Raw genomic sequence first — 56,825 nt, 5'->3', positions numbered from 1 at the left:
CGACACCACTGTTCAGGCCGGACGCGACGTCAACGTCGTCTCCGCCCAGCAAGAAAACAGCGGTGCCGTTGGCACGCGTTCGACCCGCCAGAACATCACCCAATACGGCTCTGTGGTAGAAGCCGGTCGCGACTTCCAGGTCGTCGCCGCGCGCAACATCAGCGCCGTCGCCAGCCAGATCAGCGCCCAGCGCGACTTGACCCTGGGTGCAACCGAAAACCTCAACATCGCCTCTGCGGCTGATGAACAGCACTCGTATAGCAAGAGCAAAAAGGTCACCGCTCAGGAAGATCATGTCAGCCAGGTGTCGAGTGTGCTCAAGGCTGGAGGCAATGCGACGCTTACTGCCGGGCAGGACATGGCGCTGACTGCCAGTCAGGTCAATGCGGGGAATGAAGCCTATCTGGTCGCCGGTAACAACCTCGCCATGCAGGCAGCTGAAGATCAGGACTACAGCTTCTACAGCAAGACCAAGAAAACCTCGTCCGGGAAGAAATTCCGTCTGGATGAAACCAGTAGCACTACCAATGTCGGCAGCCTGGTCAGTGCCAATGGCGACAGCACTGTCGTTGCGGGCCAAAACCTGCTTTTGGCCGGCAGTGCCGTCACCTCTGAAAAAGGCGCTACACAACTGGTCGCCGATCAGGATGTACAGATTCTAGCTGTCACTGATTCCGCCACTGAGCGGCATGAGCGCAAAGAAAGTAAAAGCAGCTGGGGCGGCTTGAAGTCCAGCAAGGTCCAGACCAAGGTTGACGAGGCGACGACCAGCGCAGCGGGCAGTATGGTTGCGGGGGAAACTGTAAGCGTATCTGCTGGACGCGATGCGACGATTACGGGTTCATCTCTGGTCAGCACCGACGACTTATTGGTCGAAGCCGCTCGCGACCTGAAAGTGGATGCAGCGCAAAACACCTTCTCGCGCACTGACATGCACAAGGAGAAGAACCGCGACCTAACCGGGATCGTCACCGGCAACAAGCTCGGTATCGATGACATCACAGGCAACCAACACCTTTCTATCAGCAGCCAGAAACACAATGGCAAGGCGGCAGAAACCACCCTCAGTGGAAGCACCATTGGTTCCAGCAATGGCAACGTGGCGTTGATTGCAGGGCGCGATCTCAGGGTTAACGCCAGTGATCTGGTCAGCATCAAGGATATGACGTTGAGTGGTTCTGACGTGACCATTACGTCAGGAACACAAACAGCCAGCCAGAGCAGTGAAGACAAGTCTCGCAGCCTCGCGGTGGGTCGCGTCATTGGTGGCATGGCTGTTGATGCAGTCAGAACCATGCGCGACTCGGTCAAGGCTGCACAGGAAAGCGACGACCCACGTCTGAAGGCGGTCAAGGTTGCCCAAGGTATGTTGGCTGCTTACCAATTGGGCAGTACGGCATCCGATCTCATGTCGGATTCGCAGGAAGTAAGGGACGATACCCTGAGTAACGGTTCGGTTATCAAGATTGGCACCGAGCTAGCCAACACACGTAGTAAAAGCACCAGCGAATACAGCAGCGAGACCGCCAGGCAGAGCACCGTCAACGTCGGCGGTAATCTGGCCGTTGCGGCTAATGGTTCGGTTGCTGGCACCGAAGGAAACATCACGGTTGTCGGCAGCACTATCAAGGCGGCCAACACCGATCTCAAGGCCAAGGGCAACATCCTGTTGCTCAGTGCGCAGAACCGTGCCGATTGGGCAAACGACAGCAGCAACAACAAAACCAGCATTGGCGCGAGCTTCAATATTGGCGCGCAAAACGGTTTCACCCTCGACCTTGGTGCCCAGAACGCTAAAGGGAAGGGGACTGGTGGCTCTGTAACGCAGGTCAACAGCACTCTGGACACCGGTTCGCTGATGCTTGAAAGCGGCAACGACACTCGCCTTATCGGTGCTCAGGTTCGTGCCGACAGGATCAAGGCCAACATTGGCGGCAATCTGGAAATTGCCTCCCTGCAAGACTCCGAAACGCAGCGCAACAAGCAAAGCAGCGGTGGTGTGGGTGCAAGTATCTGTGTACCACCATTCTGCGTAGGTACGCCGGTCACCGCATCCGCCAACGTCGCACTGAGTGGCCTTAACAGCGATTACCGTGCGGTCGCCGAGCAGTCGGGACTTTATGCAGGCCAAGGCGGCTATGACATTCAGGTGGGCAAGAATACGGTGCTGCAAGGCGCGGTCATTGCCAGCGACGCAGCGGCCAGCAAAAACCGCCTCAGTACCGATCGTCTCATCACCAGTGACATCAAAAACATCAGCGAAATCGAAAGCCATGCGGTCAGCGCGAGCGTATCGACTGCAGGTAATAGTCTATCTCCGGGCATGGTGTTTGGACTGAAGCTCGACGACGCCGATAAAAGCGTCACTCGCAGCGCGGTCAGCGCTGGTGAAATTGAAGTCCGAAGCGCCCAGGGTGGCGGTGATCTGGTTGGTCTGAATCGTGATACTGCTCATGCCAATGGTGCGCTCGACAAGCCCGATCGCGAGGCAATCGAAGAGCGTATGGAGTTGGTGCGCAGCTCCGTTACGCTGGTCAAGGACCTTTCAAGCACGATAGCGGCCGCCCGAACCAAGGCAGCCAAAGATCCTAACAGCGAAGAAGCAAAGCAGGCACGCCAACAGCTCGCCGCTGCGGGTAATACCGATCCATCCGATATAGAAATCAGTGATCAGGTTCAGCGCAATTATGGGACTGGCAGTAGCTTCCAGCGGGCAGCACAAGCAGCCAGTGGTGTCGTTCAAGGCGTATTGAGTGGCAACTTCGCCGGCGCACTGGCTGGCGGTGCAGCCCCCTACCTCGCTCACAGCATCAAGGAAATTACGGCTGGAGATGACAACGCCAACCTGTTCGCGCACGTGGTGTTGGGGGCCGTGGTTGCCCAGGCTCAGGGTAATTCGGCGCTTGCCGGTGGCACCGGCGCAGGTTTGGGGGAGTTGGTTGCTCGACAACTCTACCCGGACAAGCGTAGCGATCAACTGACCGAATCCGAGCGCCAGACCGTTTCCGCGTTGTCTACCCTGGCGGGTGGTTTGGCTGGCGTGCTTACGTCCGACAGTGATGTCAGCGCTATTGCCGGGGCATTGGCAGCTAAAAATGCCGTAGAGAACAATCACCTCAGTGCTATTGAGGATGTGACGCTCCGGAGCTTGAGAAAAGAGTACGCAGAGAAGTGCGCGGGCGGCGCGAAAAGCGACTCATGTGAAAGCAAGAACAAGCAAATCATCGCGCTTGAAGAGAAAGCAAAGAGCGTCCTTAAAGAGGAAACTATTTATCTCGCCGAGGATATGGGGCGCGACCGGGTATTCACCACCGTTCCGGGTGAAATAATACCGTGCGCTATTTCCGGAAATAACATGTGTGTGGTGACGGATAAAGTCATCACTACAGGCCAGAACGCAGAGTGGGAGCTTGTTCCCGCAACGGCGGCTCAGGCCGTTATCGGTAGGGAGCGGCAGGCGGCTAGCGAGGCATCGTCCAAGGCCAGCTTGGAAAAAATAGCCGCTGATTTCTTCGACAGTGGTTGTGGTGGGATCGGTCCTTCCGCGACGGGGTGTCAGGCATATATGGCCCTCAGCGGTCTGCACCCGATCACGGGTCAACCGTTGTCCACTGCTGAGCGGGTCGCGTATGGAATAGGTTCTGCGGCAGGCGTGTCTGGCGGTGTAACTGCTGGCGTATCGGTTGTTCGTGGCTTCGGCGAGAAAGCTACCGTGCAAGCGGTAGGCGATGCGGCAGAGGTAGTTGCTCCGAAGCTGCCCTATGAAGAGATGGGGCCTTTTGTTCCTCAACTCAGTCGGTATGAGGACCGGATAAAGGTAACTCCTGTCAACGGTGGCTCGTGGACCGGTGCCAGAGGCGAGTCTAACTTTGTATTCGACAATCCGGAGCTTGCGAAAATATTACCTGATGGCATTGCCTACAAGAATGCTTACCCGGACTTCTCACCGATTGCCGTACAGGAAGTACGCCTCCCTGGCCTGATTTCAACAAATCGAAATCTGAATTTCCGCGAGGCGAATAAGATGTTGGCGGAGAAGCTTGACGTTAAAACGTCAGATGTCGTGCGCTTTATGAAGGAACAGAAATATACTTGGCATGAAGTTGAGGACATGCGGACACTGCAATTAGTCCCCTCCTTTATTCATACCGGGAGCGTGGGGCCGATGGGCTTTGGCGTAAAGTATGGCCATCTGGGTGGCATTGCAGAGCGGAATTTGTTGGAGGCGACAAAAAGATGAGCAAGATTTCGGATCCCGATTTTGGTGAGCTGCAGTTCGATGAAATCTGGACAGGGCAGTGTGAGGTAGCACTGTTTGGCGAGGTGCTTGAGGTCGAGCTCATCGTCCAGACCTTTGATGATGATCCGATTTCGGAAGATCAACGGGCTGCGTACCGGGAATTCGAATCAAGCAAAAAAGCTATTTGTCAGCAGGTAGAGCAAGCCGTTTTCGATTTTTATACTGCAAACGTCGAAAGCTATCGTGAATGTTTTGATAGTGAGGAAGTCGATGTAAAGGCTCCAATAATCGACTCGATTGACGGGTTGCGGGACTTGGTTACGTTGATAAACGTAAAAGTTATGTTTGCCTTCGAAGACGGCGCACGCCAGATTGGTTTTGTATTTGACGCTACGTTCGATCCAGAGCTGGGTGTTGGGGTTCTCGTCGCTAATGGTCTTGTTGAAGCGGTGGAAACTCAAGATTTTTTACTGGGCTGACAGTGCCGGAACCTGATGGCGGGGCTGCTCAAAAAACCAGCCCTGATCATTTAGATAAAGGCGGATGGGGCTTATTTTAATAACCGCGAGTCTCATTTCTATCCGGGCACTCAAAGACAGGGTACGTCTTGTTTCTCGCGGCTCCCTTCATCATTTCTGTTATTCGATTAGTTCTCTGGAGCCTGAGTGCAGAGACGGTGTGCGGCTGAACCGTGACCGACGATTGGACGAGCGTCTAGCGCGGTCGGCGGGTTCTCTGATTAATGTCCGGGCTCTGAAGTGGAGTCGATAAAATAGAAGTGCAAGGAGGCAATATCATGAAAATACTCACGCTGCTGTTTACGATTTTGGCATTGGCCGCTTGCCAATCCAGTGGCCGAAGCTCCGCGCCCAGCCTGTTTAAAGACGGCATTCTTCTGAAGCAGAAAAGCGTCGTTGTTGATGCCGATCACGCCAAAGTCATCATGAAACCCACCGGGTATATTTATCCGGTGCAGTTTTCTGTGCGACGTGATGGCGACCCCGATCAGCGTCCGGAGTCTCTTGGCACCGCTGCTTACACCGGTCGCGGCAAGGTGTTCGGCTGGATAGCAAAGATGAACGAGGTCACGCACAGTGCGGCGCTGAAGCACTTTCCCCAATTAGAGCTACAGGCTGATCCTGATCGCGCTATGGAAATCAGCGGCGGATACGATGTCAGTGACAACAATGTCCGAAGAATGTGTGGCCCTCTTCGTTCGGTTTTTACACCTGAAAAGCAGAAGGTTTATCTGGTTGAGTTTGTCGTTCGGGTAGATGGTTGCGAGCAGCATGTGTATGACATCACTCAGCCGGAGCAGCGGATCCCCGTCCCAACGAGTGACCAATTTGTCCGGCCAAGTTGACCGTGAAGTACCCACGGTAGTTTTCAGGCTGACACATTAACGGGTTGTCACACACGGGTGATTAGCCAAAAAACAGATCGCTACCATCTCTACGCCGCAGGCAAGGGGTAAACCGATGTTGGAACCTCGCCAGTTTACCCATGGCGCAACCACGTATGCATTGGCCAGCCCTTGGCGTCGTCTGGCCGCGCAGACGATCGACTTGATCGTCGCCAGTTTGATCGTTGCGATATGCGCCGTTCCGCTTCTCCTTATCTCGCCTGCGCTCGGCGCCCTTCTGGCGCCGCTGGCATACGCCTATCTTCTTTTCGCCGACGCCATATGGAACGGTCAAAGCCTCGGAAAAAAGGTGATGAAAATTGTCGTGATGGACGAGCAGAACCTCGTCCCATGCGGCTATCTTCAAGCGTTTGTGCGCAACCTGTTGAAGTTGCTTCTGCTGTTCCTGGACTGGATTTTCATATTCTTTGATTCGCAAAAGCGCATCGGCGACATGGCCGCCTCTACCATCGTCGTGAACCAGATACCGGTTAGTAACGCGCCATTCAAGGCAACATCCCCAGGCGGACACGTAGACACGAGCAGCGAGATATATCAGACCTTGCATGCTGTGCCAGCCAGTGCTGATTACGCCGTGGATGCCGCGGATCTTGATCCCGAGGACATACCTAAAGAACGCATTGAGAAGGTCAATGCGCTATTGAATAGCGCGGATGAAAGCGTCCGATACGAGGCCGCGAAACTGCTCGTCAATTGGGGCTTTCAACATGCCCTGCAGCATCTTGCGGTGTTTATCGATGACCTCAAGGGTGGATACATTGATCACCAGCTTCATGGTTTTGATAACACCCAAAAACATAACCTCGCTGCATTAACCCGATACTGGGCGATCCAGTCTGACGAGGGAAAGGGTGAGCAGGCGAGGAAGGATATTTATCCCCTGATCTCAAAAATCATCGCATTGTCCAACACTAAGCCTTTTCAAATCGCCGGTATGTTCTGGCTGGTTAGCGAGCGCGGAATGACGGAGTACCTGCCTGTATTGAGGGCTCATCTGGCAAGCATCATTGGTCACCCGGATGACTATTACTGGAAGATTCGTGACGTGGTCACCCTCCTGCACGCGGTAGATCCGGAGTTTTTGAACGAGCTTTTGATACAGAAGAACATTGCGCTGGAGCAATACCTGATTACCGAGAATGACAACAACCCAGACGGTCGTCCCTGATGAATATACTCAGCGCATTCAGAATCCTGGCCGTGCCTATAGGCGGCGCGTTGGGTTTCGGGTTTTTCATGCCTTTTATCAGTGGCCTGGATCTAGTCAACGTTGGCCTGCTACTCGGGTTCATCGGCTCAATGCTGTTGGGTATTCCGTTCCTGCTGATAGGTGATCGGTGCTTTCCCGGTTTCAAAGCTCGCCACGTGCTTAGTAGCGTGTTGCAGATCTTGTTCACCTACGTTCTTTACAGCGGATTCAAGCCACGATTATGGATAGCTGCCATAACGATTGGCGTGGTGCTCGGCCTGCTCTATACCGCTTTTGATAGATATCTAGTGAGATACGCGGCGCGCAGCCCGGTGCCGCAAATGAGCAAGGCTTACGTGTTCGGCATTCCATTATGTGGAGGCGTATCGTTGGCCGTCGTTGCCACCTGGGCCTTTGCCTCTCCCTCTGAAATAGTGCCGTCTTTGATCTTCAGCTTTCTGGTGGGTGCCGGTATTGCGATGCTCATCGGCTGGCCCGCTCTGTGGCTGACCGATCGCTTTCTCACTCATCGCCTGCGTTACATCGTGGGCGGGACAGTCAGTGGGTTTTTAATCTGGCTGCTCTTGGGGGCTCCCGGTTTGCTGCCCCTTCCGACCGGGCAGTATGTGAGTTACCTGGTGGATCAACTCGGTTCAGGAATGCTCGTTTTTGTATGCTTTGGATGCGCATCAGGTCTGTTATTCACTGGGTATCACGCGCTTTATATGTGGTTAGTTTCACGATACGGGACGTCAGCGAGTGAGCCGTCATCTAAATAGAAAAGCGCGCTGACTCAGGGCTGTGCCGACAGTCAAACATTTACCGTTTTGCATCGTGCAACTAGTTCCCGATTCCCCAGTCAGATCAGCGCCCGATTTCGATCACCAGAGCAGCCCCGTCCCATGCGCCTGACTTCTTGCTTCACCTCGCTCTGCTTCATCGTCTTGCTCCCACTGCTCGCTAGCCAGGCTCATGCCAGCGGGGCGCAACAATTGGTATCGGCCATCAACGACTACCGCGCTCAGCCCTCCCGCTGCGAGGGGCGTGCGGTGCGTGGGTTATCGCCACTGGAGTTGAGGCGGGATCTGGCTTTGCCCATCGGGTTTGCTGGCGACATGCGCAACACCTTGAAAGCTTCCGGCTATCGAGCAGTAGCGGTGCGCAGCATTCGCCTGGTCGGTGCGCAGGATGCGAGGGGTGCCTTCGCCATGCTGCAGAGCCGTTACTGTGGCGCATTGCTGGACAACCAATACGCCGACATTGGTATCACTCAGTCAGGCCGGGACTGGCGATTGGTACTGGCCAAGCCGTTGCTCGACGGTCATCTGGGTGATCAGCAATCGGCGGGCAGAACGCTATTGGCTCAGGTCAACGCGGCACGGGCCAAGCCGCGCATGTGTGGCAGCCAACCCTACGCCGCTGCGCGGCCCCTGACATGGAATACCACGCTGGAAAACGCCGCGCTACGTCACAGCCAGGCGATGGCCAGCGGCGGCTATTTCTCCCATCAAGACCCCAACGGCGACATTGCCAAAGACCGCGCCCGAGCGGCGGGTTACAACGGGCGACAAGTCGGCGAAAACATCGCCAGCGGCCAAGGCTCGCCCGAAAAAGCCATGCAAGGCTGGCTAGCCAGCCCGGGCCATTGTGCCAACCTCATGAACCCGATGTTCACCCAGATGGGGGCGGCTTACGGGACTAACCCGAACAGCAAAGCGGGGGTGTACTGGACCATGATGTTTGGGGCGCCTTGATGGGCTGGATCAGGTTTTCATCGGCACCAGTTTTTTGCAGGTTTCCTTCCGGGCTGGATACTGCTCGCACTTGAGTCGCACGCTCTGGGCGTTTCGCGAGTTTCTCGGGGGCGGTGATGCGGGAGATGATTGATGGGGCATGGGCTAAGCAAACACTAAAGCCCAACGGAGAACACCGCCCCGCTAGGAGCGAACTTGTTCGCGAAGCAATTGAGCTGACACGCTGTGCTGACGCTGAAAACGCTCAAGGCCTCGCCCCTGTTGGAGCGAGGCTTGCCCGCGAAGTGACTAACTGCACAGATCATTTGTGTTACTTCGTTCGGTGCTTCTCCTCCAACCCCGCCACCGAAGCCTCAACCAACGCTCTGGCCGCCTCGATCTGATGCACAACCGACCTCGCCAGCGGGCGAAACTCCAGCATGCTGTTATCTGCCGTTTCATAAGCCGTAGCGGCGGCGCAGCTCAGGTATTCCGATGCAAGAACCAGCGCGTCTTCGATTTTGATATCGGGCTTTACAGTGAACAGGCTGAGGTTGCCCAGGTTGGTATTGCTGACAAGGTTTTGCTTGATGGGTGTAGCGGGGGGATGTGGCGTGGATCTGATCATGGTGACTCTCCCGGTATTGTTGAGCCATCACTCTTTGCGACTAAACAAAGGGTGGCGGCTGTGCGCGGGTTAGTCGACCGGGAACCAGGCAGCCCGGCGCACCCGAAGGTGCCCCTTGCACAGCCGCCATAAGATTCCACGCCGTCGCTCAAGGCTTCGGCAATGGTTATGACAGATGCTTCGCTTGGTTATTCATTGGGCGACTAAACCCGATCGTTGAAATCAACGACAGGCAGGAAGGTAGTCGCCACATCAGGCATCTACAAGCGGATGCAGAGCATATCCTGAATTTTCAGAAAGGTCCTACAGAGCACGGGTTTTGGGGCTGAAGGTTGTTTCTGATTGTTGAGTAGTTTTGGAGATTTTACGGGCAGTAGGCGACAGGGGGAGTTAAAGCGGCCTCTTCAAAAGAAGGATTTTTACAGGAGCCATCTTGATCACGGTAAAACTCCAGACGAAAAAACTCGCCTTTTGCACGCCTGCCTATAGGCAGGACCCTACTCGTTGAGTAGGACGTGTGGCGAGTGTGTTGCGGGCAGGTTATGTGCAATGAACGAACTGGTCAATCACTGGGGGCGAAAATGGGGTCAGACCACGATTTTCGTTACTTAATTGAAAATGTAGTCTTACCCTATCCCTCGTGACCCCTATTCCTCCGTAGTTAACCAAAGATGGCTATTCCGCTTCTATTTGCCAGCTGGAGCGTCCCAACAATCGGCTTTGCGCGAGCAGACATCGTATTGCCGATCCATAGCGGCCATGCGGTCAATATGGGCCTGCTTTGCAACCTTGAATGACTCCTCACTGGTCATTACGTACTGTATAAGTCGATCGTTCATACGCGTACTCCATTGTTGTCTGGTCTTTTCATCCAATGTTTTGGGTGCGGTCGACATCACCTGAAGCGTGCTGCTGTCTACCCGATTCAGCTCGTCGCTGTAAGTCTTGATGTACTGCTCGCGAGCGGCATAATGCTGATGGTTAAGGTCGAATTGAAGGGCTTCCAGGTTTTGCTTGTAAAGTTTCCAATAGCTGTCAGGTAACGTGAATCCGAGTTCCTTACGCAACATGGCAATACGACTATCGTTACTTTGTGTTGGATTGAGTACCGGTTTGTGAGATGAAATAACAGTTGGGTCATTGGCGATAATTCGCTCGATCATCGCAGTGCGCTCAGTATTTTGGGGAATGATCTGCCCCAAGGGCTCAAGCTGCACAGGCGCACTCTGTGAAGCAGACGGTGGCGCTACGCAACCGGCGAATAGCATGCAGGCCGATAACGTTGTGATTACAACAGCGTTGCGAAGCATAGTCTCTCCATGAGTATTGATATGGTAGGCAGTTGCGCCAACGCGCAGTACGCCGAATCTTTATCGACTTATCTGTCAGGCACTTGAGCACTGTGTCGGAGGCCTCTCCGGCCGTCCTTCATGTCTTCGCCGCCAACGCTCACAGAAGATTGTGGAAAACGGAGTAAGAGCACGATTTTCGATACTTAATTGAAAATCTGGTCTGATCCATATTCCCCGTTCAACCCAACACGTTGAGCCCCTCGCTGATCGGGCATTCGCTGTCATCCCCGCCCAGGTTTTCGGGCAGGAATGAGGTGAGGTCATAAGGCAACAGTACCGTGTCGAGCACTAGTGAGAACGGCACGTCGACCAGTAGCGGCCAAGTCGACGGGCTGGAGTGCGTGCCCCAAGCCCACCCTTGTCGCGTTCCCCCATAAACGCAACGTTCACCGTCGATGTGGTACATCAGGCTCCAGCAACCAGATAGCGATACGGTCGCTACCAACAGCAGAAATCGTTTGATCATGCAGTCCTTTCCATCACGTATGGTTAGCGAGGCTGACATCCTACCCGCTGGGGCGAACGTTCAACCAGCGTCCAGGCCGGCCCCGCAGGGCATTACGAAAAATGGGGTCTGACCCCTATTCCTCCTGGAATGCATTACCACGTGGATCGCATAGGTAGGATCAACGGCTTTTTATCTTATAGCCATCAATCGGAATATCTTCTGTACGCTCATATAGTGGAACATCGCTGAATTTGGCTTGTTCAAATGCTTGTGCATCCCAGCGTCCCGCTTTTAAAGCTAAATACAACATCCCCACTCTTAGCGGTATGTTTCCGCGTCTGTCTTTGGCGCGCCGGAAGGAAAAAAAGTTGCAGCCTTCTTCCAAAAAGTACCGATAAGGATCGTAATTGTTAAGGTCGATAGAGAACCTTTCGAAGAACTCGACCATCAGATCACTTGCATCGTCGCCATCTACGCCCAGATCCCTCGCGACATCGGTCGCCAAGCTGAAGCTTTCAAATGCCTTTCTCCCAAAGCCTGCGGTATCGTGGATGCAGACGACAATGCTATCCATTATTTTGTAATCGAGGGATTCGTTCATGGCTAGGAAACCTGATCTCCGATGCTCATAATGGAGTTATAAGTTACACAACTGTTTTGCGGAAAAAATGGGGTCAGACCACGGTTTTCGGTACTTAATTGAAAATGTAGTCTGACCCCTATTCCTTTTGATCGAGGAGCGGCAAGCCTGCACGCTCGCCAGAGTTACTGGCACACCTGAACGTTAGACGAGACGTATGCCTTTGAACGGGTTCCAGCCTTGCTCGCCTTTCACTTCCTTGAGGTAGTACGCGTAGTTTACGGTCAGGCCATACATCAGGGCGTAGGGCGCAGCCAGCCCTCCGCCGAGCGCATAAGGCACATCGGTTTCCAGAAGAGTACACACCAGAAGAATCAACGCGTTGGTCGCGAGCATGATTCCAAGGAGTGCAAGGCCCTTTTTCCACAGTCCCAGCACAAAGAAATAAATCGGACCAAAGAAACACGCAATTATATTGATGTTGATCCGCATTTTCTTTCTGATGCCAGGAAGTGATTTGAGACCGGCATTGAACCGTGGATCGTTCGGTGCACCGTATGTCTCAAAGAAATTGAAGCGTTCCTGCCACTTGGCGCTGTACTTGGAGGTGCTTTGGGGGTGATCTGCTGTGCTCAAGGTGCTACTCCTTATGTTCCGTGGAATGACGTATTCCTTCCGGAAAATCCTGTGGTTCTGGCGCTTTGAAGAGATGACGGGGGATTGTATGGAGTTTCCAGGTGGCGTACCACCCAACCGCATCGATGTGCCAATCGTTGGAATTCCTGGCAGGAATTGGCTCACCTGTTGAGTGAGATCCACGTTATCAGGACAACCCCTGAACTGACTGTTGCTGCTAGTTCGTACGCCGGGTTGACGTGATTGGGCGGGCGACTTGGGTAGCTATCGCGAGCAAGCTCGGCTCCTGCAGGGTGGAGGGTAGCGGGACATTTGTCGTTGTGTTGGATGACGCCTTCGCAGCCTTCGGCAGTTCCTACAGAAAACACACGCGCACAAAAAAGGCCCACCTTTCGGTGAGCCTTTTTCGATGTAGCGTATGGTGCCGGCACCAGGAGTCGAACCCGGGACCTACTGATTACAAGTCAGTTGCTCTACCAACTGAGCTATACCGGCGTGATGGGCGCTGAGTATATAGAGTTTTTTTTGGCTGTAAACCTTAGCTCACTGATTTCGTTTAAAAATTTCTTGAGCGGTTGGCTCTACGCTGCCATGGCGCGTCAGCGTTGAGGGAGTCAGCCTTTATCGGCGTTCTGGCGTGAAGCTGGAGGGCGGTTCGTCAGGTGGGGCGGGGTTTTGGTTTGGTTTGTGCGCTGGGCTTCAGCTTGGGCGGTGAGGCGGTTGCAGGGATGTAAAGATTGCTAATATGTCGCGTCGCAATGGATAGCAAGCTCAATGCCGAAAACACGTACGTATTACGACGAGCTCAATGTCGCTCGGGATGCCTCGCCGGAGGATATCAAGCACGCCTTCCGCAAGCTGGCGCAGCAACTGCATCCTGATCGTAATCATGCAGCCAATGCGTCTGGTTTGATGGCGGTGGTCAACGCTGCTCATGATGTGTTGGCGGATCCCGAGAAGCGTGCTGCGTATGACGCCAGTCTGGTTCGTGATGCGCAGGTGGCTCGTCAGGCGGCTACTCAGCGTCGTCAGGCCGGGCCGCAAGCTGCGCCGCAAAACGCTGCAAGAGCTCAGGCTCGCCCCTCAGAAAAATCTCAACGCAAATCATCTAAACCAGCCAAACCAACCCGGCGCGGCAGTCGTTGGCGTTGGGTGGCGGTGTTCGTGGTTGCTTGCAGTGCGGGTGCCTGGATGGGGTATGACCGGGATGCGGGCAAGGCATTTATCCCGCCGTCACCGCCGGTGGTGGACGATATGGCGATTCTGGCTGAGGCGCAGGCCAAGGCTGAGGCGGTTGCTGAAGCGGCCAGGGTTGCTGCAGCGGTGCCTGTTAGCGCGCCCGTGAAGATTGTCGAACCGGGGCAGCCGGACTGTGTGCCGCCGCTGGTTGATCCTATGGGCGCGCCTTGGCCATCTGCGGCAGGTTACATCGCGGGGATGCCGATGACGCGCGACGGTGGCTGGTCGGAGATCACGGTGGATAACACCGCGGGCGAGCAGGCGGTGTACGCGAAGATTACGGATGCGACGGGGAAGCGGGATTTTCGGCACGCTTATATTCCGGCGCGCAGCCGTTTTACGTTTGGGCGTATGGACGTGGGTTATTACCAACTCAAGTACAAGATGCTTGATACCGGGTGTGCTTATGCGTCGAGCCGGATTCGGCTGGAAGAGACGCTGGTGGGGGATCGGATCAAGTCGAGTGTTTACAAGCTGACGCTGCGCAAGCTGCAGAATCGGAATTCGCAGTTTTCGAATGTCAGGAGTGAGGAGTTTTGACGAAGAGCTAGTGCTGGGCCTTTGTTATTTTCTCTATTGGCCTATAAGAGGGAATCCTGTGGGAGCGAATTCATTCGCGAAGGGGCCGTTACATTCGCAGCCTGTGTGTCGCATGAAATACCGATTCCCGAATAAGTTCGGTCCCACCAGTAGGTCGTGAGCTTGAGGCCACAATCAACCTGTGATCATTGCTTGTCCGCGATGAAATCAATCAGGTCTCAGACACCGAGTTGATCTCATCGCGGGCAAGCCCGGCTCCCACATAGGGCCAGTTGATTACATCAGCAAGCGCAGTACGCTCGGCATTTGGGTCATGGCGGCGAGGTTGTTGATGACCAGCATGTCCAGCAGCTTGAGGATCATGAACGCCAGGATCGGCGAGATATCCAGGCCGCCGAGGTTTGGCAGGATCCGGCGCAGCGGGGCCAGCAGTGGTTCGGTGATTTGATTGACCAGTTGCGCGCCAGGGTTATGGCTGGCAGGGGCGACCCACGACAGGATCACGCTGATGATCAGGGCGTAGAAGAAGATGTTCAGGAACAGACCGGTCACGCCGATGATTGCCCAGAGCAGCAGGTGCAGCGGATCGCCCGTCGTGCCGTACGCCAGCAGCAATGTCAGTGCCATCAGGATCATTTGCACAATGATCGCCAGAATCAGCGAAGACATGTCCAGGCCGAACAGGCTCGGAATGATCCGGCGCAGCGGCTTGAGCAGTGGCTGGGTGGCTTTGACCGCGAACTGGCTCAGCGGGTTGTAGAAGTCAGCGCGTACCAGTTGCAGCACGAAGCGCAACAGGATGATCAACAGATACATACTGCCGATGGTTTGCAGCACGTAGATTGCAGCGGTGTTCAGTCCGATCATCGGTCTGCTCCTCAATGGCCTAAAAAGATTACTTGCCCAGCTGTTCGGCCATTTCTGCCGAACGATGTGCGGCGGCGGTCAGCGCGGTGTCTACCAACGCTTCGAAGCCTCCGGCCTGGAATGATTTGATTGCGGCTTCCGTGGTTCCCGATGGCGAGGTCACGCGGCGGCGCAGCTCGGCAGCATCCACATCGCTGCCAGTCGCCATCAGCGCGGCGCCCAGCGCGGTTTGCATTGTCAGTTGCGCGGCCACGTCCTGTGGCAGGCCGAGTTTCACGCCTGCGGCGGTCATGGCTTCGATCAACAAGAAGAAATACGCCGGGCCGCTGCCGGAAACGGCGGTCACGGCGTCCAGTTGTTTTTCTTCTTCCAGCCACAGCGCGATGCCGACAGCCGACAGCAATTGCTCGGCCTGTGCACGTTGTGCGTCGTTGACTTGCTCGGTGGCGTACAGGCCGCTGACGCCCTGACGCAGCAGCGCCGGAGTGTTGGGCATGCAGCGCACGATGGGGTGCTCGCCCAGCCAGTTTTGCATGCTGGCGCAAGTGATACCGGCGGCGATGGACACCACCAGTTGATTTGGCTTGAGGCTTGGACGCAGGGCTTCGCAAACGGCTTTCATGGCTTGCGGTTTGACGGCGATCAATACCACGTCTGCGCCTTCTGCGGCTTCGGCGTTATCAGCGAAGACCGTGATGCCGTGCTCGGCGGCGATCTTGCCGCGTGTTTCAGCGCCGGGGTCGCTGGCGCGAATCGAGTCGGCTTCCACGCCCTGGGCGCGCAGCCCTCCGATCAGGCTGGCGGCCATGTTGCCAGCGCCGATAAAGGCGATGCGTGTCTTGCTCATGTCGGATTCCTTGAGTCAGAGGTCATGGCTGGCCGTAGTCACGGGCGCCAAAAAGGGCAGTACCAATCCGCACCCAGGTGGCGCCTTGTGCGATGGCGGCCTCCAGGTCGTGGCTCATGCCCATGGAAAGGGTGTCCAGCGGCAGGTTCAATTGCGCCTGCAGTGTGCTGACTGCTGCAAATGCAGCGTTTTGCTCGGCGATGTCGTCGGTGGGTTCCGGGATGGCCATCAAGCCACGCAGTTCCAAACGAGGCAACGCACTGATCGCTTCAGCCAGGGCAGGCAGGTCGGCGGGCGTACAGCCGGACTTGCTGGCTTCGCCACTGACGTTGACCTGAATGCAGATGTTCAGCGGCGGCAGGTCTTCAGGACGTTGCTCGGACAGGCGTTGTGCGATTTTCAGGCGATCCACCGAATGTACCCAAGCGAAGTTCTCGGCGATAGCGCGAGTCTTGTTCGATTGAATGGGGCCGATGAAGTGCCAGCACAAGGGCAGGTCGGCCAATTCGAGCTGTTTGCTCAGCGCTTCCTGCAAATAGTTTTCGCCAAAGTCCCGCAAACCTGCCGCGTACGCTTCGCGCAGGGCCTCGGCCGGTTTGGTTTTACTCACTGCGAGCAGGCCGATGGACGCCGGGTCACGCTGCGCGGCTTGTGCGGCGGCGCTAATTCGCTCGCGGAGCGTTGAAATGTTCGCTGCTATCATGGACATTGATTTGCGCCAGCAGGGCTAAAGTCTGCGGCATTCTATGTGATTGAGGAGCTGTATGGATATTACCGAGCTGCTGGCTTTCAGTGCCAAGCAAGGCGCATCGGACTTGCACCTCTCGGCTGGCCTGCCGCCGATGATTCGTGTGGACGGTGATGTACGCCGTATCAACCTGCCAGCACTGGATGCCAGGGACGTGCAGGCGCTGATCTACGACATCATGAACGACAAGCAGCGTCAGGACTTTGAAGAGTATCTGGAGACGGATTTTTCTTTCGAGGTGCCGGGCGTGGCGCGCTTCCGGGTCAACGTGTTCAACCAGAACCGTGGCGCAGGTGCGGTATTCCGGACGATTCCAGCGAAGATCCTGACCCTCGAAGAGCTGGGCATGGGAGAAGTGTTTCGCAAGATTACCGACGTGTCTCGCGGGCTGGTGCTGATCACCGGGCCGACCGGTTCGGGCAAGTCCACGACGCTGGCGGCGATGATCGATTACCTGAACGTCAATCGCCATCACCACATCCTGACCATCGAAGACCCGATCGAATTCGTTCACGAGTCCAAGAAGTGTCTGGTCAACCAACGTGAAGTGCACCGCGACACGCTGGGCTTTTCGGAGGCCCTGCGTTCGGCGCTACGGGAAGACCCGGATGTGATTCTGGTCGGGGAAATGCGTGACCTGGAAACCATTCGCCTGGCGCTGACCGCTGCGGAAACCGGTCACCTGGTGTTCGGCACCCTGCACACCACGTCGGCGGCCAAGACTATTGACCGGATTGTCGATGTGTTCCCGGCTCAGGAAAAATCCATGATCCGCTCGATGCTGTCCGAATCGCTGCACGCGGTGGTGTCTCAGGCGCTGTTGAAGAAGGTCGGGGGCGGTCGAGTGGCCGCTCACGAAATAATGATGGGCACACCTGCGATTCGTAACCTGATCCGTGAAGACAAGGTTGCGCAGATGTACTCAGCCATTCAGACCGGTGGTTCGCTGGGCATGCAGACGCTGGACATGTGCCTCAAGGACCTGGTCGCGAAGGGGCTCATCACCCGCGATGCGGCGAAGGAAAAGGCCAAGGTGCCGGATAATTTCTGAGCAGCGCCATGTCTTTGGGGGCTTACCCCTGTGGGAGCGAATTCATTCGCGAAAGCGGTGTGTCAGGCAACAGAGATGTTGGCTGATCTGACGCCTTCGCGAATAAATTCGCTCCCACAGGATCCGGGGTCCTTACCGCTGAACAACCCGCAACGGAGCGCTCTGCTTCGGCAGTACGCGCTTGGCAACCATGTAATGGCTGTTCCAGTACGGCTTCTTCAAGGTATCGACGCTGACTTTCTTGCCGCGCCGTGGGGCGTGGACGAAGCGGTCGTTGCCCAGGTAAATCGCAACATGGTTGACCTTGCGGCTTTTGATGTTGAAGAACAGCAAGTCGCCGGGCTTCAAATCCTTGCGATCAACCTTTACTCCGTGGCCTTCAGCCATGGCGTTGGACGTGCGGGGTAGATCGACTTCAGCCACGTCGTTGAATGCATATTTCACCAAACCACTGCAGTCTAGGCCTTTACCTGGGGTGTTGCCGCCCCAACGGTAAGGAGTACCGACCGCTTGCAAAGCACGGCTCACGACCGCATTGCTCTGTTTGGTGTTCGGCCCCGACAACGTTTGTACGTTGGCGACGGCTTTGGAGTTCTTGCTCGGGCTACGGTAAATGGTAGTCCGGGAGCTGTGGCCACGTGGAGAGATGACAGGCGCAGGCTCGGTGGTTTGATTGCCCGCGACGGCTGACGAAGAATGAGTTTTCGCGGTGTAGCCGGTGAAGCTCGCGGGTAGTTGTTGCTCACGATTGGTGGCGTGGGCGGCCAGTGGCATAAGTAGGCAGATGGTTAGCCATGACTTGAAAAAAGGACGCATTCGGCAGGGCTCTTGTGGGTTAGCGCGCAACTTTATAACAGCTTTTTGCGACTTTCAGACCCCTCATGACAGAACGATTACGGAACGATCGTTTCAGATTTCGCGACAGACTCTCTCAAAACATGGGTGAATCCCTTGTGTTACAAGGGTTTGTTATAAGCGCCAGAGGTTCCTGCCATACGTCGGACAACCGTAAAAAAGTCACACGCTTTACACATATTTTTTTCTATCAGCGCAAAAGAGGTCCAAATGAACACCTATCAACATGATCCACAGCGCCAGGACACCCACAGCAAATTGGTAGGTTACCTGCTGTGGATTGTTGGGTTCACCGGCGCTCATCGCTTCTATTACGGCAAGCCAGTAACGGGCACGATCTGGTTTTTCACTTTGGGCTTGCTGGGCATTGGTTGGCTGATCGACTTGCTCCTGATTCCCGGCATGGACCGCGAAGCCGACCTGCGTTTCACCTCAGGTTCCATTGACTACAACGTGGCCTGGTTGCTGCTGGCGTTTCTCAATGTGCTCGGCGTGCACCGCATGTATCAGGGCAAGTGGATCACCGGGTTCATCTACCTGTTCACGGGCGGGCTGTTTCTGGTGGGCGTGCTGTATGACCTGTGGACGTTGAATGATCAGATTTCGATCAAGAATGCACAGCGCGGGTGATTAGCGATGGCGCTGCCCCCTACAGGATTGAGGTGTTACTCAGCTGTTGTGCCGGGCATCATCCTTGTGGGAGCGAATTCATTCGCGAATGGGTCGGTACAGTCGATAGAGATCTGTCGTTTGCACAACCGTATTCGCGAATGAATTCGCTCCCACAGGGGGTACCTTCTTTTATCCGGTGTGGGTAATCCGGCCATCCACCAAGGTGTAACGCACAGCACCCGGCAGGCAGTGGCCGAGGAATGGGCAGTTTTCACCTTTGGATAGCCACTTCTCTCCAGCAACGGTCGAGGCCGCTGGGTCGAACAGCACTATATCGGCGGGCGACCCGGCGCTCAGTTGCCCTGCTGGCAGGCGCAATGCCGCAGCCGGGCCGCTGCTCAAACGGGCGATCAGGGTTGGCACGTCCAGCAAGCCATCCTCAACCAGCGTCATCGCCAATGGCAGCAGCAATTCGACGCTGCTGATGCCCGGTTCGGTCGCGCCGAACGGTGCCAGCTTTGCGTCGCGTTCGTGCGGCTGGTGATGGCTGGAGATTGCGCTGATAACCCCCGATTTGACAGCTTCGCGCAGGCCGTCACGATCTGTGCGGGTGCGCAGTGGCGGTTGCACGTGATACAGGCTGGAGAAATCGATCAGCGCTTCGTCGGTCAGAATCAACTGATACAGCGCCACGTCAGCCGTGACCTTCAAGCCACGGGCCTGCGCCTGAGCGATCAGTGCTGCGCCGCGGGCACTGGTCAGTTGGCTGAAGTGCGCGCGCACGCCGCTTTGCTCGACCAGTAACAGGTCGCGGGCCAACGCCACGGTTTCAGCGGTTTCAGGAATGCCGGCCAGACCCAGGAAACTGGCAGTCGGGCCTTCGTGCGCCAGGCCACCGTCGGCCAGGTCGCGGTCCTGAGAGTTGAAAATAACCGTCAGATCGAACGTTGCCGCGTACTCCAGCGCACGGCACAGGGTGCGGGTGTTGCGAAAGCTCTCCAGGCCGTTGCCGAAGGCGACGCAGCCCACATCGCGCAACGCGACCAGTTCAGCCAGTTGTTCGCCCTCCAGGCCCTTGCTGAGGGCACCAATCGGGAACACCTTGCTGTGCCCGGCTTCGCGAGCGCGGTCCAGGATCAGCTCGGCGACGGCCGAGGTGTCCAGAATCGGCTTGGTGCGCGGCGGGCAGCACAGGCTGGTCACGCCACCGGCTGCGGCAGCGCGGGTCTCGCTGGCAATCGTGCCTTTGCGGCTGTAACCCGGTTCGCGCAGGGCGACGTTCAGGTCAACAAGGCCGGGAGCGGCGATCAAGCCGGTGGCGTCGATGGTCTGTACCGGCTCGAAACCGGCTGGCGCATTGCCGATTGCGAGAATCTTGCAGGCTTCCAGGTGCAGGTCGGTAATTTGGTCCAGACCGCTGTTGGGGTCGATGACGCGAGCGCCGAGGATGCTGAGCTTCACTGGGCGTTCTCCTGTTCGAATTGTCGTTGCGCGGTCTGTCCGCTCATGGCCATGGACAGCACGGCCATGCGCACGGCGATGCCGTAGGTCACTTGATTGAGGATCACCGAATGCGCGCCGTCGGCCACTGCCGATTCGATTTCCACGCCGCGGTTGATCGGGCCGGGGTGCATGACGATACAGTCCGGCTTGGCACCGGCCAAACGTGCGGTGGTCAGGCCGAACAGGCGATAGAACTCGCCCTCGCTCGGCAACAGGCCGCCCTGCATGCGTTCGCGTTGCAGGCGCAGCATGATCACCACGTCGACATCTTTCAGACCTTCGTTCAGGTCGGTGTAAACCTTCACGCCGTATTGCTCGACGCCGACCGGCAGCAGAGTTTTCGGCCCGATCACGCGGATGTCCGGGCAGCCCAGTGCTTTGAGGGCGATCATGTTCGAGCGCGCAACACGCGAATGCAGGATGTCACCGACGATCGCCACGGACAGGTTTTCGAAGCCGCCTTTGTGCCGACGAATCGTCAGCATGTCGAGCATGCCCTGGGTCGGGTGCGCGTGACGGCCGTCGCCGCCGTTGATGATCGCCACTTCCGGGCAGACATGCTCGGCAATGAAATGCGCCGCGCCCGAGTCGCCATGCCGCACGACGAACATGTCGGCAGCCATGGCCTCAAGGTTGCGCAGGGTGTCGAACAGTGTCTCGCCCTTGCTGGTCGAGGACGTGGACACGTTGAGAGTGATCACGTCCGCCGACAACCGCTGTGCCGCCAGTTCAAAGGTGGTGCGGGTGCGCGTGGAGTTCTCGAAGAACACGTTGCACACGGTCTTGCCGCGCAGCAGCGGGACTTTTTTCACCGCCCGGGCGCCTACTTCCAGAAAGGAGTCAGCGGTGTCGAGAATTTCAGTGAGCAGCTCGCGAGGCAAGCCGTCGAGTGACAGGAAATGGCGCAGCTGACCTTGATGGTTGAGCTGCAGCGGGCGCTTGGCGTCGAGGGGCGTCATCGCAAAGGACTCTTTCAAGGGCGGTTAAAGGGCGGTGGACAGGTCTTGAATTTCGAGGGCCAGCGGCGCAGGACCGCTCAGCTTGACCCGCTCGTTGGCGGCCAGCGTCAACGTCGCGCCAACCACGTCAGGGCTGATCGGCAACTCGCCAGCGTCCAGGTCCAGCAGGCACACCAGCGTTACGCTGGCCGGGCGACCGTAGTCGAACAGTTCGTTGAGCGCGGCGCGAATTGTGCGGCCACTCATCAGTACGTCATCGATCAGCACCAGGTGCTGGCCTTCGATTTCGAACGGCAGCTCGGAAGGGCGCACTTGTGGGTGCAGGCCGTTCTGGCTGAAGTCGTCGCGGTAGAAGGAAACGTCAAGTGTGCCCATCGGTTCGTCGCGGCCCAGCGTCTTGAGCAATTCCTGCGCGACCCATACGCCGCCAGTGCGAATGCCGATGAAACGAGGTTCGCTGACACCGCGCTTGTTGAGGTGCGCGTTCAGGTCAGTGGCCATCTGACGAATCAGTTCGGCGGGGTTCGGCAGGTTCATGAAGTTGCTCCTGAAAGTACCCGAGCCGGGGCAAGGCCTGGCTCAGGCGGAAACGAAAATTCAGATTGTTACCGCTAAGCCCTATACAGGCTAAATGTGTCAGGCACTGAACAGCTCAGCGTTTGCATCCATCCAGCCCTGCAACAGGAGCATGGCGGCGATCGCATCGACCGGGTTGTCTTTGTAACTGCTGCCGCGCTGACCGCCACGACTCATGCGCTCGCCCTTGGCCTCGAAGGTCGTCAGGCGTTCGTCATGGGTATAAACCGGCAGATTGAAGCGACCGTTGATCCGACGGGAAAACTTCTCGGCCTTGACGCTCATGTCGCTGGGCGTGCCGTCCATGTTCAGCGGCAGGCCGACGACGATGGCGTCTGGTTTCCATTCGCGGATCAGCGCTTCGATCTGGCTCCAGTCCGGCACGCCTTGCTGGGCCTTGAGGGTGCACAGGTCGCGGGCTTGACCGGTAATCACCTGGCCCACCGCAACGCCGATCTGTTTGGTGCCGTAATCGAAACCCAGTAGTAAGCGCAGTGCGGGCATCAGGCGTGGCCTGCCTGGCTGGTGAGCAGGTTCAGGTTTACGCCCAGGCGCGCGGCGGCGGCATCCCGACGCTGGTCACTGTCGACGTCAAAGAGAATGGCAGGATCGAACGGGCAGGTTAGCCAGGCATTGGCAGCCATTTCAGCTTCCAGTTGGCCTGCATCCCATCCGGCGTAACCCAGAGTGATCACATTTTGATCAGGTCCGTAGCCGTCCGCGATGGAAAACAGCACATCCTGCGAAGTTGAGAGCGCCAGGTCGCCGAGCTCGACGGTGGCCTGAAAGACCTGCCCGCGGGGGTGCAGCACGAAACCGCGGTCGGTCTGAACCGGACCGCCGGTGTGTATCGCTATTTCCTGGCAACGCACGGGAGCGGGGAGCTCGGGGCGCAATTGTTCAAGGACATCCGCCAGCGTGAGGCTTTGCGGTCGGTTGATGACCAGCCCCATGGCTCCGTTGGCGTTGTGCTCGACGATGTAAGTCAGCGTCTGCGCAAAGTTCGGGTCCACCATGTGCGGCATGGCGATCAGGAATTGATGCTTGAGATAACTCGCAGATACGTTTTTCATGAGCCCTAGTGTGGCGTCGCGCGGCGGGCCTGACAACTGGCAGTTCTGACAGGTCCGCAGGTTTGTGAAGGAGCCATCAGTTACTGGAAAGCTTGTCACCCCGGGCGAATTTCCAGGTCCGGATGATTTCGAGCCGGTCGATGTCAGCCAGATCGCCGGTGAACGGCGCAAATGGCGCCGCCAGACGCACGATTCGCTGTGCAGCCTGATCCAGCAAGGGTTGTCCTGAGGACTCCAGCACCAGTATTTCGTACAGCGAACCGTCGCGATTGATCGAGACCATCAGGCGCAAATTGCCGTAGATCTGCTTGCGGCGTGCTTCTTCCGGATAATTCAGGTTGCCGACGCGCTCGACTTTCTTGCGCCAGTCGTCTTTGTACCAGGCGCCTTTGTCGCGCATGGTCGACGCGGCATTGAGGCGGTGGATCTTTGGTCGCTTGGCGTACAGCTGTTGTTCGTTGGAGAGCTCGGCCTCGAGGCTGGCGATTTCACTGCTCAGTTGCGAACTGTCGAATTCCGGGGCGGCCTTTGGCGTTGGGTCCGGTTTGACCTCTTCACGCTTGGCCACAGTCTTTTCAGGCGTTTTGGCCTTGGTGGCGACCACGGTTTTCGCCGACTCCTGTTTTTGCACAGGTTTGGCGGCTGGAGGCGGTGTCACTTTATTGATCTTGGTGTCCTGGAACGGCGCAAGCTCGGTGGTCTTGGGGATTTCCGCCTTGTCCAGGGTGCCGCTGCCTTCCTGATTGTCTTGAGCCAGAAAGTCGGCCTGTTTGGGCTTGGTGTCACTTTTGAACGTGGCGAGGGTGATTTCCAGCGTCTGGCTGATCTGTTCCGGTTTGACGTAAGTGAAACCCACGCCAAGGATGATCGCCACGTGTATCAACGCCGCAATCAGCAGGGTAAAGCCCAGACGATCCGCCGGGCGCACGCCTGATTGGGTAAGTTCGTATGGGAGATCGACAGCAGTCATCAGCGGGTTAGCGTCTCTTGGGGTATTTCAAAATCGTTGGCTGCGCATGATAGCCCAGATTGAAATGCGGACTTCTGTGGGAACACATATAACCCTGTGGGAGCTGGGCTTGCCCGCGATAAGGCTGGACGCGATAGACCATATCTGTGTCGTCCTTATCGCGGGCAAGCCCAGCTCCCACAGGGATCGAGTTATGGCTTACCGGGCCTGCAGCTTCTTCTCGATCACATCCATCAACATCCCACCAATATTAGTACCGAATGCATTGTCGATTTCACGAATGCAGGTCGGGCTGGTGACGTTGATTTCGGTCAGATGCTCGCCGATCACGTCCAGGCCGACGAAGATCAGGCCTTTTTCACGCAGAGTAGGGCCAATCTGTTCGGCGATGTAGCGATCCTTATCCGTCAGCGGACGTGCTTCGCCACGACCACCTGCTGCCAGATTGCCGCGGGTTTCCCCGGCCGCCGGGATACGTGCCAGGCAATACGGGACAGGTTCGCCGTCAACCATCAGGATGCGTTTGTCGCCGTCCTTGATCGCAGGCAGATAGCCCTGCGCCATGATTTGCTGGGTGCCATGTGCAGTCAGGGTTTCGAGGATCACCGACAGGTTCGGATCGCCCACGCGATGGCGGAAGATCGACGCGCCGCCCATGCCGTCCAGCGGCTTGAGGATCACATCGCCGTGCTCAGCGGCAAACTCGCGCAGGATGTCGGCACGGCGGCTGACCAGAGTCGGCGGCGTCAGCTGCGGGAACTGCGTGGCGAACAGCTTTTCGTTGCAGTCACGCAGGCTCTGCGGCTTGTTCACGATCAGTACGCCAGCACGCTCGGCCTGTTCCAGCAGATAAGTGGCGTAAACGAATTCCATGTCGAATGGCGGATCCTTACGCATCAGAATCACGTCCAGATCATCCAGACCGCTGTCCACTTCGGTACCAAACTCGAACCATTTGGCCGGGTCGGCAAAAACTTTCAGCGGTTTCATGCGAGCGCGGGCCTGGCCAGCGTTCTGATACAGGTCCTGCTGCTCCATGTAGAACAGCGACCAGCCGCGTTCCTGAGCGGCAAGCAGCATGGCCAGTGAGCTGTCCTTTTTATAGGAGATGCGCTCAATCGGGTCCATGACAATCCCTAGGCGAACGCTCATGGGCAAATATCCTCTGATCGATAACGGCCGCGTCGGCCTTGAAATAGGCGTCAGGGTGGCGCTCCGCTTGCTCCGGGTCAAGAGGCAAGCACGTGGCGGCCGGCTTTATGGATTGAGTCTAGAGAGTGTGCTAAAAAGGCTCGGCGCCTGAATTTGGCATTTGGCCTTCAGCCCCTGTAAATCAGGAGCTGGCAGTACGATCAGGCTCCCGTGCCGGGCTGAACACGCATAATTACGCCGCGGCGATGGAAGAGCAGATATGGAACAGCATTCATCAGCACTGAAAGTCATGGTCATCGACGATTCGAAGACGATTCGTCGCACCGCCGAAACGCTGCTGAGAAATGTCGGTTGCGAGGTCATTACCGCAATTGACGGATTCGATGCGCTGGCCAAGATCGCCGACAATCATCCGCGCATCATCTTCGTCGACATCATGATGCCGCGTCTGGATGGCTATCAGACCTGCGCGTTGATCAAAAACAACCGGGCGTTCAAATCGACGCCGGTGATCATGCTCTCGTCCAAGGATGGCCTCTTTGACAAGGCCAAGGGACGAATCGTCGGCTCTGATCAGTTTTTGACCAAACCGTTTAGCAAGGAAGAGCTGCTCAGCGCGATCAAGGCGCATGTGCCGGGGTTCGTTGCAGTGGAACAACAAGTTTCGTGACGCCTGCTGCCCACAAGGGCTGCGGGCATTCATCCTTATGGGGAACACCATGGCTCGAATTCTGATCGTCGATGACTCGCCGACTGAAATGTACAAATTGACCGGCATGCTGGAAAAGCACGGTCATGAAGTTCTCAAGGCCGAAAACGGTGCCGACGGCGTTGCCCTGGCGCGTCAGGAAAAGCCCGACGCCGTGCTCATGGACATCGTCATGCCCGGCCTCAATGGTTTTCAGGCCACCCGCCAACTGACCAAGGACGCGGACACCAGCATGATCCCGGTGATCATCATCACCACCAAGGATCAGGAAACCGACAAGGTCTGGGGCAAACGTCAGGGCGCGCGTGATTACCTGACCAAGCCGGTGGACGAAGAGACCCTGATGAAAACCCTGAATGCGGTACTCGCCGGCTGACGCCGGTTCGTCATGGCTGAGTCTCAAACCGCTTTTCAGCTGCTGTTCGACATCGATCAACGTTGTCGAACACTGGCGGCGGGCCTGCCGTTTCAGGAAACCCGCCAGCAGGACTGGAGCGGTATCGGCTTTCGCATGGGCGAGCGTTGCTATGTGGCGCCCATGGGGGAAGTCAGCGAAATACTTCATGAGCCACGCTACGCAGCGCTGCCCGGAGTAAAACCCTGGGTGCGCGGCGTGGCCAATCTGCGTGGCAAGCTGTTACCCATCATGGATCTGTGCAGCTTTTTCGGCCATGAACTGTCGCCCCTGCGTAAAGAGCGGCGGGTGCTGGTCGTTGAGCACCAGGATGTATTCGCCGGTTTGCTGGTTGATGAGGTCCTCGGCCTGCAGCATTTCAGTCAGATCAGCCTGATGCCCCGGCAGGCGGCTGACATGGATGATGACATTACGCCGTTCATTCGAGGGCGGTTTGTGCGCGATCAGGCCTGGCTGGTGTTCAGTCCATGGGCGCTGGCGCAGTCACCGGGCTTCATGGACGTAGCGCTTTAACGTATTCGGCAGGCCAGCAACGCTGGCCTTTTTTGCTTGCGCGATAAACATCGCATTCGGTCCAGGTGGGACATGAGTAAGACAGGCAGATCATTGGAAGGCCTACGCAGCCGTTCGCAAATCGTCGTGCTGTTCGTCGCGCTGATCATTTTCATCGTGTTGCTGTTCGTCAATTTCGCTTACCTCAACACGCAGTCGAATTACGACAAGCAATACATCGGTCACGCAGGCGAGCTGCGCGTGTTGTCTCAGCGCATTGCCAAGAACGCCTCCGAGGCCGCCGCGGGTAAACCGCAAGCCTTCAAATTGCTTGCCGATGCCCGCAACGACTTTGACATGCGTTGGGGCTATCTGCGCAAGGGCGACAAAAACACCGGTTTGCCACCCGCGCCACAGGACGTCCGCGACGAGTTGCAGACGGTGCAGGCCGACTGGGAAGCCCTGCGTAGAAACTCCGACGTGATTCTGGCCAACGAGCAGACCGTGCTGTCGTTGCATCAAGTGGCTGCGACCCTGGCCGAAACCATCCCGCAATTGCAGGTCGAGTACGAAAAAGTCGTCGATATCCTGCTGCAAAACCGCGCGCCAGCCAGCCAGGTCGCAGTTGCCCAGCGTCAGTCTTTGTTGGCTGAGCGGATTCTTGGTTCGGTCAACAAGGTGCTGGCGGGGGATGACACCGCGGTTCAGGCCGCCGACGCTTTCGGTCGTGACGCCAGTCAGTTCGGCCAAGTGCTCAGCGGCATGCTCGACGGCAACGTGAGCTTGCGCATCGCGCAGGTCGACGACCCGGCCGCCCGAGCGCGTTTGGCCGAGATCGCCGAGTTGTTCCAGTTCGTTTCCGGTTCGGTGGATGAGATTCTCGAAACATCGCCTGAGCTGTTCGAGGTGCGCGAGTCTGCAGGCAACATCTTCAACACGTCACAAACCCTGCTAGACGAAACCTCTGTGCTCGCCAACCGGCTGGAGCATCTGGCCAGTGCGCGCTCATCGAACACCATTGGCGGTTACGTGCTAGGGCTGTTGGCCTTGATGTCGATCATCCTCATCGGCCTGGTCATGGTGCGTGAGACCAATCGTCAGCTTCGCGAGACCGCCGAAAAAAGCGAGCGCAACCAGAACGCGATCATGCGTCTGCTCGATGAAATCGAAAACCTGGCTGACGGTGATCTGACCGTGGCCGCGTCGGTGACGGAGGATTTTACCGGGGCAATTGCTGACTCCATCAACTATTCCATCGACCAGTTGCGCGAGCTGGTGGCGACCATCAACCTCACTGCCGAGCAAGTGTTCGGTGCGGTGAAGGACACCCAGGGTACCGCCACGCAACTGGCTGCGGCGTCCGAGCATCAGGCGTTGCAGATCGCTGCGGCGTCCAACGCGATCAACCGCATGACCGGGTCTATCGATCTGGTCTCGGCCAACGCCCATGAGTCCTGGTCGGTGGCCGAACGCTCCGTTGCCATTGCCAACAAAGGCAATGAGGTGGTGCACAACACCATCAACGGCATGGACAACATTCGCGAGCAGATTCAGGACACGTCCAAGCGAATCAAGCGTCTTGGTGAGTCTTCTCAGGAAATCGGCGATATTGTCAGCCTGATTGACGACATTGCTGACCAGACCAACATCCTCGCCTTGAACGCTGCGATTCAGGCGTCGATGGCCGGTGACGCCGGGCGCGGTTTTGCGGTGGTGGCTGACGAAGTGCAGCGTCTGGCTGAACGTTCGTCCTCAGCGACCAAGCAGATTGAAACGCTGGTGCGGGCGATTCAGAACGACACCAACGAGGCGGTGATCTCCATGGAGCAGACCACCACCGAAGTGGTGCGGGGTGCGCGCCTCGCGCAGGACGCCGGAGTGGCGCTGGAAGAGATCGAGGGCGTTTCAAAAATCCTTGCCGCGCTGATCCAGAGCATCACCAACGCGGCCCAGCAGCAGTCAGAACTGGGTCTGCAGATATCCCAGACCATGACGGTCATTCAGCAAACCACCTCGCAGACCACCTCAGGTACCGCCGCCACGGCGCGCAGCATGGGTAACCTGGCGAAGATGGCCAGCGCGATGCGTCGCTCGGTTTCGGGCTTCACCTTGCCGTCGTCAAAGGACCGTGGGTGATGTTCAAAAAACGTACAGCTCTGCTCTCCTGCAGAGAAGGTCCGGTCGACACAAACATTCAGGTTGGAATGCGATCTCTGTGGGAGCGGTGCTTGCCCGCGATGCATGAGTCGCAGTTAGACGACATACCGCGTTATCGTTTATCGCGGGCAAGCACCGCTCCCACAGGGTCGGTTTATCCCTCGGTGAGCGTCTACGGGTTCGGGTTCAACTTCGGTATAAGCAATCAAGCTGGGTATTGGAGTCGTCATGGCTGATCGGCACGACTATGTAGCGCTGGAATGGGTGAAAGGCGAAATCGCTGAAACCCTCAAGCAGGCTCGCCAGGCCCTCGAAGTATTCATCGTCGACCCCGGCCATACGGAGGCGATGGACGAGTGCCTGGATTGCGTGCACCAGGTGCACGGCAGCCTGCAAATGATCGAATTCTACGGTGCAGCGTTGCTGGCCGAGGAAGTCGAACAACTGGCGCTCGCCTTGCAGCAGGATCGCGTGGCGGAACGTGCCGAGGCCGAGCAGTTGCTGACTCAGGCCATGACGCAACTGCCTGCGTATCTGGACCGTATTCATTCTGCCCGGCGCGATCTGCCGCTGGTGGTCTTGCCGCTGCTCAATGACTTGCGCAGTGCCCGGGGTGAAAGCCTGTTGTCGGAGACCAGCCTGTTCGCGCCGCAACTGGTCAGTGTTGCGCCGCTGGATGCGCAAACTCTTGAACAGCGCGACAACCCCGAGTTACCCGCGCTGCTGCGCAAATTACGCCAGACCCTGCAGACTGCGCTGGTCGGCCTGTTGCGTGAGCAGGACGTAAAGACTCAGCTCGGCTACATGGGCAAAGTCTTCGCGCGTCTCGAACAGCTGTGCGACAACGCGCCGTTGGGGCCGCTCTGGCAGATTGCGTCGGCATTGGTGGAAACCATGCTCAATGGCAATTTCACCAACAGTCCGGCATTGCGCAGCCTGTTCAAGGATGCCGACAAAGAACTCAAACGCTTGCTGGAGCAGGGCATTGCGGGGATCAACCAGCCTGCGCCGGATGAGTTGCTCAAAAGCCTGTTGTTCTACATCGCCAAGTCCGACAGCCAGGCGCCACGAATGGTCGATCTGAAGGACCAGTACGGCCTGGACGAAGCGCTGCCCGACACCACGCCACCCAGCCAGCAACGGACGAGCCTCGGACCTGATCGCGACGCGATGCGCTCGGTGATCAGCGCCTTGTGCGAAGAGCTGGTGCGGGTCAAAGAGCGGCTGGATGTGTTTGTACGCGGTGATCGCAAGTCGGTCAGCGAACTCAACAGCCTGCTACCGCCGCTGCGGCAGATCGCCGACACACTGGCTGTGCTGGGCTTCGGTCAGCCGCGTAAAGTCATCATTGATCAGTTGGCCGTGGTGCAGGGTTTGGCGCAGGGCCAGCGCGAGCCGAGTGACGCCGCATTGATGGATGTGGCCGGGGCATTGCTGTATGTCGAGGCAACGCTGGCCGGAATGGTCGGCCCGGTCGAGCAAGCCGCCAATCGCGAAGAGAGTCGCCTGCCCACCACTGACCTGACGCAGATTCATCAGTTAGTCATCCGTGAAGCCCGGGTCGTGTTGCAGCAAGCCAAGGATGTGATCATTGATTACATCGATGGTGAATGGGATCGCGAGCGTCTGAAGCCACTGTCTGCGTTGCTGGTGCAAGTGCGCGGCGCACTGGCGATGATTCCGCTGGCCCGTGCAGCCAGTCTGCTGGCGGCCTGTAACGACTACATTCTTGAACACCTCTTGATCGACGAAACCCGCCCGGCCTGGACCCAGCTCGACAGCCTCGCTGATACCATTACCGGCATCGAGTATTATCTGGAGCGCATGGGCGAAGACCATGAGGCGCCGGGCGAACAGGTGCTCGACATGGCGCAGGAAAGCCTGGCGCGACTGGGCTACACGCCCGCGTCGGATACCCTCGACGTACCGGTGCTGGACGAGGTCATCAGCCAGGACGAGATTCTTGAGCTGGAAGCGCGCAACGCCTTGGTCAGCCCGACGCAAACCATCGCCGATGTGCTGGCCAGTCCAATGTCTGGCGTGAACCCGCCGGCGCTTCATACCCCCGATAGCCTGTTGCCGCCGCCTGCCGATGAAGAAGCGGTGGACGACGAGTTACTGGAAGTCTTTCTTGAGGAAGCCGAAGAAGTCCTCGCCGCCCTGCGCGAATACCTGCCGCAATGGATTGGCTCCCTCAATGATGCGCGCAGCAACACCACCGCGCTGACCGAAGTGCGCCGCGCTTTCCACACCCTCAAGGGCAGTGGGCGGATGGTTCGTGCATTGATCCTTGGCGAACTGGCGTGGGCAGTGGAAAACCTGCTCAACCGCATACTGGAAAACAGCGTCAAACCCGACGAGCACGTTCAGCAGCTGCTCAATGAAGTGCTGGAACTGCTGCCAGCCGTTCTCAAGGATTTTGCTCAGGGTGCCCAGCGTCAGCGCAACGATGTGGACCGCCTCGCTGCCCAGGCGCATGCCCTGGCCAGAGGACAAGGACTGCTGACCTTCGACGTCGCCGCCGATAGCGAAAACGAAACTGACGAGCTCGACCCGCAACTGCTGGAAATCTTCCGCCAGGAAGCCCTGAGTCATCTGGACAGTCTCAAGCGTTTTCTGAAGAGCTGCGCCAATGATCCAGAGCCTGCCATCAGCGACGACCTGCTGCGGGCGCTGCACACCCTAAAAGGCAGCGCCTCCATGGCCGGTGTGTTGCCGATTGCGGAACTGACCAGTCCGCTGGATCAACTGGTGCGTGAGTACAAAGCGCACATGCTGGCGTTGGGGCAGGCCGAACTTGAGTTGTTGCACCAGGCCGAACCGCTGCTTCTGATGGGCCTGGCGCAGCTGTCGAGCGATCCGTTGGGGCCGATTCCCGGTGCGGCGGCGCTGATCGATTCCGCCCAGACCTTGCTGCAAGAGCGACTGGCAGCGGTGTTGAGTGCGTCGAACAACGGTTTACGGGTCAAGCGCAATCCGCAACTGATCGAGAGTTTTCTGGCCGAAGGCATGGACATCCTGCTGGACGCGGAAAACCTCTTGCAGCGCTGGCGGGAACACCCCGGAGAACGCCAGGAACTCTCTGCGCTGCTGGATGAGCTGACCACCTTGGGGCATGGCGCGCACCTCGCTGATTTGCCGCAAGTGGACGAACTTTGCGAGGCTCTGCTTGACCTGTATGGGGCGGTGGAAGAAAGCAGCCTGGCGGTCAGCGAACGTTTCTTTGATGAGGCCGAACAGGCCCATGAAGCGCTGATCTGCATGCTTGATCAACTGGCGGCCGGGCAAGAAGTTGAAGCCTGTCCGGCCCGTATTCAGGCGTTGCGGGACTTGCATGATCAGGCGCTGGACCCTTCAGCCACGGGCCTGATCAAAAGTGACGGCAGCCAGACGCTGAGCATCACCGAGCTGAACGCAGCCACCGAAACGTTGGCCAGTCATGCGCCGATTCTCGGCGACCCGTTGAACCTCGATGACGAGATCGTCGAGATATTTCTCGAGGAAGCAGTGGATATCCTCGACAGCGCCGGGCAAGCCCTGCAGCGCTGGTTCGATGATCCGGAGAACCCGTTGCCGCTATCAGCCTTGCAGCGCGACCTGCACACCTTGAAGGGTGGCGCGCGCATGGCTGAAATCGGTCCCATTGGCGATCTGGGGCATGAGCTGGAAAGCGTCTACGAAGGCCTTGTCGACCGCCGCTACAGCCATTCTCCGGCACTGGCTGAGTTGCTGGTCCAAAGCCATGACCATCTGGCATTGATGCTTGAAGAGTTACAGAAGCACCGGGTGCTGAGTGACCCGACGGCGTTGATCGATGCCATTCAGGCCTTGCGTATGGGCGCTACGCCGGCGTCAATGGGCGAGCCCATACCGGCACAGCCCAAAGTTGAAGCCAATACTTCGCCTGAGCGCGACACCGAGTTGCTGGAAATCTTCCTCGAAGAAGGCTTCGACCTCATCGACAGCTCCGGCGCTGCGCTGACACGGTGGCAGGCCGACCCCGCTAATTTGCTCGAAGTGGAAAACCTGCTGCGCGACCTGCATACCTTGAAAGGTGGCGCGCGCATGGCAGAAATCGCCCCCATCGGCGATCTGGCTCACGAGCTGGAAACGCTCTATGAGGGTTTGTCGGCCGGGACAGTGAAGCCCGATCCGATCACCATCAGCCTGCTGCAAAGCGGCCACGATTTGCTCGGTGATATGCTCGACGCGGTGCGCACCGACAAACCGTTGCCCGGTGCGGCGCTGCTGATCGAGAGCATTCGCAAGCAGGCCTCTGGCGATAGCTCGAATGGTCCCACCCTCGCGCCTGCGATGCTCGAACCGTTAGCCCCGATACTCATGCCCGAGCCAGCTTCGGCTCCTGATACCGAGGGTGAGCGCGCGGCCAGCGAGATGGTCAAGGTTCCGGCGCAAGAACTGGAAACGCTGGTCAACCTGGCGGGCGAGACATCGATCTTTCGCGGCCGTATCGAACAGCAAGTCATTGACGCCGAAGGCACCCTCGCAGAAATGGCCACGACCATTGAGCGGATGCGCGATCAGTTGCGGCGTCTGGACATGGAAACCCAAGGCAGCATCCTCAGTCGTGAGCAGGTGCAGGCCGAGCGGCTGGGTTACGAAGATTTCGACCCGCTGGAAATGGATCGCCATTCCCAGCTGCAACAATTGTCCCGCGCTTTGTTCGAGTCCGCGTCCGACTTGATGGACCTCAAGGAAACCCTCGACGCCCGGGCCAGCGATGCGCAGACCCTGTTGCTGCAACAGGCGCGGGTCAATACCGAATTGCAGGAAGGCCTGATGCGCACGCGCATGGTGCCTTTCGAGCGCATGGTGCCGCGCCTCAAACGCATCGTGCGTCAGGTGTCCGCCGAGTTGCACAAAAAGGTCCATTTCGAGGTGGGTAACGCTGAAGGCGAGATGGACCGTACGGTGCTTGAGCGCATGGTCGCGCCGCTGGAGCACATGCTGCGCAACGCCATCGATCATGGCCTTGAAAGCACTGAGGAGCGCCTGGCTCAGGGCAAGCCCGAGTTCGGCACCATTCTTCTGGATCTCAAGCACGAAGGTGGCGATATCGTCTTCGAGATGAGCGACGACGGTGCAGGTGTGGACCTGGATGCGGTGCGGAAGAAGGCCATCAAGCGCGGCATGATTCCAGCTTATGCACAGCCGGGTTATCACGAGACGTTGCAGTTCATTCTGGAGCCTGGGTTCTCCACTGCGGAAACCGTCACGCAGATTTCCGGACGCGGCGTCGGGATGGACGTGGTGCATGCGGAGGTCAAGCAACTGGGCGGCACCATGGTCATCGAATCCGTGCAGGGGCAGGGCGCACTGTTCCGGATTCGCCTGCCGTTCTCGGTGTCGGTCAACCGTGCACTGATGGTGCAGTGGGGCGAAGAGCAATACGCCGTGCCGCTCAATACTGTCGAAGGCATTGTGCGGGTCATGCCCGGCGAGCTGGAAAGGTGCTACCAGTCGACGCCGCCGCGTTATCAATATGGCGAGCGGGTTTACGAGTTGCGCTATCTGGGCGAGCTGCTCAATTACAGTCAGCCGCCTTCGTTCATCGGGCAAACCCAGCCGCTACCGGTGTTGCTGGTGCATGTTCAGGACCAGTGGGTTGCGGTGCAGGTCGATGCGTTGGCGGGCTCGCGGGAAATCGTCGTTAAAAGCCTCGGCCCGCAGTTTTCCAGAGTGCAGGGTATTTCCGGTGCGACCATTCTGGGCGATGGCCGCGTCGTGCTGATTCTCGATTTGCTGGCGCACATTCGTCGGTTGCATGGCCGTCTGCTGGCCGAGCAGTCAGCGGGGCGCAGTGTGCCAGTGTGGAGCGACGCCGAGCAGGGCCGACCGCTGTTGGTGCTGGTGGTGGACGATTCGGTCACGGTACGCAAAGTCACCAGCCGCCTGCTGGAGCGTCATGGCATGAACGTGCTGACAGCCAAAGACGGTGTCGACGCCATGCTGCTGCTCAAGGAGCGCGTCCCGGACGTCATGTTGCTGGATATTGAAATGCCACGCATGGACGGTTTCGAAGTCCTTGGCCATGTTCGCGCCGACGAGCAGCTCAAGGAATTGCCCATCATCATGATCACCTCCCGCTCCGGCCAGAAGCACCGCGACCGTGCCATGGGGTTGGGCGTCAATGAGTACTTGAGCAAGCCGTATCAGGAATCAGTGCTGCTCGAAAGCATCGCCTATTGGAGTCAGGTCAATGCCTAACGCTGCCAGTGCGACACAACTGACCGGGTTGATTCTGCCACTGAGCGACCGCAATTTGCTGCTGCCCAACGTCGCCGTGGCGGAGCTCATCGACTATCAGGATTGCAGCGCCGACAGTGATGCGCCTGCATGGTACCTGGGGCCGATCAGTTGGCGGCAGCGCACTTTGCCCTTGCTCAGTTTCGAAGCCGCGTGCGGCGGCCGAACCCTTGTCGGTGGCCGCGCACGCATCGTCGTACTCAACGCCCTGGGTGGCCGCGACGAGCTGAAATTCATTGCTCTGCTGACCCAAGGCATCCCCCGTTCCTGCAAGGTCGACAACCAGCTCAGCTATGTTGACGTACCTCTGGATGCGCTTGAGCTCGCGGCCGTGCAAATCGGCGAGACCATCGCGAAGATCCCCGATCTGGTGGGGCTAGAGCAGTGGTTGGTGGATGCGGGCCTCACACAAACCTCCCTGTAGGAGCTCACGAGCACCGCGAGGCAGCGATAGCGTTCTGCCTGACACACCGCCATCGCGGCCTCGCGGTGCTCGTGCGCTCCTAAAAAGAATCGTATCCCGCCGGGTATGTGAGCCGATTAGATTTTATATTCGGCTCACGGAATGAGCCGAATAGGTTTATTATTCGGCTCATGTGCATAACGGTCGTCATCATGAACGAACACCTGAACTGGATCTGGCAGCACGCTGACTGGCCGCATTTTCGCTGGCAGGCGGAGCGGCTCGCCTCACTACTGCGCTGCTGCTCCCAGGCGCAGGGCCGTTTGCTGGGCATGTTGGGTGCGGCGGGTGCCGATGCGAGCGCACAGACAGAACTGGATGCGCTGCTGCAAAACATCATCACTTCTTCAGCCATTGAGGGTGAGCAACTGAATGTCGGTTCAGTGCGCTCATCACTGGCCAAGCGTCTTGGACTTGAGGCTGATCAGCGGGTCAGCCCGCGCAGTGAAGGCCTGGCCGAGCTAATGCTCGATGCCACCCAGCAACACACTGCGACGCTCACGCTTGAGCGGGTACTCCATTGGCACACGCTGCTGTTTCCGGCTCAAGAATCGCTGCTGTCCCACGACATCCGGGTAGGTGCTTTGCGGGGCGAAGAGCCGATGCAGGTGGTGTCGGGGCGTGTGGACCGGCCAACTGTGCATTTCGAAGCCCCGGCGCGCGAAGGTCTGGAGGGACAACTCGATGCGTTTCTCGATTGGTTCGCCGCCAGCCGGGAAGATGTCAGCCTTGACCCATTGCTGCGTGCGGGCATTGCGCACTTCTGGTTCGTGACGCTGCATCCCTTCGATGACGGCAACGGCCGTCTGACGCGAGCAATCACCGACCTTGCCTTGGCGCAGGCTGAGAACCAGGCGATCCGCTTTTACGCCATGTCCGCGAGCATTCTTGCGGATCGACGAGGCTACTATGAAATTCTGAAGCGCAGTCAGAAAGACGGTCTGGATATCACGCCGTGGCTTGAGTGGTTTCTGCAAACCCTGCTGCATACCCTTGAGCAAGCGATCAAGCGCATCGACCGCGTTCTGGCCAAGGCACGCTTCTGGCAGCAACACCGGGCTGATGGTTTATCGCCAGAGCAAATCAAAGTCCTCAACCGTTTGCTGGACGGAAGTTTACTGGCCGACAAACCGGGTTTCGAAGGCGGCATCAGCGCCGCGCAATATCAGGCTGTTGCGAAGGTCAGTAAGGCCACTGCCACCCGGCACCTTGCTGATCTTCTGGAGAAAGGCTGCGTGCTGAAACTGCCAGGGGGAGGGCGGAGTACGCGGTATCAGTTGGTCTTGGATTGAGCGGTTGTTGTCCCGCAGCTAACCTTGGACCTGTAGGAGTGAGCTTGCTCGCGATAGCGTTAATTCAGGCGATAATTGTCGTCGACAGAGAAACCGAATCGCGAGCAAGGTGGAGCGCCACCCCGGTCACTCCTACAATGGCCTGTGCTTGCTGCGTGAGAGCGTACTGTCAGATCGGCAGGTGCTGAATGCGTCGGTTTACTTCGAGCTCGCTGAGGTTCAAGGACATATCGTCGGTCAGAACTGTCCTGGCTTTGTGTTGAGCGACAGAGCGGCGCAGGCGCTTGGCGTTTGATTCGTTACTCAGCAAGTAAGTCGTCTCAACGCTGGAGTTTTCATTCCGCGGGTTGTCAGGCGAGGTCATGATGAAATCCGAAGAGCGTTTTCAATGAAAAGTAACTGATTTAGGCGGAGCGAATCAGTACGGATGTATTACCCACCGAGATATTGAGCCACAACTTCCCCGCTCCACAGCCAGACATCGCCCTTTCACTTGAGTGAAATTTCCGAAAAAAACCTGGACCAACTAAGCATTTCGTTGATGTCGAATTCTAATGACTTGAATTTCTTGATCGTTTATTCGGTACAGCGCTAAAAATGGGTAGCGAGCAAAAACCAGCTCACGAACCCCTGGACGTAGAGCCGGGCGCCCCATGCTGCTGAAAATCGTCAGTGGGTCCAGCTTTTCGAGGAGGTGGAGAATAATGCCAGTTGCTACCTTTGGACCTGCGTTTGCAACGTAGTATTCGTGGATAGAAAGCAGGTCGCTTCGAGCTTTCTCAGTCAGCGCTATTGTTCGCACGTGCTAACCACTCAGCTTTTACTATTTCAAGATCGGTGAGACGTCCCGCTTCAGCGTCTGCAATGCCTTCGTCTATCGCCTGCAACTCTTCGAATGCTGTCGCCAAATACTGTTCTAACGCCCGTTGCAGATGGTATTGGCGTTCTCGATTTGAAGCCGACACGAGCTCGTCGAGTTTTGTTGCCAATGAGTCATCAATAAAGAATGACAACGTGGATGATGCCATGACGTACTCCCCGAATTGGCAATTATAGGTTTGCGCGCAACGCTTGGGAGTATACCGCTGCTGTGAGTGCAGAGAGGTTTCGCTATTCAGATGTGTCATTGCTTTGAAGTTTTCGCAGGAAATTTGGGCTTTGAAATTTATCAAGGGATGCCTACTTTTTGAGTTAGATATTTATTGCCTGCGCAGATGTTGACTCGTTCTATGGCCGTTCGATAGCAAGAAGCCTCCCTTTCACTTGAGTGAAATTTCCGAGAAAATCCCGGCCTATTGCGCCCTGTGATTTGGGTCTCTAACCTCCTGCCGTCGCTGCAAAATCAGCGATCAGGTTTGGTAGACCTAGGTTATGTAGGCGCAAGGCGCCACCTTCAGCGAGGCGCTTTCTTACGGTCCGTGTTTATGGTGGCCGTGCGCATGGCGTCTTCGGACGCGCCGGGTGCCTGCGACCGGTTCTACCAACTTGCGTACGGCCGCCACCCTTCGTTTGGTAGCGAAGACAGCGGCTCCTTAAGTCATGTAGGAATTAAATCAAATGCCCGAAACACCACCTCAAATACCCTTCCTCGCCAATCACGCCCTGACCCAGGAGCAAGCCCTGACTCACGCCTCGGAGTTGCTGCGCTGCGCCATGGCCACTGCGTACGAATGCGGCGATAGCCTGACCGGTTCAAAGCGCGATCTGGCGTTTTCTGTTGTGCATCTGGTTGAAATGGCCAACGCGATGGTTGAGCGGTCGCTTCGATAGTTGCTGCGAAGCTACTTTCTTCTGTGGGAGCTGAGCTTGCTCGCGATGAACGATGATGCGATCTGCCTGAAACACCGCGGTGCCTGCATCGCGGGCAAGCCCAGCTCCCACAATGATCTGAGCCTTGCACTACAGCTTTTGGGCCAGCATTAGCCGCCATCAACTGATCATTACTCCAACCGTAACGATCCCACTCTCTACTTGATTGATGCCCCGCACCCTTAGCTCCTAAGGTGGCCCACGACAGCGAAATCGTGGAGTGGACATGACAACAATAACGACCCCCGACGCGCGCTGGTCGCGTCGTCGCACCGAGAAACAGCGGCGGCTCGAGCAGGTGCGGCATCTTGCCGATGGTGTGGTGTTGCCGACCGACAACATCGTCGCAGCGCTGGAAGCCTTGATGGTGTCCGGTGATCGCGTGGTGCTTGAGGGCAACAACCAGAAGCAGGCGGACTTTCTTTCCCGCGCCCTGGCCAAAGTCGACCCGGCCAAGCTGCACGACCTGCACATGATCATGCCCAGCGTTGGGCGCTCGGAGCACCTTGATCTGTTCGAACGCGGCATCGCCCGCAAGCTCGATTTCTCCTTTGCCGGTACGCAAAGCCTGCGCATCAGCCAGTTGCTGGAAGACGGCCTGCTGGAAATCGGCGCGATTCATACCTACATCGAGCTGTACTCGCGGCTCGTGGTCGATCTGATTCCCAATGTCGTGCTCTCTGCCGGTTTCATGGCCGACCGGGCGGGCAACATCTACACCGGCCCAAGCACTGAAGACACTCCCGCCTTGATCGAACCGGCCGCGTTCAGCGACGGCATTGTCATCGTCCAGGTCAACCAATTGGTGGACGACGTCAGCGATCTGCCTCGCGTTGATATCCCTGCGTCGTGGGTCGACTTTGTGGTGGTCGCCGACAAGCCGTTTTACATCGAACCGTTGTTCACCCGCGACCCGCGCCACATCAAGCCAGTACACGTGTTGATGGCGATGATGGCGATTCGTGGCATCTACGAAAAACACAATGTGCAGTCGCTCAACCACGGCATCGGCTTCAACACCGCCGCCATCGAATTGATCCTGCCGACCTACGGTGAATCACTCGGTCTGAAGGGCAAGATCTGCCGCAACTGGACGCTCAATCCGCACCCGACGTTGATCCCCGCCATCGAAAGCGGCTGGGTGGAGAGCGTGCACTGCTTCGGCACTGAGCTGGGTATGGAAAACTACATTGCTGCCCGGCCAGACGTGTTCTTTACCGGGCGCGATGGCTCGATGCGTTCCAACCGCATGGTCTGCCAACTGGCCGGGCAATACGCCGTGGATCTGTTCATCGGCGCGACCTTGCAAGTGGATGGTGATGGTCACTCCTCAACCGTCACCCGTGGTCGCCTTGCGGGTTTTGGTGGTGCGCCAAACATGGGTCACGATCCTCACGGGCGTCGCCATCCAACCCCTGCCTGGCTGGACATGCGCCAACAGAGCGGAGACGGCCCGGATGCTTACCTTGAGCGCGGTAAAAAGCTCGTGGTGCAAATGGTCGAGACCTTCCAGGAGGGTGGTAAACCCACTTTCGTGGAAACCCTCGACGCGGTCGAAGTGGCGAAGAAAAGCGGCATGCCCCTCGCGCCGATAATGATCTATGGCGACGACGTCACCCATTTGCTCACCGAAGAAGGCATTGCCTATCTCTACAAGGCACGCAGCCTGGAAGAGCGTCAGGCGATGATCGCTGCGGTGGCAGGCGTGACTGTCATCGGCATGCGCCATAACCCCAAAGACACCGCGCGCATGCGTCGCGAAGGTTTGATTGCGCTGCCGGAAGACCTGGGTATCCGCCGCACCGATGCCAGCCGCGAATTGCTCGCCGCCAAGAGCATCGGTGATCTGGTGCAGTGGTCGGGCGGCTTGTACAACCCGCCTGCAAAATTCAGGAGCTGGTAATGAGCGCACTCGCACACAAAGCCAAATCTGACAGCCCGTTGTTCGCCGAACAGTTGGCTGACCTTGCCGTCGACGCGCTGATTGATGAGGCGGATCTTTCACCTAAACCAGCACTGGTGGATCGGCGCGGCAGTGGCGCGCACAGCGATCTGCATCTGGGCCTGATGCACGCCTCGGCATTGTCGCTATGGCCAATGTTCAAAGACATGGCTGAAGCGGCCCAGCAGTTCGCAGAAATCGGTCAGCCTTTGCGCGAAGCCTTGGGTCGCATTGGTCGTGAAGGTGAAGCCGCGATGCTGCGCACCACGAACGGCGTGAACACCCACCGTGGCGCGATCTGGGCTCTGGGCCTGTTGGTCACCGCTGCCGCGCTTGAACCGGATAACTGCAGCGCAGCGCAATTGACCCTGCGCGCCGCAAAGCTGGCCTTGATTGAAGACCGCAACGTGGTCCCGCAACTTAGCCACGGCGCACAAGTGGCCCAGCTTTATGGCGCCATGGGTGCCAAAGAACAGGCGCAACTGGGCTTCCCCGCCGTCATGCAAAAAGGCCTGCCGCAACTGCAACACAGTCGGGCGTCCGGCAGCGGCGAGCAGAACGCGCGACTCGATGCCTTGCTGGCGATCATGACCACGTTGGCGGACACCTGTGTGCTGTATCGCTCCGGCCTTGAAGGTTTGCACGCCATGCAGCAAGGCGCGCAGCGGGTGCTGGATGCGGGCGGCAGTGCGAGCCTGGCCGGTCGTCGCCAATTGCACGCGCTGGATCAGCAGTTGTTGCAGCTCAATGCGTCACCCGGTGGCGCTGCCGATTTGCTCGCCGCATGCCTGTTCATCGATAGCCTTGAGCCTGTGCTCGGCTCTGAATCGAGGAGTGTCTGACCATGGAAACCCTGTCTTTTGAATTCCCCGCCGGGCAGCCGCCGCTAGGCAGTGCGCTGGTGGGTTGTGTCGGTTCCGGTGATCTGGAAGTGCTGCTCGAACCGGGTGTACCCGGCAAGTTGTCGATTAACGTGGTGACGTCGGTGAATGGCGCTTCTGCCCGCTGGCAGCATTTGTTCGAGCGCATGTTCGACGGCCAGACACCACCTGCGCTGGCCATCGACATTCACGATTTCGGCGCCACACCAGGCGTGGTCCGTTTGCGTCTGGAGCAAGGCTTCGAGGAGATTGGCCATGACTGATACCGCCCGTTTGCTCCAGCAACACAGCTTCGTCGAATTGGGTGCTCGGCAACGGGCAAAAGCGCTGCTCGACGAAGGCAGTTTTCGTGAGTTGATCGACCCGTTTGACCGCATCATGTCGCCTTGGCTGATTAAGCAAGGCATCGTCGCCCAGGCGGACGACGGGGTGATTGTCGCCAAAGGTACGGTCGGTGGTTTACCCGTGGTTATAGCCGCCATCGAAGGTGCGTTCCAAGGCGGCAGCATGGGCGAAGTGGGCGGCGCGAAAATGGCCGGTGCACTGGAACTGGCTGCTGAAGACAACCGCAATGGAATCCCGACTGCCGCCATTTTGCTGCTGGAAACCGGTGGTGTGCGCTTGCAGGAAGCTAACCTTGGCTTGGCGGCGATTGCCGAAATTCATGCGGCGATTGTCGACCTGCGCCAGTACCAGCCAGTGATCGGCGTGGTGGCAGGCAGCGTCGGTTGTTTTGGAGGCATGTCCATCGCGGCGGGCTTGTGCAGTTACCTTTTGGTGACCCAGGAAGCACGGCTTGGCTTGAACGGCCCGCAAGTGATCGAGCAGGAAGCGGGTATCGAAGAATACGACTCCCGCGATCGGCCTTTCATCTGGAGCCTGACCGGAGGCGAGCAGCGTTACGCCAGTCATCTGGTGGACGGTTTTGCCGCTGACGACGTGCAGGCGATTCGTGAACAAGTGACCGGCTGGATCAGCCTCGGTGTTCCGGCTCAGGAGCGCAGCAGCCAGTACGAAACCTTTCTGCATCGTCTGGCGCGTCTCGACACCGCTTCGCAAATCGATCCGCAAACCGTGCGCGATCTCTATACAGAGCCGCAATCCAAAGGAGCCAAGCCATGAGCGCTTCCCAACGAGGTTTGAACTGGTTCAAGGCGCTCAGCGCCAACGCGGCCGAAGTGGTGGGTTTGCCTCATTCAGTCAAGGCAGCGGATGGTGTATTGGGTGAGCAGCCGGTGCGCTTTCTGGCAGTGGTCGCCGATGCTGACAACCGCTTTCCCCGTGCTCGCAGTGGCGAGGTCGGTTTACTGGAAGGCTGGGGTCTGGCCAAGGCCGTGGATTCCGCCATCGAGCTGGATCGCGATAACGAACATAAGCGAGCACTGATCGCTATTGTCGATGTGCCGAGCCAGGCGTATGGGCGGCGCGAAGAAGCGCTGGGTATTCATCAAGCCTTGGCGGGCGCGGTAGACAGTTATGCCCGTGCGCGACTGGCGGGCCATCCGGTGATTGGTTTGTTGGTCGGCAAGGCGATGTCCGGTGCGTTCCTGGCTCACGGTTATCAGGCCAATCGGCTGATTGCCTTGCGTGATCCCGGCGTCATGGTGCACGCCATGGGCAAAGAGTCTGCAGCGCGAGTCACGTTGCGCAGCGTCGACGAACTGGAAAAACTCGCTTCCAGCATCCCGCCCATGGCGTACGACATCGAGAACTACGCCAGCCTTGGCTTGCTCTGGGAAACCTTGTCGGTGAGCCAGATCGAACAGCCCTCCGGCGCAGATATCAGCCAGGTTCAGGAGGTGCTGAACAGTGCGATCAAAGACGTGAAGGGCACAGGGAATGACCTGAGCAGCCGACTTGGTGCGAGCAATCGCCAAGCCTCGTCAAAAGTGCGCGAACTGCTGCGGGCGCAGTGGTAAATGAACGCTGATCTGGCAGTGCTGCCCCACGATTTGTTGTGGGGCATCCCTATGTCTGCCTTGCCTGCCGATGCGCCGGACTGGGTGCTTGAGGCCGTACGCCTTGAGCATCCGGTGGTGGTGCGTCGTTCATTGGCGCCGCGAGCACTTGTCGCGGTGGGTATTCGTGGTCCGGGTCGTGAGCAACGGTTCGCGGCACTGATGCCACGGGATGCTATCGAGCGTTGCGTGCGTCCTGAGCAGTTGACGCATGTTCAAGGAGCGCACGATTGGCCTGCGCTGCAAGCACTGGATCAGATTCGCCCGTTGATGGATTTGCTGGCGTTGCCTTGGGGCGTGAGCGGCAGCGCTGGTTTCGAATTGGCCAGCGGTGTGGCGGCACTGCATCAGAACAGTGACCTGGACTTGATTGTGCGCACCCCGCGCTTTGTCAGCCGTGAATGGGCTGGCGAGTTGGTGAAGGTTCTGGACCGCTCCGTGTGTCGCATTGACGTGCAATTGCAGACGCCTTTTGGCGCGCTGGCATTGCGCGAGTGGGCGGGTGCTTCGCGTCAGGTGTTGCTCAAGAGTGAGCAGGGTGCCTGGTTGGTCACCCAACCCTGGCAGCCGATCGAGGCCTGCGCATGAGCAGCTTTTGGGTGTTCCCCGGCCAGGGCGCGCAGCAGCCGGGCATGTTGAATCAGTTGCCAGATGAGCAATCGATGCGTGATTGCCTGAGTGAAGCCAGCGATGCGTTGGGCGAAGACGTATTGCTGCTGGATTCTGAGCAAATGCTGCAATCCACTCGCGCCGTTCAGCTGTGTTTATTGATTGCCGGGGTCGCCAGCGCGCGGTTTTTACAAATCCAGGGCTGCGTGCCGGACACCGTTGCCGGTTTGTCCATCGGTGCGTATCCGGCAGCGGTTGTTGCCGGTTCGCTGGGCTTCACTGACTCCGTTCGGTTGGTGGCCTTGCGCGGTGAGCTTATGCAGAGCGCATATCCCCAAGGTTATGGCATGACGGCGATTATCGGGCTGGATCAGACCGCCGTCGAAGCGCTGGTCGCCGAAGTGCACGGTCCTCAACAGCCCGTGTACCTGGCCAATATCAACGCCGAAAACCAGTTTGTGATCGCCGGAAGCGCCGAGGCGATGGGTGAAGTGGCGCATTTGGCGAAAGCCAGTGGCGCCGCGACGGTAAAGCGCCTCGCGGTGAGCGTGCCGTCCCATTGCGCGCTGCTTGAACAGCCGGCGCAGGCCTTGGCTGAAGCTTTCGCCAACGTGACGATCAAAGCCCCTGCGGTGCGTTATCTGAGTGGCAGCACGGCACGGCCAATGATGACTGCAGACAAGCTGCGTGACGATCTGGCCTTCAACATGTGCCGCGTCATCGACTGGCGCAGTACGGTGCAAACCGCTTACGAGCGGGGCGCACGTCTGCAGATTGAATTCCCGCCGGGCACCGTGTTGACCGGGCTGGCACGCAAAGTTTTCGAGCAAGGAACGGCAGTCGCTTTTCAAGGCGCTCGCCTGGACAGTCTGGTCGCGTTGTCGCGCGAGGAGGGCCTCCGCAACCCATAGAGCGCACGGACGTTGGACCGTTTCGAAGAACAAGAACAACAACTTCGTAAGGCAAACTGAGGAATAACAATAATGATTATCTACGGTGTAGCACTGCTGGCTATCTGCATGCTGGCAGGGGTGATTCTCGGTGACTTGCTTGGCGTGATGCTGGGCGTCAAATCCAACGTGGGTGGTGTCGGGATCGCGATGATCCTGCTGATCTGTGCCCGTCTGTGGATGGAGAAGCGCGGCGGCATGAGCAAGGAATGCGAGATGGGTGTCGGTTTCTGGGGCGCCATGTACATCCCGGTGGTGGTCGCGATGGCGGCTCAGCAAAACGTTGTTACGGCCCTCAAAGGCGGCCCTGTCGCCGTACTCGCAGCCGTCGGCTCGGTGGTCTTGTGCGGTTGCACCATTGCCTTGATCAGCCGCATCAACAAGGGCGAGCCGCTGCCTCCGGAAGAGCCGGTGATCATTCCGGGCATCACGCCGGTACCAACGCCTTCGCCAACGCCAGCAGGGAGCCGTTGATATGTGGGAAATCATTGATAAGGGTTTGATCAGCAACGGGCTGGTGACGGCATTTGCGTTTGTGGGCGTGGTGATGTGGATTTCTGTCGTGCTTTCCAAGCGGCTGACGTTCGGCAGGGTGCATGGCTCGGCCATCGCCATTGTCATCGGCCTGGTTCTGGCGTGGGTCGGCGGCACGATGACCGGTGGCCAAAAAGGCCTGGCGGACGTGACATTGTTTTCCGGTATCGGGCTGATGGGCGGCGCAATGCTGCGTGACTTCGCCATCGTTGCCACCGCGTTCGAAGTGCAGGCAACTGAAGCGCGCAAAGCCGGATTGATTGGCGTGATTGCGCTGCTGCTTGGCACGATCCTGCCGTTCATTGTCGGCGCGAGCATCGCCTGGGTGTTTGGCTATCGCGATGCTGTAAGCATGACCACCATTGGCGCGGGTGCAGTGACCTATATCGTTGGCCCGGTCACTGGCGCGGCATTGGGGGCGACATCGGATGTGATGGCGTTGTCGATCGCGACTGGCTTGATCAAGGCGATCATCGTGATGGTCGGTACACCGATGGCGGCGCGCTGGATGGGGCTGGATAACCCGCGCTCTGCGATGGTCTTTGGTGGTCTGGCAGGCACCGTTAGCGGTGTGACGGCAGGCCTTGCTGCAACCGATCGGCGACTGGTGCCTTACGGCGCGTTGACGGCAACGTTCCACACCGGACTGGGCTGCCTGCTGGGGCCGTCGCTGCTGTACTTCGTGGTGCGGGCTATCGTCGGGTGATGACGCTATATCACGGTAGGAGCGAACTTGTTCGCGAAGCGGCGAGCCTGAAGAACCGTGTCAGGCCCTTTCGCCAACGAGTTGGCTCCTACCTTTAAAAGTGTTGAGCCTGCGCATTTCTGGGTAGGAGCGAACTTGTTCGCGAAGCGGCGTACCTGAAGAACCGTGTCAGGCCCTTTCGCCAACGAGTTGGCTCCTACCTTTAAAAGTGTTGAGCCTGCGCGTTTTGCTGGGGTAGGAGCGAACTTGTTCGCGAGGCGGCGAGCCTGAAGAAACACGTCAGGCCCTTTCGCCAACAAGTTGGCTCCTACCTTTGAAAGTGTTGAGCCTGCGCGTTTTGCTGGGGTAGGAGCGAACTTGTTCGCGAGGCGGCGTGCCTGAAGAACCGTGTCAGGCCCTTTCGCCAACGAGTTGGCTCCTACCTTTAAAAGTGTTGAGCCTGCGCATTTCTGGGTAGGAGCGAACTTGTTCGCGAGGCGGCGTGCCTGAAGAAACGCGTCAGGCCCTTTCGCCAACGAGTTGGCTCCTACCTTTAAAAGTGTTGAGCCTGCGCATTTCTGGGTAGGAGCGAACTTGTTCGCGAAGCGGCGTGCCTGAAGAACCGTGTCAGGCCCTTTCGCCAACGAGTTGGCTCCTACCTTTAAAAGTGTTGAGCCTGCGCGTTTTGCTGGGGTAGGAGCGAACTTGTTCGCGAGGCGGCGAGCCTGAAGAAACACGTCAGGCCCTTTCGCCAACAAGTTGGCTCCTACCTTTGAAAGTGTTGAGCCTGCGCGTTTTGCTGGGGTAGGAGCGAACTTGTTCGCGAGGCGGCGTGCCTGAAGAACCGTGTCAGGCCCTTTCGCCAACGAGTTGGCTCCTACCTTTAAAAGTGTTGAACCTGCGCGTTTTGCTGGGGTAGGAGCGAACTTGTTCGCGAGGCGGCGTGCCTGAAGAACCGCGTCAGCCCCGTTCGCCAACAAGTTGGCCCCTGCCTTTAAAAGTGTTGAGCCTGCGCGTTTTGCTGGGGTAGGAGCGAACTTGTTCGCGAAGCGGCGTGCCTGAGGAACGGCGTCAGGCCCTTTCGCCAACAAGTTGGCTCCTACCTTTAACGCGACAAGTCTGGGCCTGCGCAATTGCGGGGTAGGAGCGCAGTAGTTCTATTTACTCTTCATCAACCCCGAACACGCGGCCTTGTATGCCTCGTGCTGATACTTGTTCAGCGAAGCAGGCAGGTCGAAGTTGTGCTTTTTGTTCTGCGCGTTGATGGTTTGTGGCGACAACAGGGTTACTTCGCAATCGCGCAGCAACTGGAAAACCGTTTCGATCTTGAACGTCGTCGGGCCGCCTGCAAACTCGCCTTTTTTGCTGCGCTTCTTGATAACCACATGACTGATGCCGTTTTCACGCACAAAGCTGGCGATCTGGGTCGCGAAGGTTTTGACGTTGGCAGACTCGTCATCGTCTTCGAGTGCCAGCTTCTTGGTCGCCAGCGGCAAGTGTTCGAGGCCACCTTGCTGGCGGGTCGCCAATGCAAAAATAGCCTCACTGCCTTTGATTTCTACACCACAGATGATCATGAATGAGCCTTTACGTAACTGCCTGGATAAAAAGGCAGACACCATAGCGCATTCAGGTGTTCATTCCTGCGCGATGGATTCCAGATACTCGGAGCGCTCATCGCTGGTGCGCGCCAGGCAATCGTTCTGGGCGATGTTGAACGCTTTGCTGCCAGCCGCTGCCGGGAACACTTCCACCGCGCAATCGGCGTCGCGAAGCTTCTCCCAGGCCAGCTGGGCAGTCTTGAGTTTTTCGGCGAAGGCGTTGGCCTGGGACTTGTTCGCCCCGAACTGAGTGTTAACCCGCTGCAACAGGTTCTGGAAGTTCTCTTTCAGCAATTCCTCGGCCGTGTCGCGGCTGTACTTGGAGCACTCGAGGGTTTGTTGGTCTTCTTCGACACCGTCGCATGGCGAGACATCAGGGTTTTGTGCTGCATGAGCGCCCGCTATGCCGGTCGCCAAAAGAACCAAAGCCAGGAAAACCTTGTTCATCGAGTCTCTCCACTCCATTTGATGAGCTGGATTCTGGCCTAAGCGCGCTCTAAAGAACAGTTTGGCGAGATACACGTCGACAGCGTCCTGTCGGCCTTTGTCGTTTCTTGACGCTTTCGGCAAACCCCCTGTCGTTTTTGCACCCGGCTCGGCCGACCCTCAGGCATATGCTGGCCTCAATAGCGTCGGCATACGATTCGGCGCGCCAGTACCTAATCAGCACTTATATAAAGGGACAGCCTGATGAGCCCAGCCGAATTACACGCCGACAGCATCGTTATTGACGGGCTGATCATCGCCAAGTGGAACCGTGAGCTGTTTGAAGACATGCGCAAAGGCGGTCTGACCATGGCCAACTGCACCGTGTCGGTGTGGGAAGGTTTCCAGGCGACTATCGACAGCATCTGCAAAAGCCAGAAGCTGATGCGCGAAAACAGCGACCTGGTGATGCCGGTACGTACCACCGCCGACATCCGCAAGGCGAAAGAACTGGGCAAGACCGGCATCCTCTTCGGCTTCCAGAATGCCCACGCTTATGAAGACCAGATCGGCTATGTCGAGATCTTCAAGCAGCTCGGCGTGGGCATCGTGCAGATGTGCTACAACACCCAGAATCTGGTGGGCACCGGCTGCTACGAGCGTGATGGCGGGTTGTCGGGTTTCGGCCGCGAAATCGTCGCTGAAATGAACCGGGTCGGCGTTATGTGCGACTTGTCCCACGTCGGTTCCAAGACTTCAGAAGAAGTCATCCTCGAATCGAAAAAACCGGTCTGCTACTCCCACTGCCTGCCGTCCGGTCTTAAAGAGCACCCGCGCAACAAGTCCGACGAAGAACTCAAGTTCATCGCCGATCACGGCGGTTTCGTAGGCGTAACCATGTTTGCGCCGTTCCTCGCCAAAGGCATTGAGTCGACCATCGACGATTACGCCGAAGCTATCGAATACACCATGAACATCGTCGGCGAAGACGCCATCGGTATCGGCACCGACTTCACTCAGGGGCACGGTCAGGACTTCTTCGAATACCTGACCCACGACAAGGGCTACGCCCGCCGCCTGACCAGCTTCGGCAAGATCATCAACCCGCTGGGTATCCGCACGGTTGGCGAGTTCCCGAACCTGACCGAGACCTTGCTCAAGCGCGGCCACTCCGAGCGTGTGGTGCGCAAGATCATGGGCGAGAACTGGGTCAACGTGCTCAAGGATGTCTGGGGCGAGTAACCCCCGATCACGAGCAAAACCTTTACCGAATTGATCACCCCGCTGCCATTTCGCGCAGTGGGCGTACCCCGAACATCTGGAGTTTGACCCCATGGCTAAAATCGCCCCGCAACTGCCTATCGAAGTCGACAGCGAAACCGGCGTCTGGACCTCTGATGCGTTGCCGATGCTGTACGTGCCGCGCCACTTTTTCGTCAACAACCACATGGGCATTGAAGAAGTACTGGGCGCTGATGCCTACGCTGACATTCTCTACAAGGCGGGCTACAAATCCGCCTGGCACTGGTGCGAGAAAGAAGCTGAATGCCACGGTCTGGAAGGCGTTGCGGTATTCGAACACTACATGAAGCGTCTGTCGCAGCGTGGCTGGGGGCTGTTCAAGATTCAAGACATCGACCTGGAGAAAGGCACCGCCAGCGTCAAGCTTGAGCACTCCTGCTTTGTGTACGTCTACGGCAAAGTCGGTCGCAAGGTTGATTACATGTTCACCGGTTGGTTTGCCGGCGCCATGGATCAGATTCTCGCCGCAGCAGGCAGCCCGATTCGTACGGTCGCCGAGCAGGTTTACGGCGGTTCGGAAGAAGGCCATGACGACGGCCTGTTCATCGTCAAACCGTTGTAAGTCGAGGATCGTGTCATGGCTTTCGAAGCGATGTTTCAGCCTATCCAGATAGGCAAACTCACGATCCGTAACCGGGTATTGAGCACCGCGCACGCCGAGGTCTACGCCACCGATGGCGGCATGACCACGGACCGCTATGTGAAGTACTACGAGGAAAAAGCCAAGGGCGGTATCGGCCTGGCGATTTGTGGTGGTTCATCCAGCGTCGCTATCGACAGCCCGCAAAGCTGGTGGAAGTCGGTCAACCTGGCGACCGACAAGATCATCCCGCACTTCCAGAATCTCGCGGACGCCATGCACAAGCACGGCGCCAAGATCATGATCCAGATTACCCACATGGGCCGTCGCTCCCGCTGGGACGGCGACCATTGGCCGACGTTGCTGTCGCCTTCGGGCATCCGCGAGCCAGTGCACCGTGCGACGTGCAAGACCATCGAGCCGGAAGAAATCTGGCGCGTGATCGGCAACTACGCCAGCGCTGCGGCGCGGGCCAAGGCCGGTGGCCTGGACGGTGTCGAACTGTCAGCCGTGCACCAGCACATGATCGACCAGTTCTGGAGCCCGCGGGTTAACAAGCGAACGGACGAGTGGGGCGGCAGCTTCGAAAACCGCATGCGTTTTGGCCTGGAAGTGATCAAGGCGGTGCGCAAGGAGGTCGGTCCTGACTTCTGCGTCGGCCTGCGCATCTGTGGTGACGAGTTCCACCCGGATGGCCTCAGCCACGAAGACATGAAGGAGATCGCCAAGTACTACGACCAGACCGGCATGATCGACTTCATCGGCGTCGTCGGCTCGGGCTGTGATACCCACAACACCTTGGCCAACGTTATTCCGAACATGAGTTACCCACCGGAGCCGTTCCTGCATCTGGCGGCCGGTATCAAGGAAGTGGTCAAGGCGCCGGTGCTGCACGCGCAGAACATCAAGGACCCGAATCAGGCTACGCGGATTCTTGAAGGTGGTTACGTCGATATGGTCGGCATGACCCGCGCGCACATCGCTGACCCGCACCTGATCACCAAGATCAAGATGGGCCAGATTGACCAGATCAAACAGTGCGTCGGTGCCAACTATTGCATCGACCGCCAATACCAGGGCCTCGACGTTCTGTGTATTCAGAACGCCGCGACCTCTCGTGAATACATGGGCGTGCCGCACATCATCGAAAAATCTACCGGGCCGAAACGCAAGGTGGTGATCGTCGGTGCCGGGCCTGCGGGCATGGAGGCAGCGCGTGTTTCGGCCGAGCGCGGCCATGATGTGACGCTGTTCGAGAAGAAAGAATTCATCGGCGGGCAAATCACCACCGCCTCGAAAGCCCCGCAGCGTGACCAGATTGCAGGCATCACTCGCTGGTTCCAGCTGGAGCTGGCGCGTTTGAAAGTCGATCTGCGCCTGGGTACGGCGGCTGATCCGGCAACCATCATGGATCTGCGTCCGGACATCGTCGTGCTGGCGGTGGGTGGTCATCCGTTTCTGGAGCAGAACGAACATTGGGGCGCGGCTGAAGGTTTGGTGGTCAGCAGTTGGGACATCCTCGACGGCAAGGTCGCGCCGGGCAAGAACGTGCTGGTCTACGACACCATCTGTGAATTCACCGGGATGTCGACGGCTGACTTCCTGGCCGATAAAGGCAGCCAGGTAGAGATCGTCACTGACGACATCAAGCCGGGCGTTGCCATTGGCGGCACGTCGTTCCCGACGTACTACCGCAGCATGTATCCGAAAGAAGTGATCATGACCGGCGACATGATGCTGGAGAAGGTCTACCGCGAAGGCGACAAGCTGGTGGCTGTACTGGAAAACGAATACACCGGTGCCAAAGAAGAGCGGGTAGTGGATCAGGTGGTCGTCGAAAACGGTGTGCGTCCGGACGAAGAGTTGTATTACGCGTTGAAAGCAGATTCGCGTAACAAGGGCCAGATCGACATCGAAGCGTTGTTCGCTATTCAGCCGCAACCTTGTTTGAGCGAACCGGGTGACGGGTACTTGCTGTTCCGCATTGGTGACTGCGTGGCACAGCGTAATACCCATGCGGCGATTTATGACGGTTTGCGTCTTTGTAAGGATTTCTAAGTCGATCCCGTAGGAGCGCGCTTGCCCGCGATGAATGATAACGCGGTTTACCTGATAGACCGCAGTGTTTGTATCGCGGGCAAGCCCGCTCCTACGGAAAAGCACCGAATACCTCTGTGGGAGCAGAGCTTGCTCGCGATGAACGATAACGCGGTTGTCCTGATGAACCGCAGCGCCTAAATCGCGGGCAAGCCCGGCTCCCATAGAAAACACCGAATTTCCCTGTAGGAGTGAGCTTGCTCGCGATAAGGCCGGAACGGCCTTCAGTCGGCTTTGAATGAATCCATTGCCAGCGCTGCGCACTGGATCGCGAGCAAGCTCACTCCTACAGGAGACCGATGACCTCTGTCGGACCGCGCGCTGTAGGAGCTTCACATGCTGAACACACTGCTTCCCATCTTGCTGTTCGCTGCTCTGGGCCTTGCTGTCCTGGGGGCTGTGCGGCGGGTGAATATGTGGCGCAACGGCCGAGCCTCTAAAGTCGACCTGCTCGGCGGATTGTTGGCCATGCCCAAGCGTTACATGGTCGATCTGCACCATGTCGTGGCTCGGGACAAATACATCGCCAACACCCACGTCGCAACGGCGCTGGGCTTTGTGCTGTCGGCATTGCTCGCGATCGTCGTACACGGCTTTGGCCTGCACAGCCGCATCCTCGGTTATGCCCTGCTGCTGGCCTCGACCCTGATGTTCATCGGCGCGATCTTCATGTTCCTGCGCCGCCGTAACCCACCGGCTCGCCTGTCGAAAGGCCCGTGGATGCGCCTGCCGAAAAGCCTTATGGCGTTTTCCGTCAGCTTCTTCCTAGTCACGCTGCCGGTGGCGGGGATTCTCCCGCAGGACTTCGGCGGCTGGGTGTTGGTCGCGCTACTAGGCCTGGGATGCCTGTGGGGCGTGTCGGAAATGTTCTTCGGTATGACCTGGGGCGGCCCGATGAAGCACGCCTTTGCCGGCGCGTTGCATCTGGCCTGGCACCGTCGCGCCGAACGCTTTGGCGGTGGTCGCTCAACCGGCCTCAAACCCCTGGACCTCAGCGACAAAACCGCGCCACTCGGCGTAGAAAAACCCAAGGATTTCACCTGGAACCAACTGCTGGGTTTTGACGCCTGCGTGCAATGCGGCAAGTGTGAAGCCGCGTGTCCGGCGTTCGCAGCCGGTCAGCCGTTGAACCCGAAAAAACTGATTCAGGACATGGTGGTGGGTCTGGCTGGCGGCACTGACGCCAAGTTCGCCGGCAGCCCTTATCCCGGCAAAGAGATCGGCCTGCACGGCGGCAACCCGCATCAGCCCATCGTCAACGGCCTGGTAGATGCTGAAACCTTGTGGTCCTGCACCACCTGCCGTGCCTGCGTCGAAGAATGCCCGATGATGATCGAGCACGTGGACGCCATCGTCGACATGCGCCGTCACCTGACCCTGGAAAAAGGCGCGACGCCGAACAAAGGCGCTGAAGTGCTGGAAAACCTGATCGCCACCGATAACCCCGGCGGCTTCGCACCGGGCGGGCGGATGAACTGGGCGGCGGATTTGAACCTCAATCTGCTCTCCGACAAAAAAGCTGTCGAAGTCCTGTTCTGGGTGGGCGACGGCGCTTTCGACATGCGCAACCAACGTACTTTGCGCGCCTTTGTCAAAGTCCTGAAAGCGGCCAAAGTCGACTTCGCCGTGCTGGGTCTTGAAGAGCGGGACAGCGGCGATGTGGCCCGACGTCTCGGTGATGAAGCGACCTTCCAGATGCTCGCCAGACGCAACATTCAGACGCTGAACAAATACAGCTTCAAACGCATCGTCACCTGCGATCCGCACAGCTTCCATGTGCTGAAAAACGAGTACGGCGCGTTCGATGGCAATTACCTCGTGCAACACCACAGCACTTACATGGCTGAGTTGATTCAAGGTGGCGCGCTGAATCTGGGCCAGCACAAGGGCTCCAGCGTGACCTATCACGACCCGTGTTATCTGGGCCGCTACAACGGCGAGTACGAAGCGCCGCGTGATGTGTTGCGCGCGCTGGGTATCGAGGTCAAGGAAATGCAGCGTTCCGGTTTCCGCTCCCGTTGCTGCGGTGGCGGTGGCGGCGCGCCCATTACGGATATTCCTGGTAAACAACGTATCCCTGATATGCGCATGGAAGACATCCGCCAAACCGGTGCTGAACTGGTGGCTGTCGGTTGCCCGCAATGCACCGCGATGCTCGAAGGCGTGGTCGAGCCGCGACCGATGATCAAAGACATTGCCGAACTGGTGGCTGACGCACTGGTGGAAGAAGTTATCCCCAGCAAGCCCGCGCCGACTAAACGTGAACCCGCGGAGGTGCACTGATGAGCGACATTATCCGTCGTGATCCTCGCGCTGAATGGATCGCCCGTAACCGTCTGCACCCGCTGCATGCTGCGATGCAACCGGCACAAACCAGCTGGATGGGGCCTAACGGCCTGATGCGCAAGAACGTGCACGGCCTTGGATTTATCGGTCCTAACGGCGTCAAACGAATCGACCGCAGTGGCGCGCAGCAAGGTGGGGCGGTGAAACGCTCAGCCGCCGCCGAAGTGCAGTTGCCGCTGCATCAAGTGCCGCAGCCAGCCTTCTATATATGCGTTGTGCCGGATATGGTCGGAGGGCGTTTGAGCAGTCACGACCGTGATCTTCTGGGCCTGGCTCAGCAGCTTGCTGGTCAGAATGGCGCGGTACTGGCGGTGGTGTTTGGTGAGCACAAAGAGAGTGCATTCGCGACGGCAGGCGTGGATCGCTTGCTGGTTCTGGAGGGTAGCAAGTTCAGCGGTTACTCACCGGAGCAGCGCGTCCAGGGCCTGCGGGCTGTGGATAACCAGTTCAACCCACGTCACTGGCTGTTGCCGGACAGTCGTAGCGGTGGTGGCGAATTGGGCCGTCGCTTTGCAGCAAGTCTGGGCGAGCGTCCGGCCACACGTGTCTGGCAGGTCAAGGATGAACAATGCTTCGGTCGCGCCGGTGCGGGTCAGGAAGATATCTCAAGACCACTGGCGCGCTTGATCCTCGCTGCTGCGGAGTGTGCTGAACCGGTCAGCGAAACCCGCCATGAAGTATTGCCCGTCGAGTTATCCACAAGCGTGGCGCGCAGCCTGCCGCGGATTGAAGACCTTGGCGCTGTCGCTGTCGATCCGGCCATGATTCCGATGGCGGAAGCGGAGTTCATCTTCTCCGGCGGTAATGGCGTCAAGGACTGGGATTTGTTCCATCGCACAGCAGCAGCGCTTGGCGCGACCGAAGGTGCATCTCGGGTGGCGGTGGACGACGGTTTCATGGGCCGTGATCGACAGGTCGGCGCGAGCGGCACCTGGGTCACGGCAAGGGTTTATGTGGCGGTAGGCATTTCCGGCGCAATCCAGCATCTGCAAGGCATTGGTGCCTGCGACAAAGTCGTGGCAATCAACCTTGATCCCGGCTGCGACATGATCAAACGCGCTGACCTTTCTGTGATCGGCGACAGCGCGGCAATTCTCAAGGCGCTGATCGACGCGGTGGAAACCCATCGTCATGGAGCAAAAAAAGATGCGGCCTGAACCAACTGCTTCCTCTGTGGATAACGCTGCGACGCACGTCATCAGCCTGGTCTCCATAGGCGCGCACCCGACATCCGGCCGCGCACGGCGTGCCGAGCAGGACGCCCGCGCCGTCGAGTTAGGCTTGCAGCTGGCTGGGGATAACTTACACGTGCTGCATGCCGGGAACCCCGAGGAGCCTGCGTTGCGAGCCTATCTGGGCATGGGCCTGGACGAGCTGCATGTGCTGGAGCAACCGGAAAACGCTGACGCATTACCTGCGCTGACGGATTACATCCGAGAGTCTGGCGTGCAAGTGGTGCTCACTGGAAGCCAGGCAGAAACCGGCGAGGGCTCTGGCATGTTGCCATTTCTGCTGGCAGAAAAGCTGGGTTGGCCGCTCGTAGTGGGATTGGCGCAAGTGGAGTCACTGGATAACGGCAGTGCTCTGGTGCTTCAGGCATTACCTCGTGGTCAGCGTCGGCGCTTGAAAGTACGGCTGCCGTTTCTGGCGACTGTGGATAACGCTGCGCCCAAGCCCCGGCAAAGCGCTTACGGCCCCGCGCAACGCGGCACACTTGCAGCCGAACAGGTGGAAATCATTAGCGATGAACTGCTCGGCGGCTCTGTTCTGCAACCGGCCAAACCCCGGCCCAAACGCCTGAAAGTCATCAAGGCCAAAAGCGGCGCAGACCGCATGAAAGCCGCAACGGCCAAAGCCAGCGGTGGCGGCGGGCAAGTGCTCAAGGGCGTTACGCCAGAGGCGGGGGCTGAGGCGATCCTGAAGTTGCTTATTGAAGAGGGTGTGGTTCGTTAAAGGCTTTTGATTTCTGTAGTTGCGGCCCCGTCGTTCAGACAGCCGCGCTGTCGCGCAGCAAACGGGTGAGCTGTAGGAGCGCGCTTGCCCGCGATTCGGTCTGTCAGTCGATGAATCTATCGCCTGTGCTGACGCT

The 56,825-nt window shown here is 58.1% G+C and carries 52 protein-coding genes, 1 tRNA gene and 2 pseudogenes (1 of these 55 running past the window's edge); 33 read left to right on the top strand and 22 right to left on the bottom strand.

Translation table 11 applies throughout. From position 1 onward, the window contains the following. From KDX30_RS07005 to KDX30_RS06980, 6 genes are all read left to right on the top strand, one after another. On the top strand, positions 1-4,240 hold the 3' portion of the coding sequence (locus tag KDX30_RS07005) for a hemagglutinin repeat-containing protein (RefSeq protein ID WP_231675358.1). The gene continues 3,965 nt to the left of window position 1, outside the view; 4,240 of the gene's 8,205 nt are visible here — the last part of the coding sequence; the start codon falls outside the window, past its left edge; its stop codon occupies positions 4,238-4,240. Next, on the top strand, positions 4,237-4,719 hold the full coding sequence (locus KDX30_RS07000; RefSeq protein ID WP_231675357.1) for a DUF6985 domain-containing protein: 483 nt from the start codon (positions 4,237-4,239) through the stop codon (positions 4,717-4,719). The genes KDX30_RS07005 and KDX30_RS07000 overlap by 4 nt, the downstream gene beginning before the upstream one ends. A gap of 317 nt (positions 4,720-5,036) precedes the next feature. Further along, on the top strand, positions 5,037-5,603 hold the full coding sequence (locus KDX30_RS06995) for a hypothetical protein (protein ID WP_231675356.1): 567 nt from the start codon (positions 5,037-5,039) through the stop codon (positions 5,601-5,603). A 115-nt stretch (positions 5,604-5,718) separates the two neighbouring features. Further along, positions 5,719-6,831 carry an RDD family protein gene (locus KDX30_RS06990; protein WP_231675355.1) on the top strand — a complete coding sequence of 371 codons (1,113 nt, stop codon included), beginning with the start codon at positions 5,719-5,721 and terminating at the stop codon, positions 6,829-6,831. Further along, entirely contained in the window at positions 6,831-7,631 is an 801-nt protein-coding gene (locus KDX30_RS06985; protein WP_231675354.1) for a DUF687 domain-containing protein, read from the top strand. The genes KDX30_RS06990 and KDX30_RS06985 overlap by 1 nt, the downstream gene beginning before the upstream one ends. Positions 7,632-7,754: 123 nt before the next feature. Continuing rightward, complete coding sequence (locus KDX30_RS06980) at positions 7,755-8,606, top strand: CAP domain-containing protein (RefSeq protein WP_231675353.1); 852 nt, start codon at positions 7,755-7,757, stop codon at positions 8,604-8,606. Positions 8,607-8,916: 310 nt separating this feature from the next. Here the strand turns inward: KDX30_RS06980 and KDX30_RS06975 are convergent, their stop codons facing one another. The 6 genes from KDX30_RS06975 to KDX30_RS06950 form a co-directional block, all read right to left on the bottom strand. Beyond that, on the bottom strand, positions 8,917-9,213 hold the full coding sequence (locus KDX30_RS06975; protein WP_231675352.1) for a DUF6124 family protein: 297 nt from the start codon (positions 9,211-9,213) through the stop codon (positions 8,917-8,919). Positions 9,214-9,899: 686 nt separating this feature from the next. Next, positions 9,900-10,523 (bottom strand): hypothetical protein, encoded by a 624-nt coding sequence (locus tag KDX30_RS06970; protein WP_231675351.1) that lies wholly within the window; start codon positions 10,521-10,523, stop codon positions 9,900-9,902. A gap of 220 nt (positions 10,524-10,743) precedes the next feature. Next, positions 10,744-11,031 (bottom strand): YceK/YidQ family lipoprotein, encoded by a 288-nt coding sequence (locus KDX30_RS06965; RefSeq protein ID WP_231675350.1) that lies wholly within the window; start codon positions 11,029-11,031, stop codon positions 10,744-10,746. Between the two features lie 160 nt (positions 11,032-11,191). Beyond that, positions 11,192-11,614 (bottom strand): DUF1493 family protein, encoded by a 423-nt coding sequence (locus KDX30_RS06960; protein WP_027901790.1) that lies wholly within the window; start codon positions 11,612-11,614, stop codon positions 11,192-11,194. Positions 11,615-11,797: 183 nt separating this feature from the next. Next, the gene (locus KDX30_RS06955; RefSeq protein WP_231675349.1) at positions 11,798-12,229 is read right to left on the bottom strand and encodes a DUF2628 domain-containing protein; all 432 of its coding nucleotides are present in this window, start codon (positions 12,227-12,229) and stop codon (positions 11,798-11,800) included. A 419-nt stretch (positions 12,230-12,648) separates the two neighbouring features. Then, a tRNA-Thr gene (locus KDX30_RS06950) sits at positions 12,649-12,724 on the bottom strand. Positions 12,725-13,003: 279 nt separating this feature from the next. Between KDX30_RS06950 and KDX30_RS06945 the strand changes: the two genes are divergently transcribed. Next, positions 13,004-14,008, top strand: coding sequence for a J domain-containing protein (locus KDX30_RS06945; protein ID WP_231675348.1), 1,005 nt, complete (start codon positions 13,004-13,006; stop codon positions 14,006-14,008). A 276-nt stretch (positions 14,009-14,284) separates the two neighbouring features. Here the strand turns inward: KDX30_RS06945 and KDX30_RS06940 are convergent, their stop codons facing one another. From KDX30_RS06940 to KDX30_RS06930, 3 genes are read right to left on the bottom strand one after another with little or no spacing between them, the layout of a single operon-like run. After that, entirely contained in the window at positions 14,285-14,875 is a 591-nt protein-coding gene (locus KDX30_RS06940) for a YggT family protein (RefSeq protein WP_027901796.1), read from the bottom strand. A gap of 28 nt (positions 14,876-14,903) precedes the next feature. Further along, positions 14,904-15,722 carry a pyrroline-5-carboxylate reductase gene (proC, locus tag KDX30_RS06935; protein WP_231675347.1) on the bottom strand — a complete coding sequence of 273 codons (819 nt, stop codon included), beginning with the start codon at positions 15,720-15,722 and terminating at the stop codon, positions 14,904-14,906. A gap of 22 nt (positions 15,723-15,744) precedes the next feature. After that, positions 15,745-16,431, bottom strand: coding sequence for a YggS family pyridoxal phosphate-dependent enzyme (locus KDX30_RS06930; RefSeq protein WP_231675346.1), 687 nt, complete (start codon positions 16,429-16,431; stop codon positions 15,745-15,747). Positions 16,432-16,486: 55 nt separating this feature from the next. On the opposite strand from KDX30_RS06930, the gene KDX30_RS06925 reads away from it, so the two are divergent. Further along, positions 16,487-17,521, top strand: a complete 1,035-nt coding sequence (locus KDX30_RS06925) for a type IV pilus twitching motility protein PilT (protein ID WP_027901799.1) — start codon at positions 16,487-16,489, stop codon at positions 17,519-17,521. A 132-nt stretch (positions 17,522-17,653) separates the two neighbouring features. Here KDX30_RS06925 and KDX30_RS06920 read toward each other — a convergent pair whose 3' ends face one another. After that, on the bottom strand, positions 17,654-18,337 hold the full coding sequence (locus KDX30_RS06920) for a C40 family peptidase (protein WP_027901800.1): 684 nt from the start codon (positions 18,335-18,337) through the stop codon (positions 17,654-17,656). 249 nt (positions 18,338-18,586) lie between these two features. Here KDX30_RS06920 and KDX30_RS06915 point away from each other — a divergent pair, with 249 nt between their 5' ends. Next, positions 18,587-19,006 carry an NINE protein gene (locus KDX30_RS06915; protein WP_231675345.1) on the top strand — a complete coding sequence of 140 codons (420 nt, stop codon included), beginning with the start codon at positions 18,587-18,589 and terminating at the stop codon, positions 19,004-19,006. Positions 19,007-19,177: 171 nt separating this feature from the next. Here KDX30_RS06915 and KDX30_RS06910 read toward each other — a convergent pair whose 3' ends face one another. The 7 genes from KDX30_RS06910 to gshB all read right to left on the bottom strand — a co-directional run bounded on the left by KDX30_RS06910 (position 19,178) and on the right by gshB (position 25,221). Beyond that, complete coding sequence (locus KDX30_RS06910; RefSeq protein WP_231675344.1) at positions 19,178-20,449, bottom strand: dihydroorotase; 1,272 nt, start codon at positions 20,447-20,449, stop codon at positions 19,178-19,180. Next, positions 20,446-21,450 (bottom strand): aspartate carbamoyltransferase catalytic subunit, encoded by a 1,005-nt coding sequence (locus tag KDX30_RS06905; protein WP_027898382.1) that lies wholly within the window; start codon positions 21,448-21,450, stop codon positions 20,446-20,448. The genes KDX30_RS06910 and KDX30_RS06905 overlap by 4 nt, the downstream gene beginning before the upstream one ends. 24 nt (positions 21,451-21,474) lie before the next feature. After that, positions 21,475-21,987 carry a bifunctional pyr operon transcriptional regulator/uracil phosphoribosyltransferase PyrR gene (pyrR, locus tag KDX30_RS06900; protein WP_027898383.1) on the bottom strand — a complete coding sequence of 171 codons (513 nt, stop codon included), beginning with the start codon at positions 21,985-21,987 and terminating at the stop codon, positions 21,475-21,477. Positions 21,988-22,086: 99 nt separating this feature from the next. Further along, complete coding sequence (gene ruvX, locus KDX30_RS06895; RefSeq protein ID WP_027898384.1) at positions 22,087-22,530, bottom strand: Holliday junction resolvase RuvX; 444 nt, start codon at positions 22,528-22,530, stop codon at positions 22,087-22,089. After that, complete coding sequence (locus KDX30_RS06890) at positions 22,530-23,099, bottom strand: YqgE/AlgH family protein (RefSeq protein ID WP_027898385.1); 570 nt, start codon at positions 23,097-23,099, stop codon at positions 22,530-22,532. Before KDX30_RS06890 ends, ruvX begins: the two co-directional genes overlap by 1 nt. A 76-nt stretch (positions 23,100-23,175) precedes the next feature. Continuing rightward, a complete protein-coding gene (locus tag KDX30_RS06885) occupies positions 23,176-24,069 on the bottom strand; it encodes an energy transducer TonB (protein ID WP_027898386.1) in 894 nt (297 codons plus the stop codon). A 198-nt stretch (positions 24,070-24,267) separates the two neighbouring features. Next, on the bottom strand, positions 24,268-25,221 hold the full coding sequence (gene gshB / locus KDX30_RS06880; RefSeq protein ID WP_231675343.1) for a glutathione synthase: 954 nt from the start codon (positions 25,219-25,221) through the stop codon (positions 24,268-24,270). Positions 25,222-25,480: 259 nt separating this feature from the next. Between gshB and pilG the strand changes: the two genes are divergently transcribed. The 8 genes and pseudogenes from pilG (at position 25,481) to KDX30_RS06845 (ending at position 37,016) form a co-directional block, all read left to right on the top strand. Next, positions 25,481-25,891, top strand: coding sequence for a twitching motility response regulator PilG (pilG, locus tag KDX30_RS06875; RefSeq protein ID WP_027898388.1), 411 nt, complete (start codon positions 25,481-25,483; stop codon positions 25,889-25,891). A 49-nt stretch (positions 25,892-25,940) separates the two neighbouring features. After that, a complete protein-coding gene (gene pilH / locus KDX30_RS06870) occupies positions 25,941-26,306 on the top strand; it encodes a twitching motility response regulator PilH (RefSeq protein WP_027898389.1) in 366 nt (121 codons plus the stop codon). Between the two features lie 12 nt (positions 26,307-26,318). Next, complete coding sequence (locus tag KDX30_RS06865) at positions 26,319-26,858, top strand: chemotaxis protein CheW (protein WP_231675342.1); 540 nt, start codon at positions 26,319-26,321, stop codon at positions 26,856-26,858. A 72-nt stretch (positions 26,859-26,930) separates the two neighbouring features. Next, positions 26,931-28,973, top strand: coding sequence for a methyl-accepting chemotaxis protein (locus tag KDX30_RS06860; RefSeq protein WP_027898391.1), 2,043 nt, complete (start codon positions 26,931-26,933; stop codon positions 28,971-28,973). Between the two features lie 249 nt (positions 28,974-29,222). Beyond that, positions 29,223-33,273, top strand: a pseudogene (locus tag KDX30_RS06855) (Hpt domain-containing protein); the annotation flags it as partial. An 86-nt stretch (positions 33,274-33,359) separates the two neighbouring features. Beyond that, positions 33,360-35,222 (top strand): annotated as a pseudogene (locus KDX30_RS29665) (hybrid sensor histidine kinase/response regulator); the annotation flags it as partial. Further along, complete coding sequence (locus tag KDX30_RS06850; RefSeq protein ID WP_231675340.1) at positions 35,215-35,685, top strand: chemotaxis protein CheW; 471 nt, start codon at positions 35,215-35,217, stop codon at positions 35,683-35,685. The pseudogene KDX30_RS29665 and the gene KDX30_RS06850, both read left to right, overlap by 8 nt. A gap of 191 nt (positions 35,686-35,876) precedes the next feature. Continuing rightward, the gene (locus KDX30_RS06845) at positions 35,877-37,016 is read left to right on the top strand and encodes a Fic family protein (protein ID WP_231675339.1); all 1,140 of its coding nucleotides are present in this window, start codon (positions 35,877-35,879) and stop codon (positions 37,014-37,016) included. Positions 37,017-37,185: 169 nt separating this feature from the next. Here KDX30_RS06845 and KDX30_RS06840 read toward each other — a convergent pair whose 3' ends face one another. The 3 genes from KDX30_RS06840 to KDX30_RS06830 form a co-directional block, all read right to left on the bottom strand. Further along, positions 37,186-37,380, bottom strand: a complete 195-nt coding sequence (locus KDX30_RS06840) for a hypothetical protein (RefSeq protein WP_231675338.1) — start codon at positions 37,378-37,380, stop codon at positions 37,186-37,188. A 162-nt stretch (positions 37,381-37,542) separates the two neighbouring features. Next, the gene (locus tag KDX30_RS06835) at positions 37,543-37,818 is read right to left on the bottom strand and encodes a type II toxin-antitoxin system RelE/ParE family toxin (protein ID WP_231675337.1); all 276 of its coding nucleotides are present in this window, start codon (positions 37,816-37,818) and stop codon (positions 37,543-37,545) included. Then, positions 37,796-38,044: a CopG family ribbon-helix-helix protein gene (locus tag KDX30_RS06830; RefSeq protein ID WP_231675336.1), complete on the bottom strand. Its 249-nt coding sequence runs from the start codon at positions 38,042-38,044 to the stop codon at positions 37,796-37,798. The genes KDX30_RS06835 and KDX30_RS06830 overlap by 23 nt, the downstream gene beginning before the upstream one ends. A gap of 529 nt (positions 38,045-38,573) precedes the next feature. Between KDX30_RS06830 and KDX30_RS06825 the strand changes: the two genes are divergently transcribed. From KDX30_RS06825 to madM, 10 genes are all read left to right on the top strand, one after another. Next, positions 38,574-38,786: a DUF6124 family protein gene (locus tag KDX30_RS06825; protein WP_231675335.1), complete on the top strand. Its 213-nt coding sequence runs from the start codon at positions 38,574-38,576 to the stop codon at positions 38,784-38,786. A gap of 265 nt (positions 38,787-39,051) precedes the next feature. After that, on the top strand, positions 39,052-40,728 hold the full coding sequence (gene mdcA, locus KDX30_RS06820) for a malonate decarboxylase subunit alpha (RefSeq protein WP_027901332.1): 1,677 nt from the start codon (positions 39,052-39,054) through the stop codon (positions 40,726-40,728). Then, a complete protein-coding gene (locus KDX30_RS06815) occupies positions 40,728-41,609 on the top strand; it encodes a triphosphoribosyl-dephospho-CoA synthase (protein WP_231675334.1) in 882 nt (293 codons plus the stop codon). The genes mdcA and KDX30_RS06815 overlap by 1 nt, the downstream gene beginning before the upstream one ends. 2 nt (positions 41,610-41,611) lie before the next feature. After that, positions 41,612-41,911: a malonate decarboxylase subunit delta gene (locus KDX30_RS06810; RefSeq protein WP_231675333.1), complete on the top strand. Its 300-nt coding sequence runs from the start codon at positions 41,612-41,614 to the stop codon at positions 41,909-41,911. Further along, positions 41,904-42,770: a biotin-independent malonate decarboxylase subunit beta gene (locus KDX30_RS06805; protein ID WP_231675332.1), complete on the top strand. Its 867-nt coding sequence runs from the start codon at positions 41,904-41,906 to the stop codon at positions 42,768-42,770. Before KDX30_RS06810 ends, KDX30_RS06805 begins: the two co-directional genes overlap by 8 nt. Further along, on the top strand, positions 42,767-43,567 hold the full coding sequence (mdcE, locus tag KDX30_RS06800; protein ID WP_231675331.1) for a biotin-independent malonate decarboxylase subunit gamma: 801 nt from the start codon (positions 42,767-42,769) through the stop codon (positions 43,565-43,567). The genes KDX30_RS06805 and mdcE overlap by 4 nt, the downstream gene beginning before the upstream one ends. Beyond that, positions 43,568-44,194 (top strand): malonate decarboxylase holo-ACP synthase, encoded by a 627-nt coding sequence (locus tag KDX30_RS06795; RefSeq protein WP_231675330.1) that lies wholly within the window; start codon positions 43,568-43,570, stop codon positions 44,192-44,194. It abuts the gene before it with no gap. Further along, positions 44,191-45,126 carry a malonate decarboxylase subunit epsilon gene (gene mdcH, locus KDX30_RS06790; protein WP_231675329.1) on the top strand — a complete coding sequence of 312 codons (936 nt, stop codon included), beginning with the start codon at positions 44,191-44,193 and terminating at the stop codon, positions 45,124-45,126. The genes KDX30_RS06795 and mdcH overlap by 4 nt, the downstream gene beginning before the upstream one ends. A gap of 72 nt (positions 45,127-45,198) precedes the next feature. Beyond that, entirely contained in the window at positions 45,199-45,639 is a 441-nt protein-coding gene (madL, locus tag KDX30_RS06785) for a malonate transporter subunit MadL (protein WP_099268502.1), read from the top strand. 1 nt (position 45,640) lies between these two features. Beyond that, positions 45,641-46,405, top strand: coding sequence for a malonate transporter subunit MadM (gene madM, locus KDX30_RS06780; protein ID WP_099268501.1), 765 nt, complete (start codon positions 45,641-45,643; stop codon positions 46,403-46,405). 1,136 nt (positions 46,406-47,541) lie between these two features. Here the strand turns inward: madM and KDX30_RS06775 are convergent. Then, on the bottom strand, positions 47,542-47,961 hold the full coding sequence (locus KDX30_RS06775; RefSeq protein ID WP_099268500.1) for a DUF3010 family protein: 420 nt from the start codon (positions 47,959-47,961) through the stop codon (positions 47,542-47,544). Between the two features lie 60 nt (positions 47,962-48,021). Next, positions 48,022-48,432: a lysozyme inhibitor LprI family protein gene (locus tag KDX30_RS06770; protein ID WP_095101055.1), complete on the bottom strand. Its 411-nt coding sequence runs from the start codon at positions 48,430-48,432 to the stop codon at positions 48,022-48,024. A gap of 243 nt (positions 48,433-48,675) precedes the next feature. Here KDX30_RS06770 and KDX30_RS06765 point away from each other — a divergent pair, with 243 nt between their 5' ends. The 6 genes from KDX30_RS06765 (at position 48,676) to etfB (ending at position 56,689) form a co-directional block, all read left to right on the top strand. After that, positions 48,676-49,653 carry a dipeptidase gene (locus KDX30_RS06765; protein ID WP_027899496.1) on the top strand — a complete coding sequence of 326 codons (978 nt, stop codon included), beginning with the start codon at positions 48,676-48,678 and terminating at the stop codon, positions 49,651-49,653. A gap of 91 nt (positions 49,654-49,744) precedes the next feature. Continuing rightward, positions 49,745-50,275 (top strand): DUF5943 domain-containing protein, encoded by a 531-nt coding sequence (locus KDX30_RS06760; RefSeq protein ID WP_027899495.1) that lies wholly within the window; start codon positions 49,745-49,747, stop codon positions 50,273-50,275. Between the two features lie 15 nt (positions 50,276-50,290). Continuing rightward, on the top strand, positions 50,291-52,351 hold the full coding sequence (gene dgcA, locus KDX30_RS06755; RefSeq protein ID WP_027899494.1) for a dimethylglycine demethylation protein DgcA: 2,061 nt from the start codon (positions 50,291-50,293) through the stop codon (positions 52,349-52,351). 375 nt (positions 52,352-52,726) lie between these two features. Continuing rightward, positions 52,727-54,673 (top strand): dimethylglycine demethylation protein DgcB, encoded by a 1,947-nt coding sequence (gene dgcB, locus KDX30_RS06750; RefSeq protein ID WP_231675328.1) that lies wholly within the window; start codon positions 52,727-52,729, stop codon positions 54,671-54,673. Next, positions 54,673-55,893 (top strand): electron transfer flavoprotein subunit alpha, encoded by a 1,221-nt coding sequence (etfA, locus tag KDX30_RS06745; RefSeq protein ID WP_231675327.1) that lies wholly within the window; start codon positions 54,673-54,675, stop codon positions 55,891-55,893. Before dgcB ends, etfA begins: the two co-directional genes overlap by 1 nt. Next, positions 55,883-56,689, top strand: coding sequence for an electron transfer flavoprotein subunit beta (etfB, locus tag KDX30_RS06740; protein WP_122706864.1), 807 nt, complete (start codon positions 55,883-55,885; stop codon positions 56,687-56,689). Before etfA ends, etfB begins: the two co-directional genes overlap by 11 nt. Positions 56,690-56,825: the final 136 nt, after the last annotated feature.

Source organism: Pseudomonas quasicaspiana (genome assembly GCF_021147825.1).
GTDB lineage: Bacteria > Pseudomonadota > Gammaproteobacteria > Pseudomonadales > Pseudomonadaceae > Aquipseudomonas > Aquipseudomonas quasicaspiana.
Note: the sequence above shows the minus strand (reverse complement) of the source record. Positions and strands in the feature narration are given on the sequence as shown.

What these genes read in the sequence shown, in the direction of transcription:
- KDX30_RS07000 (WP_231675357.1), top strand. Translation starts at nt 4,237, where the DNA reads ATGAGCAAGATTTCGGATCCCGATTTTGGTGAGCTGCAGTTCGATGAA.
- KDX30_RS06995 (WP_231675356.1), top strand. Translation starts at nt 5,037, where the DNA reads ATGAAAATACTCACGCTGCTGTTTACGATTTTGGCATTGGCCGCTTGC.
- KDX30_RS06990 (WP_231675355.1), top strand. Translation starts at nt 5,719, where the DNA reads ATGTTGGAACCTCGCCAGTTTACCCATGGCGCAACCACGTATGCATTG.
- KDX30_RS06985 (WP_231675354.1), top strand. Translation starts at nt 6,831, where the DNA reads ATGAATATACTCAGCGCATTCAGAATCCTGGCCGTGCCTATAGGCGGC.
- KDX30_RS06980 (WP_231675353.1), top strand. Translation starts at nt 7,755, where the DNA reads ATGCGCCTGACTTCTTGCTTCACCTCGCTCTGCTTCATCGTCTTGCTC.
- KDX30_RS06975 (WP_231675352.1), bottom strand. Translation starts at nt 9,213, where the DNA reads ATGATCAGATCCACGCCACATCCCCCCGCTACACCCATCAAGCAAAAC.
- KDX30_RS06970 (WP_231675351.1), bottom strand. Translation starts at nt 10,523, where the DNA reads ATGCTTCGCAACGCTGTTGTAATCACAACGTTATCGGCCTGCATGCTA.
- KDX30_RS06965 (WP_231675350.1), bottom strand. Translation starts at nt 11,031, where the DNA reads ATGATCAAACGATTTCTGCTGTTGGTAGCGACCGTATCGCTATCTGGT.
- KDX30_RS06960 (WP_027901790.1), bottom strand. Translation starts at nt 11,614, where the DNA reads ATGAACGAATCCCTCGATTACAAAATAATGGATAGCATTGTCGTCTGC.
- KDX30_RS06945 (WP_231675348.1), top strand. Translation starts at nt 13,004, where the DNA reads ATGCCGAAAACACGTACGTATTACGACGAGCTCAATGTCGCTCGGGAT.
- KDX30_RS06940 (WP_027901796.1), bottom strand. Translation starts at nt 14,875, where the DNA reads ATGATCGGACTGAACACCGCTGCAATCTACGTGCTGCAAACCATCGGC.
- proC (WP_231675347.1), bottom strand. Translation starts at nt 15,722, where the DNA reads ATGAGCAAGACACGCATCGCCTTTATCGGCGCTGGCAACATGGCCGCC.
- KDX30_RS06930 (WP_231675346.1), bottom strand. Translation starts at nt 16,431, where the DNA reads ATGTCCATGATAGCAGCGAACATTTCAACGCTCCGCGAGCGAATTAGC.
- KDX30_RS06925 (WP_027901799.1), top strand. Translation starts at nt 16,487, where the DNA reads ATGGATATTACCGAGCTGCTGGCTTTCAGTGCCAAGCAAGGCGCATCG.
- KDX30_RS06920 (WP_027901800.1), bottom strand. Translation starts at nt 18,337, where the DNA reads ATGCGTCCTTTTTTCAAGTCATGGCTAACCATCTGCCTACTTATGCCA.
- KDX30_RS06915 (WP_231675345.1), top strand. Translation starts at nt 18,587, where the DNA reads ATGAACACCTATCAACATGATCCACAGCGCCAGGACACCCACAGCAAA.
- KDX30_RS06905 (WP_027898382.1), bottom strand. Translation starts at nt 21,450, where the DNA reads ATGACGCCCCTCGACGCCAAGCGCCCGCTGCAGCTCAACCATCAAGGT.
- pyrR (WP_027898383.1), bottom strand. Translation starts at nt 21,987, where the DNA reads ATGAACCTGCCGAACCCCGCCGAACTGATTCGTCAGATGGCCACTGAC.
- ruvX (WP_027898384.1), bottom strand. Translation starts at nt 22,530, where the DNA reads ATGCCCGCACTGCGCTTACTACTGGGTTTCGATTACGGCACCAAACAG.
- KDX30_RS06890 (WP_027898385.1), bottom strand. Translation starts at nt 23,099, where the DNA reads ATGAAAAACGTATCTGCGAGTTATCTCAAGCATCAATTCCTGATCGCC.
- KDX30_RS06885 (WP_027898386.1), bottom strand. Translation starts at nt 24,069, where the DNA reads ATGACTGCTGTCGATCTCCCATACGAACTTACCCAATCAGGCGTGCGC.
- gshB (WP_231675343.1), bottom strand. Translation starts at nt 25,221, where the DNA reads ATGAGCGTTCGCCTAGGGATTGTCATGGACCCGATTGAGCGCATCTCC.
- pilG (WP_027898388.1), top strand. Translation starts at nt 25,481, where the DNA reads ATGGAACAGCATTCATCAGCACTGAAAGTCATGGTCATCGACGATTCG.
- pilH (WP_027898389.1), top strand. Translation starts at nt 25,941, where the DNA reads ATGGCTCGAATTCTGATCGTCGATGACTCGCCGACTGAAATGTACAAA.
- KDX30_RS06865 (WP_231675342.1), top strand. Translation starts at nt 26,319, where the DNA reads ATGGCTGAGTCTCAAACCGCTTTTCAGCTGCTGTTCGACATCGATCAA.
- KDX30_RS06860 (WP_027898391.1), top strand. Translation starts at nt 26,931, where the DNA reads ATGAGTAAGACAGGCAGATCATTGGAAGGCCTACGCAGCCGTTCGCAA.
- KDX30_RS06850 (WP_231675340.1), top strand. Translation starts at nt 35,215, where the DNA reads ATGCCTAACGCTGCCAGTGCGACACAACTGACCGGGTTGATTCTGCCA.
- KDX30_RS06845 (WP_231675339.1), top strand. Translation starts at nt 35,877, where the DNA reads ATGAACGAACACCTGAACTGGATCTGGCAGCACGCTGACTGGCCGCAT.
- KDX30_RS06840 (WP_231675338.1), bottom strand. Translation starts at nt 37,380, where the DNA reads ATGACCTCGCCTGACAACCCGCGGAATGAAAACTCCAGCGTTGAGACG.
- KDX30_RS06830 (WP_231675336.1), bottom strand. Translation starts at nt 38,044, where the DNA reads ATGGCATCATCCACGTTGTCATTCTTTATTGATGACTCATTGGCAACA.
- KDX30_RS06825 (WP_231675335.1), top strand. Translation starts at nt 38,574, where the DNA reads ATGCCCGAAACACCACCTCAAATACCCTTCCTCGCCAATCACGCCCTG.
- mdcA (WP_027901332.1), top strand. Translation starts at nt 39,052, where the DNA reads ATGACAACAATAACGACCCCCGACGCGCGCTGGTCGCGTCGTCGCACC.
- KDX30_RS06815 (WP_231675334.1), top strand. Translation starts at nt 40,728, where the DNA reads ATGAGCGCACTCGCACACAAAGCCAAATCTGACAGCCCGTTGTTCGCC.
- KDX30_RS06810 (WP_231675333.1), top strand. Translation starts at nt 41,612, where the DNA reads ATGGAAACCCTGTCTTTTGAATTCCCCGCCGGGCAGCCGCCGCTAGGC.
- KDX30_RS06805 (WP_231675332.1), top strand. Translation starts at nt 41,904, where the DNA reads ATGACTGATACCGCCCGTTTGCTCCAGCAACACAGCTTCGTCGAATTG.
- mdcE (WP_231675331.1), top strand. Translation starts at nt 42,767, where the DNA reads ATGAGCGCTTCCCAACGAGGTTTGAACTGGTTCAAGGCGCTCAGCGCC.
- KDX30_RS06795 (WP_231675330.1), top strand. Translation starts at nt 43,568, where the DNA reads ATGAACGCTGATCTGGCAGTGCTGCCCCACGATTTGTTGTGGGGCATC.
- mdcH (WP_231675329.1), top strand. Translation starts at nt 44,191, where the DNA reads ATGAGCAGCTTTTGGGTGTTCCCCGGCCAGGGCGCGCAGCAGCCGGGC.
- madL (WP_099268502.1), top strand. Translation starts at nt 45,199, where the DNA reads ATGATTATCTACGGTGTAGCACTGCTGGCTATCTGCATGCTGGCAGGG.
- madM (WP_099268501.1), top strand. Translation starts at nt 45,641, where the DNA reads ATGTGGGAAATCATTGATAAGGGTTTGATCAGCAACGGGCTGGTGACG.
- KDX30_RS06775 (WP_099268500.1), bottom strand. Translation starts at nt 47,961, where the DNA reads ATGATCATCTGTGGTGTAGAAATCAAAGGCAGTGAGGCTATTTTTGCA.
- KDX30_RS06770 (WP_095101055.1), bottom strand. Translation starts at nt 48,432, where the DNA reads ATGAACAAGGTTTTCCTGGCTTTGGTTCTTTTGGCGACCGGCATAGCG.
- KDX30_RS06765 (WP_027899496.1), top strand. Translation starts at nt 48,676, where the DNA reads ATGAGCCCAGCCGAATTACACGCCGACAGCATCGTTATTGACGGGCTG.
- KDX30_RS06760 (WP_027899495.1), top strand. Translation starts at nt 49,745, where the DNA reads ATGGCTAAAATCGCCCCGCAACTGCCTATCGAAGTCGACAGCGAAACC.
- dgcA (WP_027899494.1), top strand. Translation starts at nt 50,291, where the DNA reads ATGGCTTTCGAAGCGATGTTTCAGCCTATCCAGATAGGCAAACTCACG.
- dgcB (WP_231675328.1), top strand. Translation starts at nt 52,727, where the DNA reads ATGCTGAACACACTGCTTCCCATCTTGCTGTTCGCTGCTCTGGGCCTT.
- etfA (WP_231675327.1), top strand. Translation starts at nt 54,673, where the DNA reads ATGAGCGACATTATCCGTCGTGATCCTCGCGCTGAATGGATCGCCCGT.
- etfB (WP_122706864.1), top strand. Translation starts at nt 55,883, where the DNA reads ATGCGGCCTGAACCAACTGCTTCCTCTGTGGATAACGCTGCGACGCAC.